The sequence below is a fragment of the Listeria grayi DSM 20601 genome (genome assembly GCF_000148995.1).
Taxonomy (GTDB): Bacteria; Bacillota; Bacilli; order Lactobacillales; family Listeriaceae; genus Listeria; species Listeria grayi.
The window spans coordinates 1,133,178-1,190,848 of the sequence record NZ_GL538352.1 but is presented as its reverse complement, the minus strand read 5'-3'; the positions used below and the strand labels follow the sequence as shown (position 1 = coordinate 1,190,848).

The following is a 57,671-nucleotide window of genomic DNA, read 5'->3' as shown; positions in this document are numbered from 1 at the left end:
AGTGTTATTTTGAAAAATAACTTACCTTTATCCGAAACACTAGGTTCTAACCACACGGGTTACAGCGACGATATAGAAATAAGCGGTGTAAAGGTGAAAATAGACGCGGATGATTTTCTCCCGATCGGTGTTTGGAGCGGAAAAGTATTGGGCGGGGGAAGAGGTCAGCGTATTGATGTTAATCCTGCCAATCTAGAACGATTGGCTAGAGCGTTAGCATCTAGAATGAATGGGCAAGTGAAAACGGCAAAATCCTATCTTGATACCGCAGCCGATATAGTGAATAAAGAAGGCGGAAAACTAGATGATCGCAAAACAAAGTTGCAAGAAGCTTTTTCTGACTTGTTAAAAAAGACTTCATTTGGCGCAGTTCTTGCTAACATTGGAAAATATGAAGCATTTAAAAGTGAATTAAAGGCGATTATTCCTTATGCGAATCAAGTATCAAGTGTTGCGACGATGCTAAGTAATAGTTCGATCTTAGCCAAGCTAATGGACTTTTTATCTGGTTCATCATTGGGGCACCTGGCTCTAGCGGCAGAAATTCCTTTAATTGTGGGGGATGCGATTTTAAAAATAGACGTCCTTGTCGAGGCTGTGGGAAGACTGGAGAAACAAGCCATTCCAAAGTTATTTAAAGGTATTGATAATCATTTTTTTAACGATGCAATGGTGACGGAATTAAAAAAGCATTATCGTGTCCTGGACAGAAATAAGGATTTAGTAACAGAACAAGTACTGCTTTTCAGTAAACAAGTAAATTACGTCAATAAAGAACTGAAAAAAGCAGACAGATTATTGTCGGCACATCAAAAAGTAGCTTCTGTAGCAGCTCCACCGATTAGTAAAAGGTTTGTTTTAAAAGAATCCAATGCATTAAAAGATGGCATGGGGAAAAAGCAAAAATTATTGGATGAGAATTTCAAACAATTTTCAAAAGCAACCAATAATGTTTTAAAGCCAGCCTTACATAGTCTTAAAAGCACTTTAGATCAATTAGATACTGCTATTTATCAGCTTCTCCAAGCTATAAAAACAATTCAAAATGGTATTGCTTCTATTGATGTTCCTTTTACAAAAATAGATACAAACATTAAAGTTGCCCTAAGCCTATGTTACTCGGAAATTGCTCAACGCAGATTACCGATTACTGGTGCAGTAGATGCAGTAGGACAATTGGAGAGAAATATAGGAAACGTTTTACATGCATATAGGCCATATATCGATACAGCTTTATTCGAAGGAACTAAATTTAGTGAGGTCATTATCTTAAATAAAGCCTCTGTAAATGCGCTAGATAGCGCTAAAATGATTTTTAAAGATATAAAGTATCAACTAAGTGCTAATGAATCAGCAGCGATTAAAGCGCTGGATAAAATTGCAAATGATATCGTCTGTAATTTAGCAATATTGCTTTCTCAAATTAAGAAGGGAAGTATTCGGAATTGATAAAATTGAAAGGGATGGTTGTTTGTGCCATCTCTTTTTCTGTTTAGTGCAGTAGATATAATATCAATTATGTAGAAGAACTCGATATTGCAATGTGTTATAAATGTTGACAAAAGACGCATTACCCATCGGTTCTATCGTTTATTTGAAGAAAAGTCTTAAAAAAATTATGATTACCGGTCGCCTGATCATTGATTCGGAAAAGGAAGAACAAGTGGTTTTCGATTATTCTGGATGTGAGTACCCAAAAGGTGTGGTCGATGAAACGATTTTAGCATTTAATCAAGAAGATATCACAGATGTCAGATACAGAGGTTATTCTGATGATGACGAGGAGGAACTGATCAAGCGCATGATGGAATGGCAAGAGGAGGAGCTCGGACTGAAACAGCAAGAGGAGGCGAGCGAGCTTGAACTATAAACAACGGATACAAGCTTTATCAGAATTGCATATATTACTTAGCGGAAAGGAAAGGGTTGTAGAGGAGAGACTATCTCAGGTACTTAACCTAGAATCGCATTTTAACCGTGATTGGGAGAATATGAAAACAGAAAAAGCTTACGGAACATTAAAAAAACATATTGAAAAGCAAGTAAAAGAAATAGGTGAAGAAATAAAAGATGTTATCGAAGCGGTAGATAAGCGAATGGAAAAACTGCAACATGCTTATGATAATGAATTAAGCGCATATCAGCATTTGTCCTATCATATTTCTGAAATGGACTTAGTGAAGCGAGTGCAGAAGAAGCAAGAAACGCTGCAAAAAATACGTGGCTTGAATTGCGATCAAGGTGTGCGAGATGAAATCACGAGAAGATGCCACATCAATAATATTTAATCGACAGCGAGGTGAGGGAAATGAGCCAACTAAGTTATAACATCGAAAGTGCAGTAGAACGCGCAAATGCGCTACAGTCAGGATTGGATAGCTATATAGATGCGGTGGAAGGGTTAATAAAAGCGAAAAAAAGTGTGTCTATAGATCATAAAGATAAAGATGTTTTAGAAGGATTGAAAGGCGTTTCGAAAAACAAAAAAGCACTAGAAAACAAATACCTCCATTTTCTTAAAACAAAAATGAAAAGCCCTAGCAAAGGTATATTTGAGCAGCTAACAACCGTGGAGATAGCTTACGCAAGTATTTTTAATGGTTATTCGGACCCTTCTTCTCCGATATACAAACAAATAAGAGGAGATGCGAAAGCGACCGCCTATGCGCAGCTTTCAAGCATACCAGTAATGGATCAGCTGTATGCGATGCATGAAGCGAAGGGTAAATCTTATGATAGGGTCAAGGGATTTTTAAAGGCTTATGAAGCGACCTTTTTGAGTGGTGAATACGTGAAGCGTGTAAATGGGAAGATACGGTATTATGGTGCGAATGCGAGGATTCGGGAGGTTTATGGGAGGAATGTGAGAAGGAGTTCTCTTAAAGTGTTTTCGAAGAGCAGTTTTAACAAAAATTCTCCATTAAAAGAGCTAAAAGGCCTATCCGGTGCAATCAACTACTCTGAAATCCTCTACAAAGGAATCAAAGATCTAAAAGAATACAGCGTAACCAAAGACAAAGTAGCATTAGAAGCCAATCTAATCAGTCGACCGGTAGAAACAGCAGCGACAATTGTAGCTGGAAGTGCCTCAACTATTGCAGCAGAAGGATTTAGCATTGTAGTTATAGGGGCCAGTACTCCCATAGTAGTTTTCGTTGCCGGTTCCATAATGATCTACGCTTCAAGCAAATATGTGGTTTCATCAGCCATTAAAAAGCTAAACAAAGAAATCCAAAAAAACAGACTACAAACATGGGAAAAAGAAGGCCAAGAAGCGGCAATGAAAAAATTGAAGCGTATGGGAATTAAAGATGTTGATTTAAGTCAATTTAAAGAACCGGAAAAAGGAGGTTATCTCAGTTGGAAAAGCGCATATGGTGGGGAGTAATTTTAGTGATTATCATAGCCATGTTAACGGCTTGTGGTTTAAAAGAGACTGACTCTCATGAAAAAGAAGTACCCAAGTCAACGAAACCATCTCATCAAAAGAAAAAGAAGTCAGCTAAAGAGAAAGAAACCAAGAAAAACTATACAAAAATTGTGAGTAATAAAAATAAAGAGATTGAGAAGAAACGAATTAAGGTCACTCTACCAAAAGCACTTAATGATCCAAGGGCAAGCAAAGATGATCACAAATTGGCTCAAAATGGTATTGATGAATATAATGATACAATTCAGAAAGTATATAAAAATTCTATAACATTGCTGAGCTATGATAGTTATTATGATGTGGAGAAGCGTAGCCTGATAGTTTTGACTGTGGCTGTAAACAATTGTTCTAAGCCTATTTCGAGTTTAGAATTCGAAGGTAATATGCATATTACGATTGATTCAAAAGCAAGAGTGATGCCAGGTTCTTTTAAATTGGAAGCCAAAAACTATGATCCAATTCAATCAGGCGAAGGAACAATAGTCCCTCTTTCCTTCCGAGTACTCAATTACACCAAAGACACTATAACGTTCAGCAAAAAAGAAATAGAAGGCTCTTTTTATAATTTTAAATTCAAAGAACTAGATAAATAAAAATTTGTTTACTAAGAACAATCAACTACTCTGAAATCCTCTACAAAGGAATCAAAGATCTAAAAGAATACAGCAGAACCAAAGACAAAGTAGCATTAGAAGCCAATCTAATCAGTCGACCGGTAGAAACAGCAGCGACAATTGTAGTGGGAAGTACTTCGGCTTTTGCGGCAGAAGGGTTTAGCATAGTAATTATAGAGGCTAGTACTCCTATAGTAGTTTTTGTTGTCGGTTCCATAATGATCTACGCTTCAAGCAAATATGTGGTTTCGCCAACTATTAAAAAGCTAAACAAAGAAATCCAGAAAAACAGACTACAAACATGGGAATTAAAGACATTGATTTAAGTCAATTTAAAGAATCGGAAAAAGGAGGCTACCTAAATTGGAAAAGCGCATATGGTGGGGAGTAAGCATATTGATTATCGCTACTATGTTAACGGCATGTGGATCAAACGTAGATACTTCTTCTGAAATAAAGGAAAAACAAAAAAACAAAACTAGCCAATCAAAAGGAACACCAAAAAAGAAAGAAGCTAAAGACAATTACGTAGAAATCGCAAGTAATGAACACGTAGCGTTGGAAAAAAAACGAGTTAAGATAACTTTGCCGAAAATATTAAATGATCCTAGGACAAGCAAAGATGATCGCAAACTATCGCAAGAAGGTGTGGATGAATATAATAATACCATACAAAAAATTTATAAGAATTCCATCACTATATTAAGCTATGATAGTTATTATGATGAAAAAAATCGAAAACTTGTCATATTAGCGGTACTCATAAATAATCGTAGAAACCCAATTACTAATATCGAGTTCGAGGCAGATATGCAAATTGTAATAGATCCAAAAGCAAAAGTTATACCAAATACCTTTGCAATAACTCCTGATTTAGCAAAGCCAATATATCCAGGGGAAGGAACGGTAGTCCCTCTCTCCTTCCGAGTATTAAACTACACCAAAGACGTTATCACTTTTGATAAAAAAGAAATTACGGGTTCTATGTATAACTTTAAATTTAAAGAGCTAGACAGTAAAAAATAGCAATCGAACTGGTCAGGGGATGTTAAAGTTGATTTAAGTCAATTTAAAGAACCTGAAAAAGGGGACTATCTAAATTGGAAAAGCGCATATGGTGCGGATTAATTTTACTGATTATTGTAACTATGTTAACAGCTTGTGGAGCAAAAGAAGCTACTTCGCTTGCTTCGTTTCAAGCCACTGCTTGTGCTCAACTCAAAAGTTTAATAACATCATTGCTATCCCAACATCAATATTAAGACAGCGAAACGGTAAGAACCTTAATAACCCCCGCTAACGATCCAATCATTAGCGAGGGCAAAGATAGAGCTATTAACGCAGCTCCGTAAACAGTTCAATAAACTCCCCTTGATGTTTTTTTTCATCTAAAAGCAGTTCCGCAGTAAGCGAACCAATCTCTGCGGCTGTATGGAATCCCGGTGCGGTCATGTTTCCATTTAGATCTGTAGTTGTGGGGCCTGGGTGGATACTGAAGATTTCAATATTTTTATTCTCTTTAGCAAAATCAAGTGCTAAGGCGTGCATCATCACATTTTGTGCAGCCTTGGAAGCTTTATAAGCCAAGGGGTTCCATAACGGATTTGGGCCAGTCGTAATGGTGATATTCCCGATTCGCCCTTTATTTTTTTCTAAAATAGGCAGTAATCCTTGTGTGAGCTGGAAAGTCCCGAAGAAGTTGATTTGCATCGTGCTGTGCAGCTCATCAAGTGCAACGGAAGTGCTTGGTCCGTGGCTTCCTGCAACGCCAGCGTTATTGATCAACAAGTCCAAATCAGTAAAGTCTGCTTCAATCGTTTGGATAGCAGCAGCAATCGAATCCGAGTCGCTAAGATCTATCAATACGAAATCCACATGTTCGATTCCAGCGCTTTTAAGTGTACCGAGAGCAGTTTGTGCACGTTCCTTGTTTCTAGCCCCGATAATGACATGCCAACCTGCTTTTCCTAATTCCTTGCCAAGTGCTAGACCAATTCCTTTGTTTCCGCCGGTTATAAATACAGTTTTCATCATATCGACCTCCATATATTATTGATGATTCAAATATTGACTACTGTCATTCTTTGAACTATGATAAGCATAAAACCTAGACCATGGTTTAGGTCAAGAGGTTTCATTTTAGGAGGAAGCGCGATGCCGAGAACTTTTTCGATAAAAGAAGTAGCAGAAAGATTTGCATTACCTATTTCTACCATTCATTTTTATGATAAAAAGGGATTGTTGCCCTTTGTTTCCAAAAACAAGTCTGGGCACAGAGCCTTTACGCCATCTGATCTTTCATTGATTCATACGATCTGTTGTTTGAAAAATACCGGGATGCCGATCGGTGATATAAGAAAATATATCGAACTATGTTTGTTAGGTCCAGATACGATTGAGCAGCGCAAAACACTGATGAAAGCACACAAATGTAAAATCATGGCGCAGCAAGAAGAATTATTAAAAGATCTCCAAGAAATCGATAAAAAAATCGAGCGATATGATGATCCGAATGCTAGGAAGATTATTACAGCAGAAATCAATCACATAATAGAAGAAAAGAAACGTGAAAATTTGGAAAGTGCGTTTAAAAAATGGTGATTTAAGCAGTAATAAATATCCCAAAGCATACTCCACATTAAAACACGCTTCACAGGAACTACTGTTTTACTTCCTCCCATACGCAATAGTATAATAACACCATAATCAAAGGAGGAATTCCTATGCTTTTTGACACACATGTCCACTTAAATGATGAAGCATTCAACGAGGACTTAGAAGAAACGATCGCCCGCGCACGTGAAAACGATGTGACAAAAATGGCGGTTGTTGGTTTTAATAAAGAAACGATCACGCGAGCTTTGGAACTGGCAGAGCAGTATGACTTCATTTCGCTGATCATTGGTTGGCATCCAGTTGATGCGATCGATTTTACAGAGGCGGATCTGGAATGGATCAAGGAACTGGCGCAAACAAATCCGAAAGTAGTTGCGCTTGGCGAAATGGGGCTGGATTATCACTGGGATACTTCCCCAAAAGAGGTTCAGTTCGAGGTGTTTCGTAAGCAGATTGGACTAGCTAAGGAATTAAAGCTGCCGATCGTTATCCATAATCGAGAAGCGACCGAGGATGTGCTCCAGATCTTGGAGGAGGAGCATGCTGAGGAAGTTGGCGGGATCATGCATTGCTTTGGAGAAACGGTAGAAGTAATGGAACGGGCGTTAGCGCTTGGCTTTTATATCTCTTTTGGCGGGACAGTAACTTTTAAAAACGCGAAATTACCAAAACTAGCTGCAGAAGCTGTCCCGATTGAGAAGCTGCTTATTGAGACCGATGCGCCATACTTGGCGCCACACCCAAATCGCGGGAAGAGAAATGAGCCTGGATACGTCAAGCTAGTTGCCGAAAAAATCGCAGAATTGAAAGAAATGAAATATGAGGAAATCGCTTCCATTACAACGAGAAATGCAGAAAAACTATTTCGATTAAAGGGGTAATGTAATCTTTATGTAATATAAAGCGCCCTCTGTAATCGAATATTAAGGTTTGAGCAATTTGGCGGAGCAGTAATTTTTCTTAACGTTGCCGCTCACTTGAGCTACGTCCTTTTTTATCGCTGTAACCTTTTTGATATAAAAGTGGGGAAAATAGCCTAAAAAAACGAAGAAACCCTTGTCTAGCAATCACTTAGACAGGCGGTTTCTTTTTTTGGAAGGCAAAATTGACAGTCCTTTAGGCCCTTGTATATAATCACTAGCGAAGCATGAAAGGGGAGAAATACATGACCAAGGAAAGCAGCAATAGCATAGCCCAGTTATCAAAATGGAAATTACCTGTATTGATTGTAGGATTTGTTATTGTAATCGCATTGGTTTTTTATTTCATTTACGAGGGAACGAAAAAGGATGTAATTATTTTTAATGCTGGTGACAAAATGGAAACGAGCACACATGCAGCTACCGTTCAAGAAGTGTTAGCGGAAAAAGGAATCCACGTAGGAGCGCACGATGCCGTTTCACCAGTGAAAAATGCCGCGCTCAAAGATGGTATGGAGATCGACTATAAAGAAGCTAAAAAACTCACCATTGATGATAATGATAAGAAACGCACTGTTTGGACGACAAAAGATAACGTTGGCGAAGTTTTGAAAGAAGAGAATATTACTACTTCCAATCATGATGCCGTTAGCGCTGATGCTGGGACGACTGTTAAAAATGGTATGCTGATCAAAATAGACCGAGCTGTTGCTTTGACATTAGTACTCGGCACAAAGAAACAAAAGACATGGACGACTGCTGACAATGTGGCTGATTTTATGCAAGAAAAGTCGATCCGTTTAGCAAATGCGGATACAGTATCGCCTGCAAAAACAGCTGATATCAAAGCGAATATGAAAATCAAAGTTACCCATTTTTCGAATAAGGTTAGAGAAAAATTAGTGACCGTTGGCTATAAAACAATTTACAAAAACGATGATTCCCTTCTAAAAGGCGAGGAAAAAGTCAAAATTGCTGGAAAAGAAGGTAAGAAGCGTATCAGATATCGTTTAACGCTTAAAAATGGCAAGCTACATAAAAAAGCTATTTTGACCGAAAAAATGGAATCAGATAAACGTGATAAAATCGTGCTTCGCGGTACGAAAGTGAAGCCTAAGCTAGCAAATAAACCAATCAAATCAAAAAATGTTCCAGTCACGAATCTTAATGCGAAGCCGGAGCAAGCTAGTTCCGGGAAAACGATCCGTGTAAGCTCTACCGCATATACAGGCGGTGGTGTTACGGCAACGGGGATCCACCTTCAAGGCGGTAGCAAAGTGATCGCTGTAGATCCAAGCGTCATTCCATTAGGAAGCCGTGTTTGGGTGGAAGGATATGGCGAAGCGATTGCAGGAGACACAGGCGGCGCTATCAAAGGGAACAAGATCGATGTTTATTTCTCTTCTTCGGCAGCTTGCTACTCATGGGGCAACCGTACGGTAACGATTAAAATCTTAAATTAAACAGCGCAGATCTGCGCTGTTTTTCTTATGCCCAAATTATGGTATGATAAAAGTCAAATGCGAAGTAGAGAAGGAACGGATATGGACCAGAAACCAATGATTCAAGAATTTATAGTAGTAGAAGGTAGAGACGATACTACGGCGATCCATCGTGCTGTACTGGCAGATACGATCGAAACAAACGGTTCGGCACTGAACGAAAAAACCATCGAACGAATTCGTCTGGCAGCTGAAACCCGTGGTGTTATCGTATTTACCGATCCTGATTTCCCAGGAGAAAAGATCCGCAAGCAAATCGATGCGGAAGTGCCAGGCTGTAAACATGCTTTTCTTTCAAAAATAGAGGCACGTCCTAAAAACGGCCGGGGCATCGGTGTCGAGCATGCAACACCAGAATCGATCCGCAAAGCACTAGCGCATTTTCATCAAACGGCTGAATCACAGACAGCGCATACTACGCTTATTTCCAAAGAATTACTGATCAAGATGCACTTGTTAGGTGGAACAGGCTCAAAAGCGCGGAGAGCGCGTCTGGGGGACATCTTACGCATCGGTTATACGAACGGTAAGCAGCTACAAGCGCGGTTGAATATGTTCGGAATCGATGAAAGTAAGCTACAAGAAGCTTATGAACAAATGAAACAGGAGGCAGGAAATGAATAAAGACATCGCCACACCAGGACGGACAGCCGAGATTTTGAAAAAGTATCATTTTTTATTCAAAAAAAGTCTGGGACAGAACTTTTTGATCGATAGTAATATTTTAAAAAGAATCGCGGAAACGGCAGGATTGAATGCTGAAAGCAATGCGATGGAGATCGGACCCGGTATCGGAGCACTGACAGAGCACTTGGCTAGAAATGCCAAAGAAGTAGTGGCTTTTGAGATCGATCAGCGCCTGATCCCGATTTTGGATGATACGCTTTCTCCTTATCCCAATGTAAAAATTATCCACCAAGATGTGTTGAAAGCAGATGTACGCGCAGCGCTGACCGAAAATTTCAGCGATCCGGAAGCACCACTCAAAGTGGTTGCCAATCTTCCTTACTATGTGACGACGCCAATCATTTTAAAATTACTTCATGAGGGGATCCCCGTAGATTCCATGACATTCATGCTTCAAAAAGAAGTAGCTGACCGAATCAGTGCCGTACCGGGAACAAAAAGTTATGGTAGCTTGTCGATCGCGATCCAATATTATATGGAAGCAGAACTTGCTTTTATCGTGCCGAAAACAGTTTTTATGCCACAACCAAATGTAGACTCGGCGATCATCCACCTAAAACGCCGCGAAAAACCGCTTGCCCATGTAGAAAATGAAACCTTTTTCTTTGAAGTAACGCGAGCAGCTTTTGCACAGCGCCGCAAAACATTGTGGAACAATCTCGTTTCTAAATTTCCAGAGCTGAAAGAGAATAAAGAAGAATTGGAAACAGAACTTACCGCTCGAGGCCTTGATCTGAAACGCCGCGGGGAAACAATGAGCATACCGGAGTTTGCTGTGTTGAGCGATTTCTTAGATACTTATTTACAGAAAAAATAATTTTTTCAAAAAAGCCATTTTGTTGTTGACAGTACCTAGTAATTACTGTTAAAATATTTGTTTATTTGATTTATTCCAGCTGCTATGTTACAATGGAAATAGTGAGGTGGAATAAATGCCAAAGACCATAGCAAGTATTAAGTCCAGTTTAGATTCTAAATTAGGAGAAGCATTGACACTGAAAGCGAACGGTGGTCGTAAAAAAACTATCGAACGTTGTGGCATCTTAGCTGAAACCTACCCATCTGTTTTCATTGTTGAATTGAATCAAGATGAGAACAACTTTGAACGAGTATCCTATAGTTATACGGATATTCTAACAGATACAGTAGAGTTAGTTTTTACAGAAGATAATAAAGAAATTGCATATTAATGAGGAAACCGAGCGTGATCTATTGCGTTCGGTTTTTATCTGTCTTTTAATAGAAAAAGTAGTTACATAAAGCAGAATGCTTATGATAAAATAGACAAAGAAATGTGGATGAAGAGTCAGGAGGCTTTTTATAGATCATGAAAATAAATATCAAAGCGCCTGCTAAAATCAATTTGTCATTGGATGCCTTATATAAAAGAGAAGATGGTTACCATGAGGTGGAAATGGTAATGACGACAATCGATCTTTCTGACCGTTTAACGATGGAAGCGACAGAACAAGATGAGATTTTGTTAGATGTAAAGGCACATTTTATTCCAGATGATAAACGCAATTTGATTTATCAGGCAGCAGTGCTTCTGAAACAGCGATTTGAAGTCAAACAAGGCGTACGGATCGTCATTGATAAACAAATCCCGGTTTCTGCAGGACTTGCTGGAGGCAGTAGCGATGCTGCTGCAACATTGAAAGGGCTTAATGAATTATGGGGATTAGGTTTATCCTTAGATCAGCTGGCAGAGCTAAGTGCGGAGATCGGTTCCGACATCGCCTTTTGTCTCTATGGCGGTACCGCGCTAGCAACGGGACGCGGGGAGATCATCACGCCGCTGCCAATGATCCCAAGCTGCTGGATCGTACTTGCCAAACCGAGTATCAGTGTATCGACCCCAGGTGTGTACAAAGAACTGGATCTCGAAAAAGTGGAGCATCCAAATACCAAACGTTTACTGCAAGGCATTGAAAACCAAAATATAAATGAGATTTTTGCAGCGACAGGAAATGTGTTAGAATCGGTAACGCTGGAAAAGAATCCAATTGTGAAACAAATCAAAGAACGAATGCTTGCTTTTGGAGCAGATGCTGCGCTAATGAGCGGCAGTGGTCCAACGGTTTTTGGATTAGTAAAACAATATTCGCGAGCTAAGCGGATCTATAATAGCTTGCGAGGTTTTTGCGAAGAAGTTTACATGGTACACCCTTGGAAAGAATAAACAGTTGTCAAATAGCATGTAAACGATTTATAATGAGAAAAAGCGTACAAAATTACGGATATGCTAATCAATATACGGAATGTATATAAGGAGATAGAATATGAAAATTCGGCGTAGTGAGCGTTTGATCGATATGACACAATTTTTATTGTCCCATCCGCGTAAACTGGTTCCTTTAACGATGTTTGCGGAGCGGTACAGTTCTGCCAAATCTTCCATCAGTGAAGATTTAGTCATCATTAAAAAGACATTTGAAGACCGCGGTATCGGTACATTAGAAACAGTGCCGGGAGCGGCCGGTGGAGTCCGTTATATCTCAATCGCCGACAATGCAATGGTATTAGACTTTATTCATACATTATGTAACCGAATCGCTGAGCCAGAGCGCTTGCTTCCAGGCGGCTATCTTTACCTGTCTGATTTATTAGGCGAGCCGACGACACTCGAAGCGATCGGCAAGATCATCGCGACCAAGTTCAATAACAAGAAAATCGATGCGATCATGACCGTAGCAACGAAAGGAATACCAATCGCTCAAGCAGTGGCGGAGCATCTGAGCGTACCGTTTGTGATCGTGCGCCGGGATAGCAAAGTAACAGAAGGCTCGACCGTCAGTATCAATTATGTGTCCGGCTCTTCCAAACGAATCGAAAAAATGGAATTGTCGAAACGCAGCTTGCCAGAAGGCTCCAACGTTGTAATTGTGGATGACTTCATGAAAGCAGGCGGTACAGTTAACGGCATGAAAAATCTGTTGGAAGAATTCAATGCGAACCTAGTAGGGATCGGTGTTCTGGCAGAATCAGAGTATGCAGAAGAACGACTGGTAGATGACTATTTGTCGTTGGTAAAAATCAAGAACGTGAATGTGAAGGAAAGACAGATCGAAGTTGTGGAAGGTAATTATTTTAATTATTGATTTTAAATACGAAAGACAGCGTGGCGATCCTCGTCACGCTTTTTTTGTGGAAATGTAAATGAGAAAAAAATTATTGAGATGAGAAATCAAAAGATAGAATCCCGATATACATAGTCTGACACTATAATGATAGTAATTATAAAATAGTAAATATTATAAAAAGCTCCTTGACATTTTTTCCGTTCACCTTGATAATTTAAGTTGGATGTTCTACTTTGATATAAGTTGAACAAACATTCATAAATCATATACACGGGAGGAATCAACATGTCATTAATAGGAAAAGAAGTAGAAGCTTTCGCAGCAAAAGCATATCAGAAGGGTGAATTTATCGACGTATCTTCTGAAGATTTTAAAGGAAAGTGGAATGTCGTTTGTTTTTACCCAGCCGACTTCACATTTGTCTGCCCTACAGAATTGGAAGACCTGCAAGATCAATATAAAACACTTCAGGAATTAGGTGTAGAAGTATATTCTGTTTCCACTGATACACACTTTACACATAAAGCATGGCACGACAACTCCGATGCGATCAGCAAAATCGAGTACATAATGATTGGCGATCCATCTCATCAGATATCACGCATTTTTGATGTATTAGATGAAGAAGAAGGTCTGGCTCAACGCGGAACTTTTATCATTGATCCAGAAGGAATCGTTCAAACTGTTGAGATCAATGCAGATGGTATCGGCCGTGATGCTAGTATTTTAGTCGATAAAATCAGAGCAGCGCAATACGTACGCAACAATCCGGGTGAAGTATGTCCGGCAAAATGGAAAGAAGGCGCGGATACGCTGAAACCAAGTCTTGACCTAGTGGGCAAAATTTAAGGAGCGCGAATAGATGTTAGATGCAGATATAAAGGCGCAATTAGCGCAATACCTTGAATTGCTAGAAAACCCGATCGTTCTGAAACCAAGTGTCGGCGAAGATGAAAACTCTCAAAAACTGCTTCAATTCGTGGAAGAAATCGCAGCAATGTCGACCAAGATCACAGTCGAAGCGGGTACTTCTGAAAAAGTCCCTAGTTTTAGCGTAGATCGCCCAGAGGAGGCAACGGGTATTGTCTTTGCCGGCATTCCGCTAGGCCATGAATTTACTTCGCTTGTACTGGCTTTATTACAGGTAAGCGGCCGGGCACCAAAGATCGACGAAAGTGTGAAAAGTCAGATCGAAGCGATCAGTGTGCCTTATCACTTCGATTCTTATATCAGCTTGACGTGCCATAATTGCCCGGACGTCGTGCAAGCACTGAATATCATGAGTGTACTGAACCCAAATATCTCCCACACGATGACAGACGGTTCGATGTTCAAAGCAGAAGTAGAAGCAAAAGGGATCATGGCTGTACCAACTGTCTATGTCAACGGTGAATCTTTTACCAGCGGCCGGACAACGATTGAAGAGATCCTTACAAAATTAGGCAGCACAGCACCTGTGGAAAACCTTTCCGAAAAAGAACCTTACGACGTTTTGATCGTGGGTGGCGGACCTGCCGGAGCGAGTGCGGCGATCTATGCAGCTCGTAAAGGTATTCGAACGGGTATGGTAGTTGACAATTTTGGCGGTCAAGTGATGGATACATTAGGTATTGAAAATTTGATCGGCACTAAGTATACCGAAGGACCTAAGTTAATGGCTTCTGTGGAAGAGCATGTAAACGCCTATGATGTCGATATCATGAAGTCGCAACGCTCTGCTAAACTGGAGAAAAAAGAGTTGGTCGAAGTGACGCTGGAAAGCGGAGCCGTTCTTAAAAGTAAGACGGCGATCGTGTCCACTGGCGCAAGTTGGCGCAAAATCGGCGTTCCTGGCGAAACGGAATTTAAGAATAAAGGTGTGGCTTACTGTCCGCATTGCGATGGGCCGCTGTTTGCTGACAAAGATGTAGCTGTTATTGGCGGTGGTAACTCAGGAATCGAGGCAGCGATCGATCTTGCGGGTATCGTAAAACACGTTACAGTGTTGGAATTTCTACCGGAACTAAAAGCGGATAGAGTGTTGCAAGAACGGCTGCATTCTCTGCCAAATGTTACTGTTTTGACAAATGTTCAAACAAAAGAAATCACTGGTGAAAATACAGTGAATGGGCTTACTTACAGCGACCGTGAAACTGGAACGGAAGTCCATCTGGACGTTCAAGGTGTCTTTATACTGATTGGTCTTATGCCGAACACAGCCTGGCTGGACGGAACCGTAGAACGCAATAAAATGGGTGAGATCTTGACCGACAAGCAAGGGGCAACCAATATTCCAGGCGTGTTTGCTGCAGGAGACTGCACAGATGCTGCCTATAAACAGATCATTATCTCAATGGGCTCTGGAGCCACTGCGGCATTAGGAGCATTTGACTATTTGATCAGAAATTATTAACGCTTAAAGGCCTCTTGAAATTCGTTTTCAGGAGGCTTTTGGATTTTATTCTAGATAAGGCAGGGTGGACATATGGAGATGACCGAACAAGACTTTACCCAATTAGACCTAGGCATCAAGCAATTCAAACAGCTGAAACAGCTTTATACAAGCGAACAGATCGATAGCATCAAGACCAGACAGCAAAAGCTTTGGAATAAATGGAAGCAGCTTATTTTGGCTATTTATGAAACTCGAACCAGTGATGACTTGGCAAAACCTTACATCGAAAGCTGGACCAATGGTTGGCAGCTGAAAGGACACTTTTATGCGACGTTCAAAAGCCCATTGCGGATGAAAGAGGCGACGTGTATCTCACTGCTTTGGAATCATCAATATTTGAAAATCGGTGTGGAATGGCGACCTTATAAAGCAGCCACTTCACCGATTTCTGTTTTCACGCATAACGAGCGGCTAATGATTGCCCTAAAACAGATCGAGAATGATGCTGCTTTTGCAGAGGCTGTGTGCTGGATTTCTGACCGAAAGGAGTATGATCCGTTCTTGAAATGGAAGGATCATGGAAGTTTTTGCGAAGAAATGAAAGCAGGAAATGGCTTAGGAATAGGTTTTGTAATAGAGAAACAGCAGATCGATGAACCAGAGTCATTACTGAGTCGTTATCTTACATTGCTGGAAAAATTATATCGAACAAACAAATAAGCCACTCTTTTGCCGCTTTCAGTTCGCTGGAAAGCAGCTGATGACCTTGCGAAGTATAGAAGGGAACGACTGCTGCACGTCGCTTTTCAAACGCCGTCGTCAGCTGCTCAAAATTCCCGGCAGGCAGCAGCGGATCGTGTTCGCCATTTGATAGCCAGACTTCTTTATCCGCTAATGAAAAACTCGCCGCATCCTTACCCAAAAACATCGGGTGGAAGAAGATACCACGCTTGATCGGTGCCTTATCACGGCTTAGGAATAAATGTGCTCCGATGTTTGCGCCGTTGGAATAGCCGACGATAATCGTGTTTTCCAAAGAAAAAGCGTAATGCTCAGCGAGCGAACGGAGTGTGTCAAGCAGCTCATCTGTATTTTTCTCGATGCTTTCCCAGTCGAAATTGCCTTCTGCGAAACGCCGGAAAAAGCGCAGCGCCCCATTTTCGCTGACGGTCCCACGAAGACTTACGACCGGCATCTGCGGGTCTAAAAAAGAAGCGATCTCCAGTAAAGAATGCTCATCGCCGCCTGTGCCGTGTAAAAGGATCAATGTCGGTTTGGAGGGATCCCCCGCACGATAAACATGTTCCATTGCGGTCACTCCTTTCGGCTCGTATCAAATGGCCGTACTGCTCGCTCGATCTCTTGGCGTTTAGGTTCCAAGAAAGGAGGCAACGATAATTTTTCACCAAGCTTTTCATAGGGCTCATCCTGCATAAATCCTGGGCCGTCTGTTGCAAATTCAAACAAGATATGACCTACTCGGACATACAAGGATTCAAAGTAAAAACGGTTCACATAGCCCGAGTTCGGCAAATCCATTTCGGCAAGCTTATTGATCCAGCTATCCAATGCTGCGCGGTCTTCTACGCGGAAAGCAACGTGGTGGACTTCACCATATCCAGGAACCGCCGCTACGCTGTCTTTGTCCTCGACAAGGATCACTTGCCCACCGTTGCCGCCTTTACCAACTTCATATAAATGCTTGTTCCCTTCCACTGCTACTTTTTGAAAGCCCAATACATTCACTAGCCAAGATTCCATTACTGATAAATAACTGATCGTGATCTCGACTGGTCCAAGTCCAACGATCCCATATTCTGCGGGGACCGGCCCTTTTTTCCAAGGGATACCAGCTTCCACACCTGGTTGCCCTTCATCCGAAACGAGTTGATAAGCTTGCTCATCCGCGTCAACAAAACGAATCATTTTTTTACCGAGCAGGGTAGAAATACCTTCGTGTTTCACGTGAAACTGATCAAAGCGATCGATCCAGTATGTCAGCGCTTCGTCGGACGGAACGCGAAAGCCACTGCGGGAGATCGAGTTTGTCCCAGCTTTGCCTTTGGGGTTATTTGGGAAATCGAAAAAGGTCATGTCGGTTCCGGGACTAGCCACATCATCGGCGAAGAAAGTGTGATACGTTTGGATATCATCTTGGTTGACTGTTTTCTTGACAAGGCGAATGCCTAAAACTTCTGTAAAGAAATGATAATTTTTTTCTGCGCTGCTGGTCATTGCTGTAATATGGTGGATACCTTTTAATTGTTCATTCGACATAATGGACAACTCCTTTTTCTTTTAGTTGGTTATTTAACTTTCTGACGATTTGTGCCAGTGCTTCGTTCTCATCAGCGGATAAGCCATCAAACATAGCCGCTTGAAAGCGTGCTTGCTGCAATTGACACTTATCCATCAGCTGTTGACCAGCCAAGGTCAATGTCAGATATTTCTGCGTGGCTTTTTTCTCTCTAGTGATCCAACCATTATCTTCTAGTTTTTTCACCATTTGTGAGATCCCGCCCTTGCTAATGATCAAATGCTCCGCCAGTTCTTTCTGCGTGAGTGGCTGATGAAGCAAGATCTGGTTGAGCATATCGAATTGAGAGACCGTGAGTCCGAATTGTTTGAGAAAATCATTGGAGTGATTATTGCTTTGATTGATAAACCGAACCATGCGAAACCATGTTGCTAGCTTCTGCCTTTCCGGTTTAGAAAGTGAATTTGCCAAAGAAATCCCTGCTTTCGTTATTAGTTTAGAACTAAACTATATATAAAGTCTAACGGGTAAAGTGAAATTTGACAACCTTTCTGCTCATATAAACAGCCAATGGCTCCAAACTGCAAGTATAGCAATATAAAGAACGGTGCTGTAAGCGTTGATCCGCTCCGCAATTCCGAAGTACTGTGTTGGGAGGAGATTTGTCAACATCGCCCCAATGAGCAGCAAGAGCATAACAAAAAGCGTGACACTAAATAACGCCACGTGTATATGTATGAAACCAATCATAAAGAAAATCAATGCTAAGATCGTCAGTGCTACGACAAAAGCAGTCACGACCAAGTGCATCCGATTATGCGACTTTGTAAGGGGAAAGAGCCGATAGCCAATAAAAGAAATGAAGCACATCCCGCTGAGAAAGATCGCTGCAAGCCGAAGTGCGATGCCGAATGACTGATCAAAGACCGCTATAAGGAAAAAGATACTGAAGAGCGTGCTGAATAATCCGTATAGATCAGCAAAGAGAACAGCCTTTTTACGGGAAGGAGAGTAGCGAGCAGTCAATTCACTGACGGCTTGCCGTTTAGGATCATAATGAGGAAAGTAAGCATTACCAACAAAAATGTGAATAAAATAACAAGCAACCGCGACCAGACCGAAATAAGTCATAACAAAAGGCCCCTTTTTTACCTTATCATATCATATTTTAACGGGTCAGGCCCCGAAATTCAGTCTAACGCCTTACGTAGTATTTTCAACTTATATGATAAAATAAGAAAGTATAAAAATCGAACAATCATGCTAGATAAGTAGGAGGAAGCAAAATGAAAAAATGGATCAAATGGTTAATCACTATCATTATTATCGTGGTAGTAGTTGGTGGAATCGGACTGTTTTTTGCAATGAACAAAAAAGATGATGCCTCAGGTACCAGCAAGCTAGTAACAACAAAAGTAAAACAAGGCGACATGAAGATCAATGCGACGGGAACCGGTGCTATCAGTCCTGAAAATCAACAGCTGCCGGATTATGATAAATTACAGCTAGTGGCGCAAATGGATGAATTGGATATTCCCGATATCAAAAAAGATCAAAAAGTGAAAATTTCTGTTGCTGCTATTCCTAACAAAACATACACAGGAAAAGTAAAAGAAATTGCAAAACAAGGTCAAGTCCAAAATGGTGTTTCTTCCTTCAAAGTAACGATCTCACTCGACAAAAAAGATAAATTGAAAGCCGGCATGACCGCAGATGCGTCGATCCTTGTGCATGAAAACAAACACGCGATCTACGTACCGATCGAAGCTGTCCAAAAAAATGACGATGACAAATACTATGTTTACGTTCCGAAGAAAAACAAAGACGGTAAAACAAAACAAGTTAAAAAATTCGTTGAGACCGGTCTTCATAACGAAGATAACATTGAGATCACTAAAGGGCTCGAAAAGGGTGACACGGTCATCTTGCCAACAGTCGATACAGGAAATAACTCCGATTTTTAATAAGATAAAAACCGAAAGTTATTAGAAATAGGAGGGATATAATGCCTAACCCATTGATTGACATGAAAAACTTAACAAAAACATACACGCTCGGAGGAGAAACTTTCAAGGCGCTAGATGATGTGACTTTAGCCGTTGAAGAAGGCGAATTTCTTGCGATCGTTGGTCCTTCAGGCTCCGGGAAATCCACACTGATGAATATGATCGGCTGTCTGGATGTTCCCGATAGCGGAACCTATCACTTAGATAGCGTGGATGTTTATCATTTGAACGACAATAAATTATCAGAGATCCGCAATAAAAAAATCGGCTTTATTTTTCAGCAGTTCAATCTGCTTACGAAATTATCTGCTTTGGAAAATGTGGAACTGCCCTTGATTTATGCAGGGATCAGTCCGGCAAAACGTGTGGAAACAGCGAAAGAATGTCTGCGCAAAGTCGGCTTGATCGATAAAAATAAAAACCTGCCTACTCAACTATCAGGTGGACAGCAGCAACGTGTGGCGATCGCCCGCGCATTAGCAGCTAATCCTTCCATTTTATTAGCAGATGAACCGACCGGAGCGCTGGATTCTAAAACAGGTAAAGAAGTAATGGGTATCCTGCAAGAATTGAACCAAGCAGGAAACACGATCGTCATGATTACCCATGATGCTGATATTGCTTCTTATGGTACCAGAAGGATCCGTATCCAAGACGGCAAACTTTTCCATGAGGAGGATGGGCAATGAATATTCTCCAAAGTACAAAAATGGCGTTTAAACAGCTGCGAACAAGCAAGCTTCGTTCTTTCTTGACGATGCTTGGAATCATCATTGGTGTTGCTTCTGTTATTCTGCTTGTTTCTTTAGGAAACGGTGTTACACAAAAGGTCAATGAGCAGATGGGCGATCTAGGTTCTAACCTTGTGACCGTCATGAACAACTCCACCAACCCGAACGATAAGTTCACATATGCCGAAGCGATGAAATACAAAGGCATTGACGGCGTCAAAAGTGTTTCGCCGGAATTATCCGGACAAGTGCACGCAACCTACGATTATAAGTCGGTCAACGACAAAGTGATCGGTACGAATGAACAGTACAAAAATGCCCGTAGTTTGAAATTAGATAAAGGCCGGTTCTTACTGCCGATCGATATCGAATACGGCCAAAAAGTAGCGGTCATCGGTCCAAATGTGGCAAGCGACCTATTCGGTTTTTCTGATCCGATCGGGGAAACGATCCGCTTGAACGGTATGCCGTATAAAGTAGTCGGCATGTTGAAAGAAAAAGGCGATTCGCTGATGGGATCAAGCGACGACCAAATCTACATTCCATTTTCTGCAGCGCAACGTATGCTGAAAGACACAAATGTGCGTACGCTGTATGTAGAAACCAAAGATGCAGATGACGTTGATTTCGTGGTCAATACCTTGAAATCACGGTTAGCAATCAAGTTCGGTGATGAAGACAGCAAGAAAAATGATACAGATAATTCGGCACAAAATGGACCAAAATATCAAGTTATCAATCAGCAGGAGATCTTAACGGCCTTTAACACGATCAGCGGTACGCTAACAACTGCACTAGGTGCGATCGCAGCGATCTCATTGATCGTCGGAGGGATCGGCATCATGAATATTATGCTGGTATCTGTCAGTGAGCGGACGAGAGAGATCGGGATCCGAAAAGCACTAGGTGCCAAAAAACGAGCGATCTTGCTGCAATTCTTGATCGAATCCGTAGTTATCAGCGTTTGCGGTGGAATCATCGGTATGATCATTGGAGCAGCAGGCGCATCGATCTTTGGATCCGTGGCTGATATTCCATCAGGTATCTCAGCAGGTGTTATGATTTTCGCATTCCTATTCTCCCTATGTATCGGGGTCATCTTCGGAATCGCACCTGCCAATAAAGCTTCGAAATTACGCCCGATCGATGCTTTACGAACAGAATAATAACAACCAACAGAGAGCATCAGCCGTGTCTACCACGGCTGATGCTCTTTTAATGAACACTGTTATCTATTTTTAATATATTTAACACAATTAAAACAAACCAACCTTTAAATGAATCACCAATTTGGTGAGAGCGTTCTCTCCCAAGGGGAAAGGTTGTTTTTGAAAGCGTGATCACAATTCTTACTATTTTAATAAGGAATTAATTTTTAGGGAAAGAAATTGTCTCGGAAAATAGAGGGAAACAATGGAGGTTTAAGCGATATAAATAGTGGGAATCCAACATTTAGTGGATTTTAACAGTGTTTTCATGAAAAAAAACTCCCCATGAATGAAAGCTGTTTTGGTTAATTCTCTCTTTTATCATGAAATGTCAAGTGATATTAAAGGATATCTCGAAAAAAAGAAAAAAGTTCACAAAGTTGTCAAATTTAGGTTTTTTTATTATTATGGTTCTATAGGGAAATTTTGTAAATAGATTGTGAGTTTTTGTTAACAATCTTGGGCGAGTTTTTCTAACGTTTTTACTTCAGTTGCATGTGAAGACAATTTATTAGCAGCGCAACTAGATCTAAGGTGGTGAAGAAAATGGAAATTACAGATGTGAGATTACGTCGCGTAGAAACTGATGGAAGAATGAAAGCTATTTCTTCAATCACGATTGATGGTGAGTTTGTTGTTCACGACATTCGTGTCATCGATGGCAACAATGGTCTGTTTGTAGCGATGCCAAGTAAACGTACTCCGGACGGAGAGTTTCGTGACATTGCTCATCCAATCAATTCGGACACTCGTGCTAAGATTCAAGAATCCGTCTTGAAAGCATTCGAGGAAGCCGAAGAACCAGAAGCAGAAGAAGCTGTTTTAGATGAAAACTCTACTGATGCAGAGTAAAACTTATTAAGTAACCTTAGAAAAGCTTATTTAATGGGATCAAATGGGATAAGGAGTGACGGAAATGCAAGTAACAGATGTGAGATTACGTCGTGTAGAAACAGACGGAAGAATGCGAGCTATCGCGTCCATTACGTTAGATGAAGAATTTGTAGTACATGATATTCGTGTGATTGATGGCAACAATGGTTTGTTCGTCGCAATGCCAAGTAAACGTGGGGTAGACGGAGAATTCCGTGATATTGCGCATCCAATCAATTCCGACACTCGTGCTAAGATTCAAGATGTAGTATTAGAAGAATATAATCGTGTGGGTGAAGAAGAAGTAAGCGAAGTAACAGAAGAAGAAACGGAAAGTGATTCTGTTTCTGCTGAATAATAAAAAAAGTTAAAGCTAGGACACTTCGTCCTAGCTTTTTAGTATGCTTATAAATCGATCAGCTGTTCTTTGACACAGAAGCGCAGCAGATCAGAGAATTTTTTCATTTCCAGTTTTTTCATGATATGGGATTTATGCACTTCTACCGTTTTGGCAGAGATAAACAAACGTTCAGCGATCTCTTTATTACCATAGCCTAATGCAATAAGTGGCAAGATCTCTTTTTCGCGTTTCGACAAACGTTCGATGATGTTCTCAGAAGCATCCGCGCGCTTCAACTGTTCGATTTGTTTGGAAGAGTAATTAAAGACAGGATCAATGATGATCTGTCCGCCCATTACAGAACGAATCGCATCCAATAGGAGTTCTTCGCTAGAATTCTTCATGATGTAGCCTTGTGCACCAGCTTGCAGAGCCTGGGTAATATAAGCTTCTTCATCGTGCATCGTTAGTAAGATGACCTTTGTTTCGGGAAAGGCTTCGGTGATTCGTTTAGTAGTGAGCAATCCGTTTTCGCCTGGTGGCATGCTCAGATCCATTAATACGATGTCAGGCCGGTTGCTTTCGATAAACAAAAAGGCTTCTGTACCATCTGCTGCATCGCCGATCACTTCCATGTCTTTCTGCGCATTGATCATAAATTTTAAAGCACTTCTCACTACCGCATGATCATCAGCAATCAATAGTTTCATTTTATTCGCTCCTAACTTATCAGACTGGGATTTCTGCAGTAATGGTAGTGCCTTTTCCGAGTTCGGACCGGATCGATAAAGTCCCATCCACAGATGCTACGCGTTCCTGCATGTTCATCAGTCCTAAGCCGGTTCCGTGAATGATCGGAAAGTCAGTGTCGAAACCGATGCCGTAATCGATGATCTGGATATCCAGCTGTTTGATACCTAATTGGATATTGATAAATATTTCGTCAACTTCTGCATACTTGATCGCATTAGAAAGGCATTCTTGCAAAACGCGATAAATAATCGTTTCCGTTACTGCATCAAAGCGTTCTTGGTGCAAGTTGGTTGTAAAATCAATATAGATACCGGTTGTTTCGATCAAGCGCTTGATCAGCACACGAATCGCAGGGATCAGCCCCAGGTCGTCCAAGACTGGTGGCCGTAGATCAAGAGCTAGCTGTTTGATCTCATCGAGCAGTTCGCTGAGACTTTGATCAATGATTTTCAGCTGCTGATCTTTTTCTTCGTTGGATTCAAGCCATTTTATCTTTCGAGCATTTAAAAGTAGGCTATAAACGCTTTGCGCAACGCCGTCATGCAGTTCTTGCGCTAGTAGTTTCTTTTCTTGCTCATGCGCATTATTGACATATTCGATCAGCTGTTTTTTCTGGATGATTTCCCGCGTCTTATCTTGTTCGCTCGTATTGGTGAGCTGGAGCAGCCAGTAGTCAGCTATGTCATCCAGCAAGCAAAATTTCCCTGCATAAATGATTTTGGAGCCGTCTTTTTTTTCTAAAAGGATAGGCAGTGAATCCGTATTGAATGTCTGCTGAAAGTCACAGCCGTTGCAGATATCGCGTTCTGGGTGCATGACGCAATGTGTTCCTTTGAATACTTCTAAAATATTATCCAAATTGAAGATACATTGTTTGCGAATATGCTTGGCAGTATCATTTTCATCAATGATTTTTTTGTGTTGAACGATAAAAATACCATTGTGACTTTCTTGAAGAATCGTTTCTGCGAATTTACTCATCACTTGCATGTTTGATCCACACCTCTATTAATTGCTCTAGTTGGTTCACATAATTGTCGATGCGTTGCTTTTCTTCTATCGAAAGTGTTCGGTTGGTCCGGTTCCCGGCCAGCAAAACGCCGATAACTTGATCTTCTTTTTGAAGCGGGATCCCGTATACATAGGTTAGCTTTTCTGATCTAGCGATAGGATAGGTCAATAATTTGGCTTTTTTCGCTTGGATGTCATTCTCTTCATGTGTGCGGCCGGTTCGCCAAACAATTCCACCCAAGCCTCTGCCGATCTGGAGCCGAATATTTTTATAAAGATTATTTGTATTGCCTGAAACGAAATACCACTGGATATTGCGGACTTGTTCAAAGGCAGTTCTTGTTGTCGCTATACTTATGAAATCAATTTGGATATCTTCACGTAGATTATCCAAATGTAGCTGAATATCATTTACGCACAAAATAATACTCCTTCTTCCTCTGTTAATATCGACCAAAAAAAGTAGTGAAATAACAGGTGCTTATTTCACGTCGATGTTGGATGGTATTTAAGCTCGTCTCTATTGCTCATTATAACACAAAGTGGCATGGATTTTAAGCAAAAGCTAACTTTTCCGCTGTTGGAGAAGTGTTTCTAGGAGCACAACAGCATGATTGATATGGGGATCTTTAGCAGCGTAAAGCAAGGTCACGTTTTTGGTTGCTGCTTTTTCTAAGATTTGATGGAGTAGTTCGTTTTTTACTGGATCAGTCAGCAACTCCATTTGATAATCAGAACGAAATGTTGCGAAGCGTTTCTCTTGGTGATCAAACCATTTCCGTAGTGCAGGAGAAGGTGCAATGTCCTTCATCCACTCGTCGAGCAACGCTTTCTCTTTGGAAATCCCCCGAGGCCATAGGCGGTCCACAAGGATGCGATAGCCATCGTTGTTATTGGCAGGGTCATAGATACGTTTAATCAGGATTGGCTCCATGCGCTTCATCTCCTTATCATCAGCCACCGATTTGACTCATGTGGCGCCAAGTCGGTTTTTTATCAGCTACTTTTTCCTGTTCGACTAATGCCATTTCATGATTTTCGGGCTTGAGATCTAATGCTGCTTGGATTTTTGCGGCGAAATGTTCCGGTTCGTAGATCACATCTCGAATGTTGGCTTCGTCATCCCAATATAAGCAAGATTTGATACAACCGTCAGCAGTGATACGCAGCCGATTACAGCTTTCGCAAAAATTACAGCTGATCGGATGAATCAAGCCAAATGAACCTTGAGCATTTTCTAGTTGAAAATTTTCCGATGGTCCATTTCCTTTTAGATGAGGAAGTGCTTTATATGACCAACCTTGTTCGTGGCAAACATCGAAAACTTTATCGACGCCGACATAATCGCGCTGCCAGATCTGGTTTTTTTCTTCACTGATTGGCATGAATTCGATAAAACGGACATTGACAGGATGATCCAGTGTGTAACGGAGAAAATCAATGATCTCGTTATCGTTTTGCCCGTGGATCACAACGGTATTGATTTTTATTTGGTCAAAGCCAGCAGCTGTTGCTTCTTCTATACCCTTTAAAACTTGCTTTACATTTCCGCTTTAGTAGTATTAAGTTGTGATTTCATGTTTTCCTCCTAAATATGCGAAATTTGTATGCGTAGAGAAATAAATTGTTTATAGATTCACATTTACCTCCTTTCCATCTCCTGCAAATAACATATTCGAGAAAGATAACATACATAAATTGGGAGTTCTATAAGGGAATGTACTAAAAATCCTTATAGCGGCGCGTGATTTTTTGAAATTATTAAACTTTTTTATTTAAGCCATTATAATGGGATTAGTTCGATCGTAGCCTTGAAAATTGACGAATTTTGCTGTATTATTCATAGTGGAACATTAGTGTATATTGGGGGTTCAATAATATGACAAAACGGTACGCAGTTGTGCTTGCTGCGGGTCAAGGGACGCGTATGAAGTCAAAACTCTATAAAGTTTTACATCCCGTTTGCGGGAAACCAATGGTAGAACATGTTGTAGATCAAATAAAAACGCTGAACATGGACAAAATCGTCACGATCGTGGGGCATGGAGCAGATAACGTCCAAGAACAATTGGGTGGGAAAAGCGAATTCGTCAAACAAGAAGAACAATTAGGAACTGCACATGCTGTTTTGCAAGCAAAAGACCTCCTTGCTGATAAAGAAGGTACGACATTAGTTGTATGCGGCGATACTCCTTTGATTCGGAGCGAAACAGTCGATGCTCTGCTCAAGTATCATCATGAGAAACGAGCAAAGGCTACTATATTGACAACTTCTTTGGAAGATCCGACTGGGTACGGTCGTATTATTCGCGATGATCTAGGAATAGTAGGGAAAATCGTGGAACAAAAAGATGCTTCTTCCGAAGAAAAAGCAGTAAAAGAGATCAATACCGGAACATATTGTTTCGATAATGCAGCGTTGTTTGATGCTTTATCCAAAGTAACTAACGACAATGCACAAGGGGAATTTTATCTTCCTGACGTTATTAAGATCTTGAAAGATGCAGAAGAAGTTGTGGCTGCTTACCGGATGGAATCGTCCGACGAATCGCTTGGTGTCAATGACCGAGTGGCACTGGCCGAAGCAACGAAACTGATGCAGAAACGCATCAATGAGAAACACATGCGTAATGGCGTGACACTGATCAATCCTGAAAATACATACATTGATGTCGATGTGGAAATTGGACAGGATACAGTAATCGAATCCGGTGTCACAATCAAAGGAAACACGGTGATCGGCGATGATTGTACGATTACAAGCGGATCAGATATCCAAGATTCAGTTATCGGTAGTGGCGTGCTTATCCGCAGCTCTGCCGTGATCGAAAGCAAAGTTGCCGACGAAGTCCAAATTGGACCGTATGCGCATCTCCGCCCTGAGTCAGAGATCGGTGCACACGTGAAGATCGGTAATTTCGTGGAAACGAAAAAAGCAGTGGTTGGCGAAAATACGAAACTGCCTCACTTTATCTACATGGGTGATGCGGAAATCGGTAAAAACGTCAACGTCGGCTGCGGTTCCATTGCTGTCAACTACGATGGCAAGAACAAAGCTAAAACCATTATTGGAGATAACGTATTCATAGGTTGCAACTCTAACCTAGTCGCACCGCTTAAAATAGGGGATAATGCCTTTGTCGCAGCTGGTTCGACGTTAACAAAAGACGTGCCGGAGGGAGCACTTGCGATCGCTAGAAGCAAGCAAGTGAATAAAGAAGGCTACGCAAAGCGACTTAACTATAATAATTAATGACTAAGTTTGTTTTTAAATTTAATTTTAATAAAAATAGTGGAGGCTGATTATGTCAAACGAGTATTTTGATCCGAAGTTAAAAATCTTTTCGCTAAACTCTAACCGCGCACTAGCAGAAGAAATTGCGAAAGAAGTAGGAATTGAGCTGGGAAAATCAAGTGTTACACATTTTAGTGATGGCGAGATCCAAATCAATATTGAAGAAAGTATCCGCGGCTGCCACGTATATGTCATTCAATCAACAAGCTACCCAGTAAATCAAAATTTAATGGAACTTTTGATCATGATCGACGCACTAAAACGTGCTTCGGCAGCTACGATCAATATTGTAATGCCATATTACGGCTATGCAAGACAAGATCGTAAAGCCCGCAGCAGAGAACCGATCACGGCTAAATTAGTAGCAAACTTGATCGAAACAGCTGGAGCTACTAGAATGATTACTTTGGACATGCATGCACCGCAAATTCAAGGGTTCTTCGATATCCCGATCGACCATTTGAATGCAGTTCGTTTGCTTAGCAAATATTTTGGCGAACGTCATCTAGGAAATGATCTAGTCATCGTTTCTCCTGATCACGGTGGAGTTACCCGCGCTCGCAAAATGGCAGATCGTTTGAAAGCACCGATTGCGATCATTGACAAACGCAGACCGCGTCCGAATGTCGCAGAAGTAATGAATATCGTCGGGAATGTAGAAGGAAAAGTTTGTATCCTGATCGACGACATCATTGATACAGCAGGAACGATCACATTAGCAGCCAACGCACTTAAAAATGCCGGCGCTACACAAGTTTACGCATGTTGTACGCACCCAGTTTTATCTGGACCAGCAATGGAGCGAATCGACCAATCACCGATCGAAAAATTAGTGGTTACAAATTCCATTGCTTTACCAGAAGAAAAATGGATCGACAAAATGGAACAACTGTCTGTTGCACCATTGCTTGGCGAAGCGATCGTGCGCGTGCATGAGAATGCTTCTGTGAGCTCGTTGTTTGAATAATAAACTAAGGAAGCTGGTTTTTCCAATTTAGGAAAAACCAGCTTCTTTTTATTTATTCCACAACCACAGCGGTTCCGGAAACAGATACCATCAGCATGCCATTATCTGCACCCAGTACTTCATAATCGACATCAACAGCGATGATCGCATTGGCGCCAAGTGCTTCTGCACGGTTCTCCATTTCTTCGATCGCCGCTTCACGGGCTTGGATGAGTTCTTCTTCATAGCCGCCGGAACGTCCGCCGAAAAAGTTGCGGATACCTGCACCAATGTCTTTTAATACATTGATTCCAGTGATGACTTCACCGAATACGATTTTCTTATATTCAATGATTTGTTTGCCTTCGATAGTTGGGGATGTAGTCGTGATCATTGTGATCAGCCTCCTTTTAGTTTTAGAATAATCTGTAGAAAGCTGGAAGTCAATTCTGGTTTCTATTTTCCTTTACGGCGTAAAAGAACAAAGGCAAAGGCTGCAAAAGCTGTTCCAAATAATCCAAGTAGTGGCTTTGCCGTATCGCCAGTTTTCGGCAATAATGCGTGTGCATCATCCGTTTGAGAATACTTGCCGGCAGCTTTTACGTAGCTTTGTTGTACTTGTTGCATTATGGTGTTGCTTCTTTCTGCTGGTTGCGCTGTTTGGGAAATTACGTGTTCTGCGGCAAGCAGACCGCTTTGATGCATGATAGGGTCTGTGGCGATCGTTTCCATCGCATGGTCCTTAGTTGCTTGGCTATTATCCGAACCATGAGATGCTTCTTCTTTCGATGCTTCCTTATCAGTTGCTGGCTTATCGGTATCATTCTTCGGCTTATCGGAGTCCTCTGGATTTTGACCATTTTCATTCGTATCCTCTTTCGCGACTACGTTCACCTTTACAACAACAGGCTCAGCTGCTTGAGAGCGATCATTCACAGCGCCAAGCGTCACGGTATAAGTACCAGTCTTGCTGAAATCGACTTGCTTAGTAAAGTCGTTCGTGATTTCCAAGTTTTCCGGCGTCACTGTGGCATGGATATCTTTTAAGAACTGCTCAGCATCGATCGCATCACCGACCGTGTAAGTGATTTCTTTATCCGCTTGAATGATTGGTCTTGGCGAGATCTTAACAGTTATTTCCACGGGATCAGCCTTCATTCCCCTGTCGTTTTGAGCATCAAGTGTCACGATATACGTGCCCGGTTTATCAAAATCGACTTGCTTGGTAAAGTCATTCATGATTTCCAAGTTTTCCGGTGTCACTGTAGCGTGGATATCTTTTAAGAACTGCTCAGCATCAACAGGTTCTCCTACATTATAGGTGATTTCCTTATCTGCTTCGATAACAGGTTTCGCTATAACGGTGACTGTGACCGTAGTAGGTTCTGCTTTTAGTCCACCTTCATTTTGGGCATTCAATGTCACAGTATATGTGCCTGGTGTGTTTAAATCTACGACATCTGTAAAATCGCTTGTCACTTCTGTACCGTCATCTGTTTTTGCATCAATCGCTTGTAGGAAATCCGCTTCTGATAGATCGCTACCTTGATTAAATGTGATCGCATCTTTCGAAGTGATCGTTAATTTATGAGCGACTTCAAAGGTCTGTTCGTAAGTTCCAGAAGAAATCGTATAGCTATTCATGAAATCTGGGATCGGATAGCTACCTGTTGGGTTATCAAAGCGGGCATTGTAGTAGAATGTTTCTAATGAGTCGAAATCACCTTTAGAAACCTTATTCACAGTGACACCATTATCATCGATGCTAAGACGCGAATTATCCACTTTTGTGCCATTAAAGGAAAGATACGTGTTGCTGCTGGAATTAGATTTTGTGAATGGCGGCTGATACCCGTCAAAGCTAGTTAAACGGTTTGGCATAATGGAGAAAGGAATAAATAGCGTTTCCGCGCTATCATCATACTTCAATTGTGTTGTCGTGATTTTCTTTGGCGCATGTCCGTCGCCGATATTTTGACCAAATGCGGCTAACGATTTAAGGTTTTTAAAATTATTGATCGGCGTAAAGTCGACGATCCCATCAAATTGGACGAACAATGTTTTCAGTTTCGGCAAGTCAGCTAATAAAGTGATATCCGTTATTTTACTATTGCTTTGGATATTGAGATAATCCAAATTAGGCATTAAATGAATCTTTTTGAAAATATCATTTGTGAAGTTCGAACTTGTGAGCGTCAAATTAATGATCTTATCTTGGTCGTTTATATCGGGGAAGTTGTCATTCGTGAGTGTTTCACTGTTCATGCTTAAATATTCCAATGTTTTGTTTTTTAAGACTGGCGAAAAATCCGTGATTTTGGTGTCGTCATTGCGGAAAGAAATTAAGTTGGTAGCTTTTTCTAAGCCGGTCAAGTCCGTAAACTCGGCACCTTTTAAAGTAATAGAGGTGATCTTGCTAAGTTGTTCTTCGGTGATCGGGGAGTCGGCAGGCTGGTTCAGTAATCCATTTAAATAGCCTTTCAATGCTGTGCTAGGGATCTCAAAGGTGTTGCTATCAGTAGAACCAGTAGTTTGTGCAAAGACTGGTGTTGTTGTCAAACTCATCAATACGATACAAATCGTTATAATTGAAAATAGTCGTTTCAAATAAAAACCTCCTAAGTGATTTATCTTGCAAAAATCGTAACAAAATGAGTGTTATTCAACAATGGAGTTGGAGGTTAAAATTGAAAAACGAATATTCTTAAAAAACAGAATATTTATATTTGTGATGGTTAGAAAGTTTGTTAAATAGCCTTTTTAGAGCATTTCAGTATTGTTTTTCACAAAATGAAAATGACACAAAATCGACATAAATGGACGGAAAATCGTTATATTAGTCAATTATGAAAAAGCACACCTTGCGATAAAAAACTCCGTTGTTTTATAACGGAGTCGGCTAATGAATTAAATATTATTGTCGAGTCTAAATGCTGCTCTTTTCTTTTCGTTTTTAGCTATTTTGAAATTGATTGCCGCTAGTTCATGCTGTTTTTCGTCGATTTCAGAGAGGATATTCGCCTTTTGTCTTTGTAAAATAGCTTGCCGCTCAGAAAGTGTTTCCGGGCCGGTGGCCGCTAATTGTAGATAATAATGGATAGTATTGATAGGCATGCCGGATCGCCTCAGATACCGAATAAAGGTAAGTAAGGAGATTTGTTCTTCTGTGTAGATACGTTGTTTTGACGCATTTCGGCTAGGGCTTACCAATCCTTTTTCTTCATAAAAGCGCAGAGTGCCAATGCTGATGCCAGTTTTTTTAGCGGTCGTCCCGATTGTAAACAAAATCAACAGTCCTTTCTTGACCTATAGTTGCTGTAGGAGGGTATACTGCTATTGTATCACGAAAATAAAGGAAAGAAGGTAGTGGAGATGACAAAATCAGCATTGGTAACAGGCGCTAATAAGGGTATAGGACTGGAAACAGTGAGGCAGCTGGCGGGAAAAGGCTGGAAAGTGGTATTGGGAGCTCGCGATGCAGAAAAAGGCAAGCAAGCAGTGACTGAATTACAAGCGCAAGGGTTAGATGTTGCTTTTTTAGAAATCGACTTAGTAGATAAAGAAAGTGTCGAATCAGCAGTCAAAATAATAACGCAGGAATATCCCGACATTTCGCTTTTGATCAATAACGCCGGGATGCCGGGAGAATTTGCCAAAGGTTTCTCAAAGACGACAGAAGAAGGTTTAAGAAATGCTTTTGAAGTAAATTTCTTTGGGACATTTCGTCTCAATCAGCTTTTGCTGCCATTATTGAAAGGAAATGGCGCTACAATCGTTAATGTCTCAATCGACATGGCATCACTATCGTTAATGATGGATCATCAAGAACGGACAGCGGCACTCAATAGTTTTGACTACAATGCTTCCAAAACAGCCAATAACGCCATGACGGTCTCAATGGCACTGGAACTAAAAGACAGCCCGGCACAAGTATTTGCGGTCACACCCGGTTTTACTACGACGGATTTAAATAATAATGCTCCAGGCGGAATCACAAAAGAAGAAGCGGCTGGCATTATTTTAAAATATACATTAGATGGAGAAAGACATAATGGTGTATTTTTTGATAAAAATGGCGTATTAGCCTGGTAAATAAACGCAGAGCGATGGGATTTTCTCATCGCTTTTTTAATTTACTTGTTTTTATGGGTTTATAGTTGCGTTCGCCCAACGCGAACTTGATATGCTATAAAGGTAAACTTTGATAGGAGGAGATAGACGATGGATAAATCAACGAAGGTAACACTTATTACCGGCGCGAATCGCGGAATGGGATTTGAACTAGCGAAAGAGATCGGCGAATTCGGTCACCATATTTTGGTTGGGGCAAGAAGTAGCGAGAGCGGAAGCGAAGCAACGGAGAAATTAAAGAAATTAGGAATAAATGCCGCTTTTATACAGCTAGATGTAACAGATAAAGCTTCTATTGAGAAGGCTACGAGGAAAATCGCACAAGACTATGGATACTTATCTGTCTTGATCAATAATGCTGGTATCGCATTGGATAACTTTGAACAACCAACTACGATGAAAACAGAAATCATGAGAAAGGATTTCGATGTCAACTTTTTCGGAGTGGTCGATACAACTCAGGCAATGCTGCCTTTGTTGAAGAAAAGCCAGCAGGCTAAAATTATCAATATGTCGAGTATTATGGGTTCCCTTGGGGCGGCGACGGATCCTGGTTCAAGAGTATACAATGCGAGTGCGGTAGGGTATCAGGCTTCTAAGGCTGCTTTAAACATGTTTACAATTAGACTGGCAAGAGAATTAGAAGGACTAGAGGATAGTAAGATTACTGTAAATGCGGTAAGCCCAGGGATGGTAGCAACTGAATTTGGCGGTGGAGATCCGGAAGCTGCTAAGAAAATGGGGGCTAAATCTGTGGAAGAAGGTGTCAAACGTTTGGTAGAGCTTGCGACAGATGAAGATAATACCACTAATATAACGTTTAGTGACACAGACGGAATCGTCCCTTGGTAAAGAAAGAGAGTTATTTCTCTTTCTTTTTTATTTAGATAGGTCTTTTTCAATGCTTTTAAGATGTTTGATCTTCTTTTGGAGATAGGCTTCCTGTTCTTTGATGGACAAGATATTTTGCTGGAGTTTTAGATCCAAATGTTCTAAAAAAGAGATTCTGTGTTGGATAATTTCACTTGTCGCAGTTTCCTCATCAAAATTAAATTCTTTGATTTCTTTGAGAGAGGCTCCTAATCTGCGTAAATGAACAATTTTATTGATTTCGAGAAGGTCTTTCTTGTAATAAAAACGAATCCCGTTTTGATTGCGCGTCACAGGATTTAACAGTCCTTCTTTTTCATAATAACGCAAGGCATTTTTAGATATCCCAAATTTTTCAGCGGTTTCGGCAATTGTATACATTAGTTTCACAGCCTTTGTTTTTTAGTTAGCGTAACACGAAGCATTAGTTTTCTCAAATGATAAACGAAGATATAACTATTTCATAAAAAAACACCTTGCCGAAGTCGCAAGGTGTTTTATATTTAGATAATTGTTCTTACAGGCTCTTCAAAGCATCATCCAATACTTTTTGCAACGTCGCTGCAGAAGCATTCATTTGCTCTTGCTCTGTATCCGAGAGCTTCATCTCAACGATATGACGCACGCCTTTTCTATTAACGACTGCTGGAGCGCCAATGTAAATATCTTTCAAGCCATAATGTCCGTCTAAATATACGGAAAGTGGCAAGATCGCATTTTCGTTATTTAGGATCGCTTGAGTGATTCTAGCAAGTGCAGCGGCAATCCCATAGAAGGTCGCCCCTTTTTTATTGATGATCTCATAAGCGGCATCACGAACGCTGACAAAGATGGTGTCCATTGCTCCTTTTTCATTTTCGTTGATCCATTCGGAAATTGGCAGACCACCAACTGTTGTATGGCTCCATGCTGGGAATTCAGTGTCGCCGTGTTCGCCTAAAATGTAGCCATGGACGTTACGCGCATCTACTTTCAAATAATCAGCAATCGACATACGGAAGCGAGCTGTATCTAAGCTTGTACCTGATCCGATAACGCGTTCTTTTGGAAGACCGGAGAATTTCCAAGTTGCGTAAGTCAAAATGTCTACAGGATTGGAAGCGATCAAGAAGATGCCGTCAAACCCGCTTGCCATTACTTCATCTACAATACCTTTCATGATACGGATATTGCGGTTTACTAAATCTAATCGTGTTTCGCCTGGTTTTTGAGCAGTACCTGCAGTAACAACGACGATATCTGCATCGCTGCAGTCGCTGTAGTTAGCAGAATAGATCTTTTTAGGACGGGAGAAAGGAACTGCGTGACTAAGATCGATTGCGTCCCCAATAGTTCTGTCTTTATCTATGTCGATTATGCCGAATTCTTGGCCGATATTTAAGTTAACACATGCGAATGCGTAGCTGGAACCTACCGCTCCGTCGCCTACTAGGATAATTTTTTGATGATCTTTCATTTTAATTTCCTCCTTTGTTTAACTCTTCACTAATACAGTATACCACGTTATTCCAATTTGTGAAGACTTGAACTACGTGTTTTTTCATAATTGTTATAGTTTTTTTATGTAAGCGCTATAGTACAGTTGTTCCTAATCTTTTCTCTTTTAGACAATTACCTATTTTCTCATTTATAAACGTAAATTGTGATAAAATCAATTAAAATGATTCTGAAAGGAGATTTTTAAAATATTAGATAAGACGATTCCTTATTATCCTGTCATAATGACAAAAGAAATCGACACAGCTTATCCAGATTTTTCACTTCCAGCGAATTATGAATTTGTTTCCTATCAAAAAGGGATGGAAAAAGTATGGGCATTTCTACAATGGAAAACAGGACAGATGGAAAGCCTTGCTGCGGCAGAACAACGCTTTGAAAATGAGTATCTTCCTTCTATTAAACTAGCGGAATGTAATTGCTGGTTCGTGCGTGACTGTCTGACAAATGAAATTATCGGCACTGCCAGCCTTTGGCGGGGCGATCTCTTTGGAACAGAATTAGATAGAGTCCATTGGGTAGCTGTGCATCCTGCTCATAATGGGCGGGGGATCGGAAAAGCGTTACTGTCGAAAATATTGAAACAAGCAATAACGGAAAAAATTTATCTTACTACACAAACGTGGAGTTATCCTGCGATTGCCATGTATCGCAAGTTTGGCTTTGAAGCTTATCTCGGCAGGGAACCTGTTAATTGGAAAAGCGGGGATTATTCAGCTGCAAAACAGGCTGGCTGGGAGATCATTGATGCAAAATTAGCAGATAAGGGCGTTTGAAATAAAAATAACGGGGTAAAGTAAGTGATGTACACAAATGAATGAGTGGAGTGATAAAAATGGCAATCGTATTAGACATTAAAAAAAGAGAAACAAAACCGCATTCTAATATCACAGAGGTGCGCGAAAGTGGTCGGATCCCAGCAATTGTATATGGCTATCAATCCGAAAACGTTCCTGTATCTGTTGATGAATTAGACCTACTTAAATTGGTGCGTGAGAACGGCCGTAACGCTGTTTTTACAGTCAATTTAGATGGCAAGAAAGTAAACGTATTATTACATGATTACCAAATAGATCCTTTGAAAAACAAATTAGTCCATGTCGATCTTTTAGCAGTAGACATGAAGGCAGAAGTAGAAGCGGAAGTTCGTATCGACCTTGTTGGTGAATCTACAGGTGTCAAAGAAGGCGGCGTCTTGCAACAAGTCTTACATGAAGTAACTGTTTCGGCTACTCCGGACAAACTTCCTGAAAGCGTAGAAGTAGATATCAGCGAATTAGGTATCGGCGATTCTGTTGAAGTTTCCAAAATTTCCACAAGCAAAGCTTTTGAAATCATAACAGATGGTGAAGAAGTTATTGCTACAGTAACTGCACCACGTGTTGAAGAAGAATCGACAACTGAAGAAGTTGCGGAACCGGAAGCAGCACATGGTACAAATGAAGAACCAGTAGAATAAAAAAGTATGTTCGAGAGCTGCTTGGGACGAAGGAGATAAATTTTCGTTTCAAGCAGCTTTTTTGTATGGAATTATTTTGTTTGTTTTTACCAATTAGGGTATAGAAAGGTATGTAATAATTTACAAAGAGGAGTGGTTGTAGTGGGAAAATTAACAGATAAAGTCGCAATCATTACTGGAGGTTCTGGAGGAATCGGCAAAAAAACGGCAGAGCTTTTTTTAGAGGAAGGGGCGAAAGTCGTTTTGGTGGATATCTCTGGAGATGCTTTGCAAAAAGCAGCAGAAGAGTTAAATGCCAGTGATCGAGTATTTACGGTAGAAGCAGATGTAACCAAAGAAGAAGACACGAAACGTTATGTGTCAGCTACCATTGATAAATTTGGGCAGCTAGATGTTTTCTTCAATAATGCAGGAATTGAGGGGGAAATAAAGGCTCTTGTGGATCAAACGTTGGAAGACTTTGAACGAGTGATCAAGGTCAATCTTACCGGTCAGTTCTTAGGTCTTAAATATGTGCTACCTATTTTAACGAAACAAGGAAATGGAAGCGTTATCAACACAGCTTCTGTGGCCGGACTTGATGGCAGTTCCTTTTTAGCGCCATATGTGGCTTCAAAACACGGCGTCAGTGGTCTGACAAAAGCCGCCGCACTAGAAGTAGCGGACAAAGGTGTTCGGGTCAACTCCGTCCATCCATCACCAGTCAATACCCGGATGATGCGATCGATCGAAAAGAATCTCAATCCAGACGATGCGGAAAAAGCAAAAGAAGAATTTACAAAAGATATTCCAGTCGGAAGATATGCAGAAGCCAGCGATGTCGCGAAACTTGTCTTATTCCTAGCCTCGGACGATAGCAAATTTATCACTGGTGCGCAATATCGGGTAGATGGCGGTATGGGGGCTACACAATAAAATTAAAAATAAAGATCCCAAGAGTGCGCTTCCTGGGATCTTTATTTTTCGAATTATATCTGCAGTGATCGAAATGCAGTGAACTTTCCTCTAGGCTGAAAGCATGGTATAATCAAAAAAACTATGTATTTAAAGAAACCATTTCAATCTTGAAGTGGTTTAGTTCATTGAGGAGACTTAATTAATGAAAATGATCGTTGGGCTGGGCAATCCCGGCATGAAATATGAACGGACACGGCACAATGTTGGCTTTATGGTAGTAGATGAGCTAAGCTACCGTTATCAGTTGCCGTGGAAAAAAGTAAAACAAAATGGTATGGTAGCTACTGGCATGATCGGAAGTGAAAAAGTGTTGCTCGTAAAACCGCTGACTTTTATGAATGAGTCCGGTCTATGCGTAGGTCCGCTAATGGATTATTATGATATTGCAGTTGAAGATCTTATCGTTATTTATGATGATCTTGACCTGCCAGTCGGAAAGATAAGGTTGCGCACGAAGGGGAGCGCTGGTGGACATAATGGGATGAAATCGATTATTCAGCATTTGAAAACGCAGGAATTCAATCGGATTCGAGTTGGTGTCGACCGTCCACGTAATGGGGAAGTCATTCATCATGTTCTGGGTGAATTTTCCAAAGCAGAACAGCCGACTATTATAGAAGCAATACAAACAAGTGCAGATGCCGTAGAAGCGTTCGCGGAACACTCATTTGTGGAAGTAATGAATAAATTTAATTAAAAGGGGAGCGCTGTTTTAGCAATAGCGCTTTTCGCATTGATAGATATAAGCGATGATGAAGGAGAGAAATGAAATGGAAGGCTTGAAGCAATTATTATATGATCAGAAAGATATCCAATCGATCATAAAGGCGCTGGACGATAAAAAAGCAGCGCAATTAGTAACAGGACTATCGGGCTCTGCACGTGCACTTTTCGCAAGTGTTGTGGAAAGCGCTGGCAAACGGACAGTTTTGATCGTGACACACAACCTTTATCATGCGCAAAAACTATACGACGATCTGGAATCGCTTGTAGATAAAGATAAACTGTTTTTATATCCGGCAGACGAACTGATCTCCTCGGAGTTGAGCGTTTCTAGTCCAGAACTTCGCGGTCAGCGCGTGGAAGTACTGCAATTTCTGCTGTCCCAAAAACCGGGAGTAGTGGTTGTACCGGTAGCAGGACTTAGAAGGATCTTGCCACCAAAATCATTATGGCAAAAAAACAACCTGACGATCACGCAAGGCGAGGAGATCGAGCCGAATCAACTGCGGGAACGGCTTGTAACAATGGGATATACAGCAAGTCAAATGGTCAATACGCCAGGAGAATTCAGCGTGCGCGGTGGAATCATTGATGTCTATCCTATTACTGAAGAATTTCCAGTGCGAATCGAACTCTTTGATACCGAAATCGATTCTCTACGTTATTTTGATGTGGAAACTCAGCGGTCGCAAAAGAAAGTCAATACGTTCCAGCTTTTACCAGCTACAGAAATATTGATCGAACAGGAGGATTTCCCGGCAATTGTAACTCGCTTGGAAAAACACTTAGCTGCCTCCCTGCAAGCACTGAGTAAAGACGAAGATAAGCAAACATTGATGGAAAACATCGAAGAAGACTTAGAATTGCTTCGTTCCGGTATTAAACCAGACATGCTTTTCAAATATATTGGTTTCATTTATGAACAACAAGGCACCCTTTTGGATTATGCCGCTGAGAATACCGTTCTGATGCTCGATGAATATGCGCGTATCCAAGAAACGGAAGAACGCTTGGAGAAAGAAGAAGCAGACTGGCAAGTGGAACAGCTCGAAGCATTAAAAACAGTGCGAGATGTAGCACTGAGTCACCAATTAAAACCCTTGTTGGACAATCATCAACTGCCGATGATCTATTTATCTTTATTTCAAAAAGCCGGCAATATTAGAATCACAAAAACAACGAATCTTGTTTACAAACAAATGCAGCAGTTCCATGGACAGATGAATATTCTGAAAACCGAATTAGACAGCTGGCATAAAAATAATTATGCAGTTATCTTGCTAGCGCCAAATTTGGAACGTGCGGAAAAAATGCAGCAGACATTAGCTGATTATGAGATGGAAAGCGTTATTCTGAAAAGAGAGCAAGATGTGCCGAAGTATGGAGTCGTCCAATTTTTGATTGGCGATTTCAATAATGGTTTTGAACTGCCACTTGCGAAATTCGTAGTCGTCAGTGAAGCGGAATTATTCAATAAAAAAACCGTCAAGAAAACAAAAAAACGCCAAAAATTATCGAATGCCGAACGGATCCAAAGCTATTCCGAGCTAAAAGTCGGCGATTACGTGGTACACATCAATCATGGGATCGCACGCTATGTGGGGATGGAAACTCTGAATATTGGTGGCGTACACAAAGATTACTTGAATCTGATCTATCAAGGCGAAGATAAATTATTCGTGCCCGTCGATCAACTGGAAATGATCCAAAAATACGTTGGCTCGGAAGGGAAAGCACCGAGGCTTCATAAGTTGGGCGGAACAGAATGGAAACGGGTGAAGAGCAAAGTAAAAGCATCTGTGCAAGATATTGCGGATGACTTGATCAAATTATATGCTGAGCGGGAAGCGGAAAAAGGTTATGCCTTTACGCCAGACAGCGAAATGCAGCGAGAATTTGAAGATGCCTTCCCTTACCAAGAAACCGATGATCAGATCCGTTCGATCAAAGAAATCAAGAAAGATATGGAAAGACCACGCCCGATGGATCGCTTGCTAGTAGGCGACGTTGGTTATGGGAAAACCGAAGTTGCACTCCGAGCGGCTTTCAAAGCAATCATGGACGGCAAGCAAGTAGCGTTCTTAGTTCCAACGACGATCCTTGCCCAGCAACATTATGAAACAATGAAAGAACGTTTCCAGGGATTCCCGATCGAAGTCGGGCTGCTCAGCAGATTCCGTACAAAGAAACAGCAAAACGAAACATTAGAAGGCTTGAAAAAAGGAACCGTAGACATTGTCGTTGGAACCCATCGCCTTCTTTCTAAAGATGTGGTTTATAGCGATTTAGGCTTTCTGGTTGTCGATGAAGAACAGCGCTTCGGCGTTACGCATAAAGAAAAAATCAAAACGATCCGTGCGAAGATCGATGTGCTGACATTAACCGCTACACCGATTCCGCGGACGTTGCATATGTCGATGCTAGGCGTTAGAGATCTGTCGGTCATTGAAACTCCGCCAGCCAACCGCTTTCCTGTACAAACGTATGTGGCAGAACGCAATAATGTCATGATTCGGGAAGCGATCGAACGCGAGTTGGCAAGAGAAGGACAAGTGTATTACCTTTATAATCGCGTCGAAAGTATCGTTCAGAAAGCCGACGAGATTTCTGCACTTGTTCCAGATGCCCGCGTTGCCTTTGCGCACGGACAAATGACGGAAACAGAGTTAGAATCGGTGATTGTCAGCTTTTTAGAAGGTGAATACGATGTACTGGTAACGACAACGATTATTGAAACAGGCGTAGATATCCCGAACGTCAACACGCTGTTTGTCCAAGATGCAGACCGCATGGGGCTTTCGCAACTTTATCAACTCCGCGGCCGGGTCGGGCGTTCTAACCGTATTGCTTACGCTTATTTCATGTATCAAAAGGACAAAGTATTACGGGAAGAAGCAGAAAAACGACTGCAAGCGATCAAAGAATTTACCGAACTTGGCTCTGGGTTCAAAATCGCAATGCGCGATTTATCGATCCGGGGAGCAGGAAACATTTTAGGAGCGCAGCAGCACGGCTTTATTGATTCCGTCGGCTTCGATCTTTACTCGCAAATGCTGAAAGAAGCGATCGAAGCTCGTCAGCCTAGCGAAGAACGGAAAGAACGCGTTCCAACTGTCGAAATCGACTTAGAACTAGATGCCTATATCCCGGAATACTACATTTCTGACGGTCGACAAAAGATCGAGATGTACAAACGTTTCCGCAGTATCACTGAGCGGGACGAGCTCGAAGAATTGCAAGCAGACTTGATCGACCGTTTTGGTGACTACCCGGATGAAGTAGAATATTTGGTTACGATCACAGAACTGAAAATCGCCGCGTTAATTGTCGGTGTGGAATCTGTAAAACAAGAACCGAAAAAAGTTACGATCTTGCTCTCCGATAAAGGAACACAGCAGATCCAAGGTGATAAAGTAATGCAAACGATCTCCGAATATGGCCGTAACGTAGGGATCGGCATGGAAGGCACACGTCTGAAATTAACAATGAATATCCAACGCAAACAGCAAAAAGAATGGCTAGAACAATTGAAAGTAATGGTGGAGAAGCTACAGCACGCACGTAAAGAAACAGTAGCATCTTCCTGATAACAGGAAAATAGAGAGGAGGTCAGCAGTTTGCCGACTAAAATGGATAAAGTATGGATGCATGGCGCGATCTGGCTGACTGCTGCTTCCTTTATTTCTAAATTATTGAGTGCTGTCTATCGTGTGCCTTTTCAAAATATGGTCGGAGATATGGGGTTCTATATCTTTCAGCAAGTCTATCCGATTTATGGGATAGCGATGACATTAGCGCTAGGTGGACTTCCAGTCGTGATCTCTAAGTTGATCGCTGAATCTACAGGAAACGAGGAAGCGCAGCGGAAAATCATCAAGATCGTCCGCAAGCGGCTGATCCAAACCAGTGTGCTGGCTTTTGTCCTTCTATTTGTTCTGGCGGATTGGATCGCGCTTGGGATGGGGGATTCACATTTGGCAGGGATCATTCGTGTGGTCAGTTTTGTTTTCTTACTGATGCCAAAATTGGCGCTGCTAAGAGGTTATTTTCAAGGACAGCGGGAAATGCGTCCTACAGCAATATCTCAAACGGTGGAGCAATTCATCCGAGTAGCGATTATTTTGATTGGTGCCAGTATTGCTACGAAAATGGGATATGCCCTTTATCGAACCGGCAGTATTGCAATGAGCGGATCGATTATCGGTGGGATCGTCGCGATCTTGATTTTGCAGTATTTTTATAAACGCACTTACAAGATCGCAGACGTCCGAGTTTCCAAAGCAGAAGACCGAGCTGTTACCAAAAAGTTTTTTCTTGAAGGAGCTGCGATTTGTATCGTCAGCGGGATGTTGATATTATTTCAATTAGAAGACTCTTTCCAAGTTGTCCGCGGCATGATCGTTCACGGATTTTCAGCAGATCTGGCAAGGAATTGGAAAGGTGTCTATGACCGTGCGCAACCAATCCTCCAATTAGGATTAGTTTTATCCACCGGGTTTTCGCTAGCGTTGATCCCGATGATAACTGCTGCACGAGTAAAGCAGGACATTAGAGGCTTAAAACGCTCGGTCTTGCTGGCGGTGAAAATCACTTTGCTTGTTGCAGGCGCAGAAACGGTCGGATTGATCGTGATCATGCGGCCGCTCAACCAGATGCTTTTCCAAACGGCAGCGGGAACGATAGAATTACAGTTATTTATGCCGGCGGTGTTGCTAAGTTCGTTGATCGTGATGTTTGCTAGCATTCTGCAGGGCTTTGGAAAACTCTATATCCCTGTTATCAGCGTCTTGATCGGCATTGTCGTCAAATGGCTGGCAAATCAGTTTTTGATTCCGCGTCTAGGTATAGCCGGGGCGTCGATTGCAACTTGTTTGGGACTATTGATCATTTTAGGCTGCTGCTATTTGGCGCTCAAACAGACACTGCCTTTCGCATTTATCACAAAAAAGACACTCGCCGGCTTAGCAGCTGCACTCCTGTTGATGGCTTGTATTCCGCTTTTGTGGGAGACTTTCTTCCCACTTACTACTCGCAGCGGAAGTGCACTCCAAGCGATTGGAAGTTCCCTTATTGGCGGGGCATTGTTTATCTTGTTTAGTTTGCGGTATAACGTATTGAACCAAAGAGACTTTACCGCATTACCATTCAGTACCGTTTTATTTAGAATAAGTAAGGCAGTTTTGAAAAATAAAAGAAATTAGGTGAAAATTCATGGCAGAAACAATGCGTTTAGACAAATTTTTAAAAGTATCCCGATTGATCAAACGAAGAACAGTTGCCAAGGAAGTGGCTGAAAAAGGCCGGATCGAAGTAAACGGCAATGTCGCCAAACCCGGAACAAACATCAAAGTGAATGATGAACTTGTGATCCGCTTCGGGCCAAAAACGGTAACTGCAAAAGTGGAACGTTTGGAAGAACACACCCGCAAAGAGACCGCGACAGAAATGTATACGATTATTAGCGAAAAACGAAATGATGAAGAATAAGTAGAAGCTGCAGGAATTTTCCTGCAGCTTTTTTAAAAACCTAAATTTGTGAAAAAAGTCAAGAGAAAACATCTCAAATATCGGATTGGCAATAGACAAACGGCGTAATTATTGGTATTATTTTACTTAGATAATCCTTTTAGATTGACTAAAAGTATCCTTAATAAAGGAAGGAGTGCTATCCATGACGAATAGAAATAAAAAAGTCGCGGATCTGGACAATCGTTATACAAAAAAAGAAAATGCAAATAAGAAAATACGTAGTCTAAGACGCACTGCTCTTTTCAGAAGGCTGTTAGTCATGGGAATCGCCTTTTTCATCGTGGGAGGGACACTTGTATACACCTATACGAAACAGACGCTAATGCTGAAAGACAAGCAGGAGCAAAAAGTAAAGGTGGATCGGAAGTTAGCCTCGCTACAGGATAAAGAAAATCTGCTTAATGATCAGATCCTGAAATTACACGATGATAATTACATCGCGAAATTAGCGAGAAGCGAGTATTATCTGTCTAAAAATGGTGAAATCGTATTTAAAATAGATGGTGATAAAGACAACAGTCAAGAAACCGATGAGTGATAGGATCATAAGAAGCTAGACTAATTGACAGAACAGCAATAAGGACTATAATTAAACCTATATAAGTGATAATTTTAAGGAGGACACATTTTTTTATGTCGATCGAAGTAGGCAATAAAGTACAAGGTAAAGTTACTGGTATTACTAATTTTGGAGCTTTTGTTGAATTGGAAGGTGGCAAAACAGGGCTTGTCCATATTAGTGAAGTAGCAGATAATTATGTAAAAGACATTAATGATATTCTGACCGTTGGAGATGCAGTAACGGTAAAAGTAATGAACATTGGTGATGATGGAAAGATTGGTCTTTCTATTCGTAAAGCAGTCGATCGTCCTGACAGACCTGAAAGAAAATATGACAATAAACCAAAATATAATAAAAAACCTGCTAATACAGCTAAACCAGTAGAGAATTTTGAAGATAAAATGTCTAAATTCCTAAAAGATAGCGAAGATCGTCTTTCTACGCTGAAACGCCAAACAGAATCAAAACGTGGCGGACGCGGCGCAAGACGCGGTTAATAACAGGTTCACAATAGAGATGCACCGTATATTTTCATGATACGGTGCACTTTTTCTTACTAGCTCAATGAGAATCCAAAGTCGGTATAAAAGGCAGGTAACGGAATAATGGATGAATTTGAACAGCGAACGTACGCCTACATCAAGCAAAAACAGCTGCTCGATAGAAATAAAAAAATACTGGTAGCAGTTTCCGGTGGGCCAGATTCACTTGCTTTACTGCATTTTATCGTCCGCTTTTTTCCATTGCAAAACATAGCTGCGGTCCACGTGAACCATCAATTGCGCGCAGAATCGCTTGATGAAGAAACATTGGTTCATGACAGCTGTCAAACGCTCGGAGTCGATCTATTTTCCCGCACTATTGATGTGAAAGCAATTGCTGCCGAACGTAAAAAAGGGATAGAAGAAGCTGCTCGATATGTAAGATACCAATGCTTTGAAGAAGTAATGCAGGAAGCCGGGATCGATCAGGTCGTCACGGCTCATCATGCAGATGATCAGGTAGAGACGATCATGATGCGTCTGGTTAGAGGTAGCTTCAGTTCAGGTTGGAGCGGGATCGCACCGGTTAGGAAATTGGGAGCTGGGCAAGTGATCCGACCTTTCTTGACAGCCTCTAAATCAGATATTCTTGCCTATTGTCAGCGTCAAGATATTCAGTTCGCCTTAGATGATACCAATGAGGAAACGATCTTCACCCGCAACAGACTGCGCAAAAAAGTGATTCCACTCTTAAAAGCCGAGAACCCTTCGCTTGCATCGCAAATCACGCGTTTCGCTGAAGAGACCCGTGAAGATTTCACTTTTTTGGATGAACAAGCTGGTGAATTATTTGAGGCTTGCGCAGAACTGGAAAATGGCGGGGCACGATTAGATCTCGTTCTGCTTAAAAAAGCAGGGATTCCTTTACAACGACGGGTAATTCATTTACTATTAAACTATCTGTATAAGAATGAGACCTCCTATGTTTCTACCCAACACATCAAACAGATTTTGCTATGTATTCAAGGCAAGAATCCTTCTGCTGTTTTGCAGTTGCCTCAAAGCCTTCAAGTCAGACGTTCTTATGAGGAAATGCACTTTTTCTTTGGAGAAACGCCCGTAAACCGAGAATTCTATCATGCGCTAGATGTGAATGAACGCATCCATCTGGAAAACGACATGGAAATCAAATTAAAAGCAAAGAGCTCCGTTGTTCAAACGGCAGGGCTGAATGGGATCATCCTTAATCAAGCGGATGTGACATTGCCTTTGATTATCCGTAATCGGATGACCGGTGACCGAATGACATTAAAAGGTACGACAGGCACAAAAAAAGTGAAGGATATTTTGATCGATGCGAAAGTGCCGCGCCATTTGCGAGATGCGGTACCGATTATTACGGACTTTACCGGGAACATCTTGTGGATACCAGGTGTCAAACTTTCCGCATATGCAACCTCACCAAGTCGAGAACAAAAACAATATATTATTCGGTATACCCAAAATTTAGGAGGAAATAGAAGCATGCATAACGATATACAAACGGTGCTACTTTCAGAGGAAGAAATTCAAGAAAAAATCGGCGAATTAGGTCGCGAACTAACTGCCGAGTATGACGGTCGCAATCCACTTGCTATTGGTATCTTAAAAGGAGCGACTCCGTTCATGACAGACCTGCTTAAACGCATTGATACTTATTTGGAAATGGATTTCATGGACGTTTCGAGCTATGGAAATGGAATGACTTCTTCAGGAGAAGTGAAAATCATTAAAGATTTAAACACCTCTGTTGAAGGAAGAGATGTGCTTATCATAGAAGATATCATCGACAGTGGCAGAACGCTGAGCTATTTGGTCGACTTGATCAAATACCGCAAAGCGAAGTCGGTCAAATTGGTTACGCTTCTTGATAAACCAGAGGGACGCAATGTAGACATCAGCGCTGATTATGTAGGCTTTTTAGTTCCAAATGAGTTCGTAGTAGGTTACGGCCTGGATTACGCAGAAAAATACCGCAACCTTCCTTATATCGGTGTATTGAAGCCGGAAGTATATTCAGATTAAAATACTTCACAAACAGAACAATAATTTGTTACTATAGAATATAGAAGCGATGTGATTTCCCATGCTATGCAAAATAGTGGGCTTTTAAAAGGCAATATGCTATCATAAAGCATAGTTTTCACATTCAATTTAATTTATATCAATTGTTAAATAAAATAAACTTTATTTTAGGAAACTTCGTAAGAGGAAAAAACTATGGATATGTGTAGAAAATAATGAGCGCCATCCAAGCTCTTGCGTAGGAGGAGGTAAGGAATGAACAGGTTTTTTAGAAATGCAATATTTTACGTCATCATCTTCTTGGTCATTATTGGGATCGTCGCATCATTGAACAATAAAAAAGATGCAGCCAAGGATGTCAGCTATAATGAGTTCATCACCAAATTGGAAGATGGCAAAGTCAAATCGTTTACGATGCAGCCGGATCGGAATGTTTACACCATTAAAGGCGATTTTGTTGCGAGCGAAGGACAAACCACTAAAACTGGTCTAGGACAAACAAAAAATGATACATCTTTTGTATCCTATGTCATCAGCAGCGACAGTATGCTTTCCGATATCAATAAACAATTGAAAGAACATAAAGATGTAAAATTTGAAACACTGCCCGCGAAACAAAATAATGGGTGGATCACTTTCCTAACATCGATCGTTCCTTTCCTTATCATTTTCATCTTGTTCTTCTTCTTGATGAGCCAATCTCAAGGTGGCGGCGGTGGTAGAGTGATGAACTTTGGTAAGAGCAAAGCGAAACTCTACAATGATGATAAAAAGAAAGTACGCTTCACAGATGTAGCTGGAGCAGATGAAGAAAAGCAAGAGCTAGTTGAAGTAGTAGAATTCTTGAAAGATCCCCGCAAATTTGCGAATCTAGGAGCACGGATCCCTAAAGGTGTCTTGCTAGTCGGACCTCCTGGTACTGGTAAAACATTGCTTGCAAGAGCAGTAGCTGGAGAAGCTGGCGTACCATTCTTCTCCATTAGTGGTTCTGACTTCGTGGAAATGTTCGTTGGGGTCGGTGCAAGCCGTGTACGTGACCTCTTTGAAAACGCGAAGAAAAACGCCCCATGTATCATTTTCATCGATGAGATCGATGCAGTAGGACGTCAACGTGGCGCAGGAATGGGCGGCGGACATGACGAACGGGAACAAACATTGAACCAATTACTAGTAGAAATGGATGGTTTCAGTGGTAACGAAGGAATCATCATCATTGCAGCAACTAACCGTGCTGACGTACTTGACCCAGCCCTTCTTCGTCCAGGACGTTTTGACCGTCAAATCATGGTCGATCGTCCCGATGTTAAAGGTAGAGAAGCTGTTCTACTGGTACATGCTAGAAATAAACCACTCGCTAAAAGTGTTGATTTGAAAGCAATCGCACAACGTACACCAGGTTTCTCAGGTGCAGATCTGGAGAACTTGCTGAACGAAGCCGCGTTAGTGGCAGCGAGATCTGATAAAAAAGAAATCGATATGTCGGATCTAGATGAAGCAAGCGACCGCGTTATTGCCGGTCCTGCGAAGAAAAACCGCGTTATCTCCGAAAAAGAACGCCGGACAGTTGCTTATCACGAAGCTGGTCACGTTATCGTTGGTATGGTATTAGACGAAGCAGAAGTGGTGCATAAAGTAACGATCGTACCACGTGGACAAGCTGGTGGATATGCTGTTATGCTTCCAAAAGAAGACCGTTTCCTAATGACAAAAGCTGAACTGCTTGACCGGATCACCGGACTGTTAGGTGGACGTGTCGCGGAAGATGTTACCTTTGGCGAAGTTACTACTGGTGCCAGCAATGACTTTGAACGTGCTACTGAAATCGCGCGCCGCATGGTTACGGAATGGGGTATGAGCGACAAGATCGGACCACTTCAATTCTCTTCCGGTAACGGACAAGTCTTCATGGGCAGAGATTTCGGAAATGAGAAAAATTATTCCGACAAGATCGCTTATGAGATCGATACAGAAGTTCAAAGCTTGATTCGTTCTTGTTACGACAGAGCGAAAAATATCATTACCGAACACCAAGACCGTCACAAACTAATTGCAGAAACACTACTTGAAGTAGAAACACTAGATGCTAGACAAATCCGTTCCTTGTTCGACGATGGCGTAATGCCTCCAGAAAGAGGAGAAGACGATGTGATCGAGTATCCTTCTGAGAAAGAAACGGAAGCAGCAGAACCGAAATCTTTTGAAGAAGAAAAGAAAGTAGCGGAAGACGAAGAAAAACCAGCGGATCAAGAGCCGAAAGAAGTAAGCTCTGAAGATGCGCCAAATGCAGAACAAACACCTTCTGATAAAGAAGACAAATAAAAACCATGCCAAAAGCCAAGCTTACTCTTTTAAAAGAGTCATGCTTGGCTTTTGCAAATCATCGATGAGCCGAGGTGGAAATATGATACTTGTGATTGATGTCGGTAACACAAATACAACGTTGGGCGTCTTTGAAAATGAAACGCTGAAAAAGCATTGGCGGATCACGACTGAAAAAAACCGCACGACAGATGAATTAGGCATTACCGTAATAAATTTATTCCAATTTGCGAAGTATCGCTTAGAAGACGTCGAAGGAATCATTATTTCTTCCGTCGTTCCACCAGTGATGCACACGGTAGAAAATATGTGCCGTCGCTATTTCGAAATCGAACCGATCGTTGTCGGACCAGGTATAAAAACCGGTCTTAATTTGAAAGTAGATAATCCGAAAGAAATCGGCGCCGACCGAATCGTTAATTGCGTAGCCGCATTAGCGGAATACGGAAAACCGGTTATCGTCGTGGATTTTGGAACGGCAACAACCTTCTGTTATGTAGATGAAAAAGGGATGTATCTTGGCGGAGCGATCGCACCGGGCATCATGATCTCTACCGAAGCACTTTACACGAGAGCGGCGAAACTACCGCGCGTGGAAATCCAAGCCAAACAGAGGGTGATCGGGAAAACAACTGTCAGTTCCATGCAGGCTGGGATCTATTATGGCTTTATCGGTCAATTTGAAGGAATCGTCCAAGCGATGAAAGCGGAAGTAGCAAGCAATCCAGTAGTGGTTGCTACAGGGGGGCTAGCCCGCTTGATCTCCGCAGATTCCAAACAGGTCGATGTTGTCGATCCCTTTTTGACATTGAAAGGACTTGCACAGTTATATAAGCAAAATAAAGGAGATTTTTAAATGACAAATGATTATTTAGTAAAAGCACTTGCCTATGATGGTCTAGTGAGAATATATGCTGTAACAACAACCGAAACAATCGGAGAAGCACAACGCCGCCACGATACTTGGTCTGTTTCTTCCGCAGCGCTTGGACGCACCATGACGGCCACATTATTGATGGGTGCAATGCAAAAAGGCGACCAAAAATTGACCGTTAAAATAGAAGGCGACGGCCCGATCGGGTATATCGTTGCTGATAGTGATGCAGAAGGAAAGGTTCGTGGCTACGTCGCTAATCCGCATGTCCATTTCAATGAATTGAACAGTGTCGGGAAATTGGACGTTAGAAGAGGCGTTGGTACACAAGGAACGCTTTCTGTCGTGAAGGACTTAGGATTTGGAGAAAAGTTCACAGGGCAAACACCAATCGTTTCCGGAGAAATCGGTGAAGATTTCACTTACTATCTAGCAAACTCCGAACAAGTAAACTCGGCAGTAGGCGTAGGAGTACTTGTCAATCCGGACGATACAATCGAAGCCGCAGGTGGGTTTATTTTGCAATTACTTCCAGGTGCAACAGAGAAAATCATTGCGCAGTTGGAAAAAATCCTCAAGGACCTGCCAACCGTTTCCCGCATGATCGATAACGGCGAAACACCAGAATCCATCATTGCCAAACTTGCAGGCGGCGAAGAAAATGTACAGATCTTAGAGAAAAGTGCTGTGAAGTTTGAATGTACTTGTTCCAAAGAAAGATTTGGCAATGCCATTATTTCCCTAGGAAAAGATGAAATCCAAGCAATGATCGACGAAGATCATGGTGCGGAAGCGGAATGTCATTTTTGTCGGAATAAGTTTACATTTACAGAAGACGAATTGAAAGAATTTAAATTACAAGCGAAATAAGAGAAGAAATTATTCTTCTCTTATTTTTATAGCTCAAACTTGACAAAACTACTCGGGTTTAATTAAAGTAGAAGAAAGAACTCACAAAGGAGTGGAAAAAATGACAATTGCTAACTCGATAACAGAATTAATCGGAAAAACCCCCATTGTTAAATTGAATCGTTTACCGGAAGCAGGAAGTGCAGATGTATATGTGAAATTAGAATTTCAAAATCCAGGTGGTAGCGTAAAAGATCGAATTGCCAACGCGATGATTGAAGAAGCAGAAAAATCAGGCGCCTTGAAACCGGGAGATACGATCATCGAGCCGACAAGCGGCAACACAGGTATTGGTCTAGCAATGGTCGCTGCTTCTAAAGGCTACAAAGCAGTCTTTGTAATGCCGGATACAATGAGTACAGAACGCAGAAAGCTCCTTCAAGCCTATGGTGCTGAACTGGTACTGACACCTGGGAAATTGGGCATGAAAGGCGCGATCGAAAAAACGGAAGAATTAGCAAAAGAACACGGCTATTTCATTCCTCAACAATTCCACAATCCAGCTAATCCGGAAATCCATGAAAAAACAACTGGACCGGAAATTGTGGAAGCGTTTGGAGAAGAAGGCTTAGATGCTTTTATCGCCGGCGTAGGAACAGGCGGAACCATTACTGGTGTAGGACATGTTCTTAAAAAGAATTATCCAAACGTAAAAGTTTATGCTTTAGAACCAGATGAATCCCCTGTTTTAAGTGGCGGAACACCTTCTCCGCATAAGATCCAAGGTATCGGCGCTGGTTTTGTTCCCGATATTTTAGACACAAAAGTATACGACGGTATTATCAAAGTAACAAGCGACGACGCGTTGAAAGTTGCTCGTGAAGTAGCAAGTAAAGAGGGGATTCTTGTTGGGATATCCTCGGGCGCTACTATCAAGGCCGCATTAGATCTAGCGAAGGAACTCGGAACTGGTAAGAAGGTTCTAGCGATCGTTGCCAGCAACGGTGAACGCTACCTTAGCACGGCGTTATATAATTTTGACGAATAATACGATTTCCGAAGCGATTCACCTTTGATCAGGTGAATCGCTTTTTTAAAAGAACATCATAAACTTTTAACGAAATTCTAATTTGATTCACAGTAGATTCACGCAAAAAGTGGTTAATATATAGTCATAAGCTAACAACAAGCAAAACATTTTCATTTCTTTCTCCCTTTAAGAATGAAAATCCCAAACTCCCTTTTTTGACCGATGTGGTTATCCCTTTTCCACATTGGTTTTTTGATGCATAAAAAAAGAAAACTATCGTAAAACTTTAACGAAATTCTAATTTGATTCACAGTAGATTCACGCAAAAAGTGGTTAATATATAGTTATAAGCTAACAACAAGCAAAACATTTTCATTTCTTTCTCCCTTTAAGAATGAAAATCCCAAACTCCCTTTTTTGACCGATGCGGTTATCCCTTTTCCGCATCGGTTTTTTTGTGCCTTAAATTAGGTGCTTTCTGCTATAATAGAAAAAGAAATAAAAAGGGGGAGTACTGTGAAACAGTGGCAAAAGACTGACGAAACGAAAGTAATGGGCATTCTAAATATCACACCGGATTCTTTTTCCGATGGGAATAAATACATCGACTTAGCAGCTGCGGTGAAACAAGCGGAATCGATGGTAGCTGCTGGGGCATCCATTATCGATGTCGGCGGTATTTCCACGAGACCAAATTTTTCTGAAGTCGATTTGGAAGAGGAGCGCAGCAGAGTGATTCCTGTCATTGAAGCGATTCGGAAAAAATTTCCAGAAATATGGATATCTATCGATACTTGGCGAGCGGAAACTGCTGAAGCCGCAATTGTTGCGGGTGCGGATCTAATAAATGATCAATGGGGCGGAAAGCAGGATCCGGCGATTTTAAAAGTGGCTGCTACATATAATGTGCCGATCTGCCTCATGCACAACCGCACGAATACCGATTATGATAACTTTATGGAAGATGTAAAGCGGGATCTGCAAGAAAGTATCACGCTAGCAAAACAAGCCCATATCCCGGATGATCACATTATTCTAGATCCTGGGTTCGGCTTTGTGAAAACACCAGAACAAAATTTAGAAGTTTTGAGGCGCATTGATGAGATCGTCGCGCTAGGCTATGAAGTGTTGTTAGGAACAAGTAAAAAATCCACGATTGGTATCGTACTTGATTTGCCGGTAGAAGAACGATCGGAAGGAACTGGTGCGACGATTGTTTATGGAATCACTAAAGGATGTAAAATCGTGCGTGTCCACGATGTGCTTCCAATGATGCGCATGGTGGTCATGACAGATGCGATCTTGGGAAATAGAAGTATTGGAGGAGAACGAAAAAATGGATAAGATCTACATGAATGAACTAGCTTTTTACGGCTATCACGGTGTTCTCCCGGAAGAAAACCGGTTAGGACAAGCTTTTCAAGTATCACTCACTTTAGGTTTATCGACCAAGCAAGCGGGCCTGTCAGATGACGTGGCCGATACAGTCAGCTATGCAGACGTCTACGAGACAGTAAAAGAGATAACAGAAAAGAAACGATTTAAATTGATTGAAGCGCTGGCTGAAAATATCGCACACCGTGTATTGACAGATTATCCTTTGATTGAAGAAGTAATTGTAAAAGTAATCAAGCCCAATCCACCAATCGCAGGGCATTTTCATTCCGTAGCGGTTGAAATAACACGAGGAAGGTGATTTCGTGGCAAAAGTTTATCTATCGATAGGTACAAATATGGGGGAGAGGGAAACCAATTTGGAGGCAGCTGTGGTCGGTTTAAAGGATCATCCGCAAATCAAGGTCGTAGGAGTCTCTTCTATATATGAAACAGATCCGGTAGGTTATGAAGATCAGGCCAGCTTTCTGAACATTGCAGTAGAAATAGCTACTTCGCTTGCACCTCACGATCTGCTGACCTTCTGCTTAGCTCTCGAAAAAAAGATCGGGCGAGTAAGGTTGTTTAAATGGGGGCCGCGTCTGATCGACATCGACATCCTTCTTTATGATGATCAGATCATTCAAACAGAAGACCTAATCGTACCGCATCCGTTGATGAAAGAGAGAGCTTTTGTTATGATACCGTTGCTCGAAATCGCTCCGGAATTAGCTGGATCAATAGAATCTCAAGCTGTTTTAGCAGAGCAAGGCATCAAAAAAACGAAAAACCAAGTAAACTGGTAAATTTGGCACTTGCAGTTTTTGGGTAGTATGATAACATTACACTAGCGCTTTTTAGTATTTAATGGAAGGGGAATATGTCGTGTTTCAGATTGGAAATGTAGAAATCAAAAACAGAGTTGTCGTAGCTCCAATGGCAGGTATTTCAAACTCTGCGTTCCGCTTGACCGTCAAAGAGTTTGGGGCGGGGCTGGTTTGTTGTGAAATGATCAGTGACAAGGGGATCGCTTACCGCAATACAAAAACACTAGATATGTTATACATCGATGAAAAAGAAAAACCACTTAGTCTCCAAATTTTCGGAGGCGAAAAAGATACATTAGTTGAAGCAGCAAAGTTTGTGGCAGAAAATACCACGGCAGATATTATAGATATCAATATGGGTTGTCCGGTCAACAAGATCATCAAATGTGAAGCAGGTGCGAAATGGCTGCTTGATCCAAATAAAGTTTACGAAATGGTATCTGCAGTTGTAGATGCAGTAGACAAACCAGTCACAGTCAAAATGCGTATCGGCTGGGATGATGACCATATCTTCGCGATCGAAAATGCGCAAGCAGCAGAACGAGCAGGAGCAGCAGCGGTAGCAATGCACGGTAGAACACGCGTACAAATGTATGAAGGTAATGCAGACTGGGATGTTTTGCGCGATGTAAAAAAAGAAATCAAAATACCATTTATGGCAAATGGAGATGTCAAAACTCCAGAAGATGCTAAGCGGATCTTAGAACACACCAATGCAGATGGCGTTATGATCGGCCGTGCTGCACTAGGAAATCCGTGGATGATCTATCGTACTGTGAAATATCTGGAAACTGGAGAACTCCTGCCAGAACCAGAACCAAGAGAAAAGATCGAAACAGCATTGCTTCACTTAAAACGTTTGATCGCATTGAAAGGCGAAAACATCGCTGTTCGCGAATTCCGTCAACACGCAGCATACTATTTAAAAGGTGCCCGTGGAAGTACAAGAGCAAAAGTAGCGGCAAATCAGGCGACTACTCAAGCTGAAATGGAAATGATCCTGCGCGATTTCGTAGATCAATATGAAGCAAAGCAATTAGTTAGATAAGAAGGCGGAAGTTGCTCTAGCAAATTAGAGCAACTTTTTTTATTTTTAACTAGAAAAACGATGGTGAAAAAGCGTATAATGAAAATAGTCTGTAAAATGAATAGAATAGGAGTGTACGTACATGAGTCACGAGAACCATGAAGAACTGAATGATCAACTGCTGGTTCGCCGCGAAAAGGTAGATACATTACGCCAAGAAGGCATTGACCCGTTTGGTGAAAAGTTTGTTCGCTCTATTAGTCCTGAAGAAATAGAAGAACAATATAAAGATAAAACCAAAGAAGAATTAGAAGAAGCTGCAGTCGAAGTAAGCGTAGCAGGAAGAATCATGACAAAACGTGTGAAAGGCAAAGTAGGCTTTACACATATTCAAGATCGTTTCCATCAACTTCAAATCTATATTCGCAAAGATAATGTTGGCGAAGATGCGTATGCAGTATTCAAACTAGCGGATCTTGGCGATATCATCGGCATCAAAGGGACCGTTTTCCGCACAAATACTGGCGAATTATCCGTCAAAGCAGAAGCCTTCACTTTGTTGTCAAAATCCTTGCGCCCTCTGCCAGATAAATATCATGGCCTTAAAGATGTAGAACAACGCTATCGTCAAAGATATTTAGACTTGATCACAAATGACGAAAGCCAAAAACGCTTCGTTATGCGTAGTAAGATCCTTCGCTACATCCGTGAATACATGGATAAAGAAGATTATTTAGAAGTAGAAACTCCTGTTCTTCATACGATTCCTGGTGGAGCAGCAGCAAAACCTTTCATTACACATCATAATGCACTGGATATGGATCTATATCTGCGCATTGCACTAGAATTGCATCTGAAACGCCTGATTGTCGGCGGGATGGATAAAGTATACGAAATCGGGCGAGTGTTTAGAAACGAAGGTATTTCTACGCGACACAACCCTGAATTTACAATGCTTGAATCTTATGCAGCATTTGAAAATTATGAAGACGTAATGGAATTAGTAGAAGGATTAGTTGCCTACGTTTCTGAAAAGCTGCATGGTACAACGAAAATCCAATATGGCGAGTATGAAGTTGATCTAACACCGAAATGGCGTCGTCTGCATATGGCAGATGCTGTTAAAGAATACGCTGGTGTAGATTTCTGGACGGTTAAAACGGACGAAGAAGCAAAAGCACTAGCGAAAGAACATAATGTTGCGATAACCGAACACATGACATATGGACATATCCTTAATGAGTTTTTTGAAACTTTCGTAGAAGAAAAATTGATTCAACCAACATTCGTTTATGGACACCCAGTGGAAATATCTCCGTTAGCGAAGAAAAACAAAGAAGATGAACGTTTCACTGATCGATTCGAGTTATTTATCGTCGGTAGAGAACATGCGAATGCGTTCTCCGAGTTAAATGATCCTATCGACCAACGCCAGCGTTTTGAAGGGCAAGTGAAAGAACGAGAACAAGGCAATGATGAAGCGCACAGTATGGATGAAGATTTCCTTGAGTCTTTAGAATATGGACTGCCGCCAACAGGTGGACTAGGTATAGGGATCGACCGTCTTGTTATGCTATTGACAAATGCACCATCAATACGAGATGTTTTGCTATTTCCGACAATGAAACATCGTGATTGATGCCTGATTTTATAAATGAAAATCCGAGATTTTTATTCTCGGATTTTCGTTTAGTTGTAAGAAAAAAACAAATTTGCCAAAGTGAAACTTTTTTACGCATTTTCTCTTGCAAAGGGTAATAAAACGTGGTATATTTATAAACGTTCCAGTTAAACGTTTTAAGAGATTGATAAAAAATGATTTTTTTTGTAAAAACATCTTGACATAACGTTTTGTGGAGTGTAAGATATAAGAGTTGCTGCTAAAACAGTAACTTAAATAAAACGACCTTTGAAAACTGAACAAAAAGAAGACGAAATGGTAACGGAACAGTATGTTTCGGAACATCGCAAGCGGAAACAAAAAGTTGTTTCCAAATAGTAACAAACTAGTAAGTAATTGCTAGCGAAGTCAATTTATGACGCGAGGAATTTATTCGGTCAAACGAATAAATATTCAAACGCACTTTATTTTAAAGAGAGTTTGATCCTGGCTCAGGACGAACGCTGGCGGCGTGCCTAATACATGCAAGTCGAACGAATGACCTTAGGAGCTTGCTCCTTTGGTCGTTAGTGGCGGACGGGTGAGTAACACGTGGGCAACCTGCCTGTAAGATTGGGATAACTCCGGGAAACCGGAGCTAATACCGAATAATAATCAGCTCCGCATGGAGCAGGTTTGAAAGGCGGCTTCGGCTGTCACTTACAGATGGGCCCGCGGTGCATTAGCTAGTTGGTGGGGTAAAGGCCTACCAAGGCGACGATGCATAGCCGACCTGAGAGGGTGATCGGCCACACTGGGACTGAGACACGGCCCAGACTCCTACGGGAGGC

The 57,671-nt window shown here is 41.3% G+C and carries 60 protein-coding genes (1 of these 60 only partly in view); 45 read left to right on the top strand and 15 right to left on the bottom strand.

Annotated elements, in window-relative coordinates:
• From HMPREF0556_RS05965 to HMPREF0556_RS05940, 6 genes are all read left to right on the top strand, one after another.
• Positions 1-1,449, top strand: the 3' portion of a protein-coding gene (locus tag HMPREF0556_RS05965; RefSeq protein WP_003756480.1) for an SA1320 family protein. 534 nt of this gene lie to the left of the window's left edge; only the last 1,449 of its 1,983 coding nucleotides appear in the window; its start codon lies beyond the left edge, outside the window; it ends in the stop codon at positions 1,447-1,449.
• Between the two features lie 103 nt (positions 1,450-1,552).
• Positions 1,553-1,870 (top strand): DUF4176 domain-containing protein, encoded by a 318-nt coding sequence (locus HMPREF0556_RS05960; RefSeq protein ID WP_003756478.1) that lies wholly within the window; start codon positions 1,553-1,555, stop codon positions 1,868-1,870.
• Positions 1,860-2,288 carry a hypothetical protein gene (locus HMPREF0556_RS05955; protein WP_003756476.1) on the top strand — a complete coding sequence of 143 codons (429 nt, stop codon included), beginning with the start codon at positions 1,860-1,862 and terminating at the stop codon, positions 2,286-2,288. The genes HMPREF0556_RS05960 and HMPREF0556_RS05955 overlap by 11 nt, the downstream gene beginning before the upstream one ends.
• Before the next feature lie 20 nt (positions 2,289-2,308).
• Positions 2,309-3,388, top strand: coding sequence for a hypothetical protein (locus HMPREF0556_RS05950; protein ID WP_003756474.1), 1,080 nt, complete (start codon positions 2,309-2,311; stop codon positions 3,386-3,388).
• Positions 3,361-4,023 carry a hypothetical protein gene (locus HMPREF0556_RS05945; RefSeq protein WP_040486517.1) on the top strand — a complete coding sequence of 221 codons (663 nt, stop codon included), beginning with the start codon at positions 3,361-3,363 and terminating at the stop codon, positions 4,021-4,023. The genes HMPREF0556_RS05950 and HMPREF0556_RS05945 overlap by 28 nt, the downstream gene beginning before the upstream one ends.
• Positions 4,024-4,407: 384 nt before the next feature.
• Positions 4,408-5,070 (top strand): hypothetical protein, encoded by a 663-nt coding sequence (locus HMPREF0556_RS05940; RefSeq protein WP_040486516.1) that lies wholly within the window; start codon positions 4,408-4,410, stop codon positions 5,068-5,070.
• Positions 5,071-5,379: 309 nt separating this feature from the next.
• Here the strand turns inward: HMPREF0556_RS05940 and HMPREF0556_RS05935 are convergent, their stop codons facing one another.
• Positions 5,380-6,075 carry an SDR family NAD(P)-dependent oxidoreductase gene (locus tag HMPREF0556_RS05935; protein ID WP_040486515.1) on the bottom strand — a complete coding sequence of 232 codons (696 nt, stop codon included), beginning with the start codon at positions 6,073-6,075 and terminating at the stop codon, positions 5,380-5,382.
• 123 nt (positions 6,076-6,198) lie between these two features.
• Between HMPREF0556_RS05935 and HMPREF0556_RS05930 the strand changes: the two genes are divergently transcribed.
• The 11 genes from HMPREF0556_RS05930 to HMPREF0556_RS05880 all read left to right on the top strand — a co-directional run bounded on the left by HMPREF0556_RS05930 (position 6,199) and on the right by HMPREF0556_RS05880 (position 15,946).
• The gene (locus HMPREF0556_RS05930) at positions 6,199-6,645 is read left to right on the top strand and encodes a MerR family transcriptional regulator (protein ID WP_003756466.1); all 447 of its coding nucleotides are present in this window, start codon (positions 6,199-6,201) and stop codon (positions 6,643-6,645) included.
• 122 nt (positions 6,646-6,767) lie between these two features.
• The gene (locus HMPREF0556_RS05925; RefSeq protein WP_003756465.1) at positions 6,768-7,541 is read left to right on the top strand and encodes a TatD family hydrolase; all 774 of its coding nucleotides are present in this window, start codon (positions 6,768-6,770) and stop codon (positions 7,539-7,541) included.
• A gap of 284 nt (positions 7,542-7,825) precedes the next feature.
• Positions 7,826-9,043, top strand: a complete 1,218-nt coding sequence (locus HMPREF0556_RS05920; protein ID WP_036106748.1) for a G5 and 3D domain-containing protein — start codon at positions 7,826-7,828, stop codon at positions 9,041-9,043.
• An 81-nt stretch (positions 9,044-9,124) separates the two neighbouring features.
• Positions 9,125-9,706: a ribonuclease M5 gene (rnmV, locus tag HMPREF0556_RS05915; RefSeq protein WP_040486514.1), complete on the top strand. Its 582-nt coding sequence runs from the start codon at positions 9,125-9,127 to the stop codon at positions 9,704-9,706.
• Complete coding sequence (rsmA, locus tag HMPREF0556_RS05910; RefSeq protein WP_003756459.1) at positions 9,699-10,586, top strand: 16S rRNA (adenine(1518)-N(6)/adenine(1519)-N(6))-dimethyltransferase RsmA; 888 nt, start codon at positions 9,699-9,701, stop codon at positions 10,584-10,586. The genes rnmV and rsmA overlap by 8 nt, the downstream gene beginning before the upstream one ends.
• A gap of 115 nt (positions 10,587-10,701) precedes the next feature.
• Positions 10,702-10,959 (top strand): biofilm formation stimulator Veg, encoded by a 258-nt coding sequence (veg, locus tag HMPREF0556_RS05905; protein WP_003756458.1) that lies wholly within the window; start codon positions 10,702-10,704, stop codon positions 10,957-10,959.
• A gap of 137 nt (positions 10,960-11,096) precedes the next feature.
• On the top strand, positions 11,097-11,951 hold the full coding sequence (gene ispE / locus HMPREF0556_RS05900) for a 4-(cytidine 5'-diphospho)-2-C-methyl-D-erythritol kinase (protein ID WP_003756456.1): 855 nt from the start codon (positions 11,097-11,099) through the stop codon (positions 11,949-11,951).
• Positions 11,952-12,051: 100 nt separating this feature from the next.
• Complete coding sequence (gene purR, locus HMPREF0556_RS05895) at positions 12,052-12,870, top strand: pur operon repressor (protein ID WP_003756455.1); 819 nt, start codon at positions 12,052-12,054, stop codon at positions 12,868-12,870.
• Positions 12,871-13,137: 267 nt separating this feature from the next.
• Positions 13,138-13,701, top strand: coding sequence for an alkyl hydroperoxide reductase subunit C (gene ahpC / locus HMPREF0556_RS05890; RefSeq protein WP_003756453.1), 564 nt, complete (start codon positions 13,138-13,140; stop codon positions 13,699-13,701).
• Positions 13,702-13,714: 13 nt separating this feature from the next.
• Positions 13,715-15,244, top strand: coding sequence for an alkyl hydroperoxide reductase subunit F (ahpF, locus tag HMPREF0556_RS05885; RefSeq protein WP_003756450.1), 1,530 nt, complete (start codon positions 13,715-13,717; stop codon positions 15,242-15,244).
• A 72-nt stretch (positions 15,245-15,316) separates the two neighbouring features.
• Entirely contained in the window at positions 15,317-15,946 is a 630-nt protein-coding gene (locus HMPREF0556_RS05880; RefSeq protein ID WP_003756448.1) for an HI_0552 family protein, read from the top strand.
• On the opposite strand, the gene HMPREF0556_RS05875 is transcribed toward HMPREF0556_RS05880, so the two are convergent.
• From HMPREF0556_RS05875 to HMPREF0556_RS05860, 4 genes are all read right to left on the bottom strand, one after another.
• Complete coding sequence (locus HMPREF0556_RS05875; RefSeq protein WP_040486512.1) at positions 15,909-16,535, bottom strand: alpha/beta hydrolase; 627 nt, start codon at positions 16,533-16,535, stop codon at positions 15,909-15,911. The genes HMPREF0556_RS05880 and HMPREF0556_RS05875 overlap by 38 nt on opposite strands.
• 5 nt (positions 16,536-16,540) lie before the next feature.
• Positions 16,541-17,503 carry a ring-cleaving dioxygenase gene (locus HMPREF0556_RS05870; RefSeq protein WP_003756444.1) on the bottom strand — a complete coding sequence of 321 codons (963 nt, stop codon included), beginning with the start codon at positions 17,501-17,503 and terminating at the stop codon, positions 16,541-16,543.
• Positions 17,493-17,954: a MarR family winged helix-turn-helix transcriptional regulator gene (locus tag HMPREF0556_RS05865; protein WP_003756442.1), complete on the bottom strand. Its 462-nt coding sequence runs from the start codon at positions 17,952-17,954 to the stop codon at positions 17,493-17,495. Before HMPREF0556_RS05865 ends, HMPREF0556_RS05870 begins: the two co-directional genes overlap by 11 nt.
• A gap of 84 nt (positions 17,955-18,038) precedes the next feature.
• Entirely contained in the window at positions 18,039-18,614 is a 576-nt protein-coding gene (locus HMPREF0556_RS05860) for a DUF998 domain-containing protein (RefSeq protein WP_003756440.1), read from the bottom strand.
• Between the two features lie 155 nt (positions 18,615-18,769).
• Between HMPREF0556_RS05860 and HMPREF0556_RS05855 the strand changes: the two genes are divergently transcribed.
• The 5 genes from HMPREF0556_RS05855 to spoVG (HMPREF0556_RS05835) all read left to right on the top strand — a co-directional run bounded on the left by HMPREF0556_RS05855 (position 18,770) and on the right by spoVG (HMPREF0556_RS05835) (position 22,659).
• Positions 18,770-19,447 (top strand): efflux RND transporter periplasmic adaptor subunit, encoded by a 678-nt coding sequence (locus tag HMPREF0556_RS05855; RefSeq protein WP_003756438.1) that lies wholly within the window; start codon positions 18,770-18,772, stop codon positions 19,445-19,447.
• A 41-nt stretch (positions 19,448-19,488) separates the two neighbouring features.
• A complete protein-coding gene (locus HMPREF0556_RS05850) occupies positions 19,489-20,178 on the top strand; it encodes an ABC transporter ATP-binding protein (RefSeq protein WP_003756436.1) in 690 nt (229 codons plus the stop codon).
• On the top strand, positions 20,175-21,386 hold the full coding sequence (locus tag HMPREF0556_RS05845; RefSeq protein WP_003756434.1) for an ABC transporter permease: 1,212 nt from the start codon (positions 20,175-20,177) through the stop codon (positions 21,384-21,386). Before HMPREF0556_RS05850 ends, HMPREF0556_RS05845 begins: the two co-directional genes overlap by 4 nt.
• Positions 21,387-21,974: 588 nt before the next feature.
• On the top strand, positions 21,975-22,280 hold the full coding sequence (gene spoVG / locus HMPREF0556_RS05840) for a septation regulator SpoVG (RefSeq protein ID WP_003756429.1): 306 nt from the start codon (positions 21,975-21,977) through the stop codon (positions 22,278-22,280).
• Between the two features lie 64 nt (positions 22,281-22,344).
• Positions 22,345-22,659 carry a septation regulator SpoVG gene (gene spoVG / locus HMPREF0556_RS05835; RefSeq protein ID WP_003756428.1) on the top strand — a complete coding sequence of 105 codons (315 nt, stop codon included), beginning with the start codon at positions 22,345-22,347 and terminating at the stop codon, positions 22,657-22,659.
• Between the two features lie 47 nt (positions 22,660-22,706).
• On the opposite strand, the gene HMPREF0556_RS05830 is transcribed toward spoVG (HMPREF0556_RS05835), so the two are convergent.
• The 5 genes from HMPREF0556_RS05830 to HMPREF0556_RS05810 form a co-directional block, all read right to left on the bottom strand.
• Positions 22,707-23,351: a response regulator gene (locus HMPREF0556_RS05830; RefSeq protein WP_003756426.1), complete on the bottom strand. Its 645-nt coding sequence runs from the start codon at positions 23,349-23,351 to the stop codon at positions 22,707-22,709.
• Positions 23,352-23,370: 19 nt separating this feature from the next.
• Positions 23,371-24,384: a sensor histidine kinase gene (locus HMPREF0556_RS05825; protein ID WP_003756425.1), complete on the bottom strand. Its 1,014-nt coding sequence runs from the start codon at positions 24,382-24,384 to the stop codon at positions 23,371-23,373.
• Positions 24,368-24,826, bottom strand: coding sequence for a GAF domain-containing protein (locus HMPREF0556_RS05820; protein WP_050776993.1), 459 nt, complete (start codon positions 24,824-24,826; stop codon positions 24,368-24,370). The genes HMPREF0556_RS05825 and HMPREF0556_RS05820 overlap by 17 nt, the downstream gene beginning before the upstream one ends.
• 144 nt (positions 24,827-24,970) lie before the next feature.
• A complete protein-coding gene (locus HMPREF0556_RS05815) occupies positions 24,971-25,339 on the bottom strand; it encodes a DUF488 domain-containing protein (RefSeq protein WP_197531919.1) in 369 nt (122 codons plus the stop codon).
• Between the two features lie 19 nt (positions 25,340-25,358).
• Positions 25,359-25,877, bottom strand: a complete 519-nt coding sequence (locus HMPREF0556_RS05810; protein WP_003756421.1) for a GTP 3',8-cyclase MoaA family protein — start codon at positions 25,875-25,877, stop codon at positions 25,359-25,361.
• 407 nt (positions 25,878-26,284) lie between these two features.
• Here HMPREF0556_RS05810 and glmU point away from each other — a divergent pair, with 407 nt between their 5' ends.
• Positions 26,285-27,658 (top strand): bifunctional UDP-N-acetylglucosamine diphosphorylase/glucosamine-1-phosphate N-acetyltransferase GlmU, encoded by a 1,374-nt coding sequence (gene glmU, locus HMPREF0556_RS05805; protein WP_003756419.1) that lies wholly within the window; start codon positions 26,285-26,287, stop codon positions 27,656-27,658.
• 52 nt (positions 27,659-27,710) lie between these two features.
• Positions 27,711-28,667, top strand: a complete 957-nt coding sequence (locus tag HMPREF0556_RS05800) for a ribose-phosphate diphosphokinase (protein WP_003756417.1) — start codon at positions 27,711-27,713, stop codon at positions 28,665-28,667.
• 52 nt (positions 28,668-28,719) lie between these two features.
• Here HMPREF0556_RS05800 and HMPREF0556_RS05795 read toward each other — a convergent pair whose 3' ends face one another.
• From HMPREF0556_RS05795 to HMPREF0556_RS05785, 3 genes are all read right to left on the bottom strand, one after another.
• The gene (locus tag HMPREF0556_RS05795; protein ID WP_003756415.1) at positions 28,720-29,040 is read right to left on the bottom strand and encodes a putative heavy metal-binding protein; all 321 of its coding nucleotides are present in this window, start codon (positions 29,038-29,040) and stop codon (positions 28,720-28,722) included.
• 62 nt (positions 29,041-29,102) lie between these two features.
• Complete coding sequence (locus HMPREF0556_RS05790; protein ID WP_003756413.1) at positions 29,103-31,253, bottom strand: LapB repeat-containing protein; 2,151 nt, start codon at positions 31,251-31,253, stop codon at positions 29,103-29,105.
• Between the two features lie 300 nt (positions 31,254-31,553).
• Positions 31,554-31,931 (bottom strand): MerR family transcriptional regulator, encoded by a 378-nt coding sequence (locus HMPREF0556_RS05785; protein WP_003756410.1) that lies wholly within the window; start codon positions 31,929-31,931, stop codon positions 31,554-31,556.
• Between the two features lie 87 nt (positions 31,932-32,018).
• Between HMPREF0556_RS05785 and HMPREF0556_RS05780 the strand changes: the two genes are divergently transcribed.
• Both HMPREF0556_RS05780 and HMPREF0556_RS05775 read left to right on the top strand, forming a co-directional pair.
• Complete coding sequence (locus HMPREF0556_RS05780; protein ID WP_040486627.1) at positions 32,019-32,738, top strand: SDR family NAD(P)-dependent oxidoreductase; 720 nt, start codon at positions 32,019-32,021, stop codon at positions 32,736-32,738.
• A 129-nt stretch (positions 32,739-32,867) separates the two neighbouring features.
• A complete protein-coding gene (locus HMPREF0556_RS05775) occupies positions 32,868-33,629 on the top strand; it encodes an SDR family oxidoreductase (RefSeq protein WP_003756407.1) in 762 nt (253 codons plus the stop codon).
• A gap of 27 nt (positions 33,630-33,656) precedes the next feature.
• Here HMPREF0556_RS05775 and HMPREF0556_RS05770 read toward each other — a convergent pair whose 3' ends face one another.
• Both HMPREF0556_RS05770 and HMPREF0556_RS05765 read right to left on the bottom strand, forming a co-directional pair.
• Positions 33,657-34,028, bottom strand: coding sequence for a MerR family transcriptional regulator (locus HMPREF0556_RS05770; protein WP_003756405.1), 372 nt, complete (start codon positions 34,026-34,028; stop codon positions 33,657-33,659).
• A 136-nt stretch (positions 34,029-34,164) separates the two neighbouring features.
• Positions 34,165-35,103: an L-lactate dehydrogenase gene (locus HMPREF0556_RS05765; protein WP_003756404.1), complete on the bottom strand. Its 939-nt coding sequence runs from the start codon at positions 35,101-35,103 to the stop codon at positions 34,165-34,167.
• A 265-nt stretch (positions 35,104-35,368) separates the two neighbouring features.
• Between HMPREF0556_RS05765 and HMPREF0556_RS05760 the strand changes: the two genes are divergently transcribed.
• The 19 genes from HMPREF0556_RS05760 to lysS all read left to right on the top strand — a co-directional run bounded on the left by HMPREF0556_RS05760 (position 35,369) and on the right by lysS (position 56,859).
• Positions 35,369-35,920, top strand: coding sequence for a GNAT family N-acetyltransferase (locus HMPREF0556_RS05760; RefSeq protein ID WP_003756402.1), 552 nt, complete (start codon positions 35,369-35,371; stop codon positions 35,918-35,920).
• Between the two features lie 59 nt (positions 35,921-35,979).
• On the top strand, positions 35,980-36,603 hold the full coding sequence (locus HMPREF0556_RS05755) for a 50S ribosomal protein L25/general stress protein Ctc (protein ID WP_040486510.1): 624 nt from the start codon (positions 35,980-35,982) through the stop codon (positions 36,601-36,603).
• Positions 36,604-36,744: 141 nt separating this feature from the next.
• A complete protein-coding gene (locus HMPREF0556_RS05750; protein WP_040486509.1) occupies positions 36,745-37,518 on the top strand; it encodes an SDR family NAD(P)-dependent oxidoreductase in 774 nt (257 codons plus the stop codon).
• Between the two features lie 184 nt (positions 37,519-37,702).
• Positions 37,703-38,257, top strand: coding sequence for an aminoacyl-tRNA hydrolase (pth, locus tag HMPREF0556_RS05745; RefSeq protein WP_003756395.1), 555 nt, complete (start codon positions 37,703-37,705; stop codon positions 38,255-38,257).
• 73 nt (positions 38,258-38,330) lie between these two features.
• A complete protein-coding gene (gene mfd / locus HMPREF0556_RS05740; RefSeq protein WP_040486508.1) occupies positions 38,331-41,870 on the top strand; it encodes a transcription-repair coupling factor in 3,540 nt (1,179 codons plus the stop codon).
• 30 nt (positions 41,871-41,900) lie between these two features.
• Positions 41,901-43,484 (top strand): putative polysaccharide biosynthesis protein, encoded by a 1,584-nt coding sequence (locus tag HMPREF0556_RS05735; RefSeq protein ID WP_003756390.1) that lies wholly within the window; start codon positions 41,901-41,903, stop codon positions 43,482-43,484.
• A 22-nt stretch (positions 43,485-43,506) separates the two neighbouring features.
• On the top strand, positions 43,507-43,770 hold the full coding sequence (locus tag HMPREF0556_RS05730; RefSeq protein ID WP_277813140.1) for an RNA-binding S4 domain-containing protein: 264 nt from the start codon (positions 43,507-43,509) through the stop codon (positions 43,768-43,770).
• A 184-nt stretch (positions 43,771-43,954) separates the two neighbouring features.
• Positions 43,955-44,350, top strand: coding sequence for an FtsB family cell division protein (locus tag HMPREF0556_RS05725; protein ID WP_003756386.1), 396 nt, complete (start codon positions 43,955-43,957; stop codon positions 44,348-44,350).
• Positions 44,351-44,445: 95 nt separating this feature from the next.
• Complete coding sequence (locus HMPREF0556_RS05720; RefSeq protein WP_003756385.1) at positions 44,446-44,871, top strand: S1 domain-containing RNA-binding protein; 426 nt, start codon at positions 44,446-44,448, stop codon at positions 44,869-44,871.
• A 108-nt stretch (positions 44,872-44,979) separates the two neighbouring features.
• Positions 44,980-46,920, top strand: a complete 1,941-nt coding sequence (gene hpt / locus HMPREF0556_RS05715; RefSeq protein WP_003756383.1) for a hypoxanthine phosphoribosyltransferase — start codon at positions 44,980-44,982, stop codon at positions 46,918-46,920.
• A gap of 255 nt (positions 46,921-47,175) precedes the next feature.
• Positions 47,176-49,239 carry an ATP-dependent zinc metalloprotease FtsH gene (gene ftsH, locus HMPREF0556_RS05710; RefSeq protein ID WP_003756380.1) on the top strand — a complete coding sequence of 688 codons (2,064 nt, stop codon included), beginning with the start codon at positions 47,176-47,178 and terminating at the stop codon, positions 49,237-49,239.
• Positions 49,240-49,321: 82 nt separating this feature from the next.
• Positions 49,322-50,095, top strand: coding sequence for a type III pantothenate kinase (locus HMPREF0556_RS05705; RefSeq protein ID WP_040486507.1), 774 nt, complete (start codon positions 49,322-49,324; stop codon positions 50,093-50,095).
• Positions 50,096-50,983 (top strand): Hsp33 family molecular chaperone HslO, encoded by an 888-nt coding sequence (gene hslO / locus HMPREF0556_RS05700; protein WP_003756376.1) that lies wholly within the window; start codon positions 50,096-50,098, stop codon positions 50,981-50,983.
• 100 nt (positions 50,984-51,083) lie between these two features.
• Positions 51,084-52,010, top strand: coding sequence for a cysteine synthase A (cysK, locus tag HMPREF0556_RS05695; RefSeq protein WP_003756375.1), 927 nt, complete (start codon positions 51,084-51,086; stop codon positions 52,008-52,010).
• Positions 52,011-52,544: 534 nt separating this feature from the next.
• Positions 52,545-53,336, top strand: a complete 792-nt coding sequence (gene folP, locus HMPREF0556_RS05690; RefSeq protein WP_077904789.1) for a dihydropteroate synthase — start codon at positions 52,545-52,547, stop codon at positions 53,334-53,336.
• Entirely contained in the window at positions 53,329-53,688 is a 360-nt protein-coding gene (gene folB, locus HMPREF0556_RS05685; RefSeq protein ID WP_003756369.1) for a dihydroneopterin aldolase, read from the top strand. The genes folP and folB overlap by 8 nt, the downstream gene beginning before the upstream one ends.
• Positions 53,689-53,692: 4 nt before the next feature.
• A complete protein-coding gene (gene folK, locus HMPREF0556_RS05680) occupies positions 53,693-54,172 on the top strand; it encodes a 2-amino-4-hydroxy-6-hydroxymethyldihydropteridine diphosphokinase (RefSeq protein WP_003756367.1) in 480 nt (159 codons plus the stop codon).
• A gap of 79 nt (positions 54,173-54,251) precedes the next feature.
• On the top strand, positions 54,252-55,241 hold the full coding sequence (gene dusB, locus HMPREF0556_RS05675) for a tRNA dihydrouridine synthase DusB (protein ID WP_036105896.1): 990 nt from the start codon (positions 54,252-54,254) through the stop codon (positions 55,239-55,241).
• Between the two features lie 121 nt (positions 55,242-55,362).
• Positions 55,363-56,859 (top strand): lysine--tRNA ligase, encoded by a 1,497-nt coding sequence (gene lysS, locus HMPREF0556_RS05670; protein WP_003756364.1) that lies wholly within the window; start codon positions 55,363-55,365, stop codon positions 56,857-56,859.
• Positions 56,860-57,671: the final 812 nt, after the last annotated feature.

Bases quoted from the DNA above. Each gene is read 5' to 3' on its own strand.
- HMPREF0556_RS05880 (WP_003756448.1), top strand. From the start codon at position 15,317: ATGGAGATGACCGAACAAGACTTTACCCAATTAGACCTAGGCATCAAG.
- HMPREF0556_RS05720 (WP_003756385.1), top strand. From the start codon at position 44,446: ATGTCGATCGAAGTAGGCAATAAAGTACAAGGTAAAGTTACTGGTATT.
- folP (WP_077904789.1), top strand. From the start codon at position 52,545: ATGGGCATTCTAAATATCACACCGGATTCTTTTTCCGATGGGAATAAA.
- HMPREF0556_RS05765 (WP_003756404.1), bottom strand. From the start codon at position 35,103: ATGAAAGATCATCAAAAAATTATCCTAGTAGGCGACGGAGCGGTAGGT.
- HMPREF0556_RS05930 (WP_003756466.1), top strand. From the start codon at position 6,199: ATGCCGAGAACTTTTTCGATAAAAGAAGTAGCAGAAAGATTTGCATTA.
- veg (WP_003756458.1), top strand. From the start codon at position 10,702: ATGCCAAAGACCATAGCAAGTATTAAGTCCAGTTTAGATTCTAAATTA.
- HMPREF0556_RS05925 (WP_003756465.1), top strand. From the start codon at position 6,768: ATGCTTTTTGACACACATGTCCACTTAAATGATGAAGCATTCAACGAG.
- HMPREF0556_RS05860 (WP_003756440.1), bottom strand. From the start codon at position 18,614: ATGACTTATTTCGGTCTGGTCGCGGTTGCTTGTTATTTTATTCACATT.
- ftsH (WP_003756380.1), top strand. From the start codon at position 47,176: ATGAACAGGTTTTTTAGAAATGCAATATTTTACGTCATCATCTTCTTG.
- hslO (WP_003756376.1), top strand. From the start codon at position 50,096: ATGACAAATGATTATTTAGTAAAAGCACTTGCCTATGATGGTCTAGTG.
- HMPREF0556_RS05780 (WP_040486627.1), top strand. From the start codon at position 32,019: ATGACAAAATCAGCATTGGTAACAGGCGCTAATAAGGGTATAGGACTG.
- HMPREF0556_RS05760 (WP_003756402.1), top strand. From the start codon at position 35,369: ATGACAAAAGAAATCGACACAGCTTATCCAGATTTTTCACTTCCAGCG.
- ahpC (WP_003756453.1), top strand. From the start codon at position 13,138: ATGTCATTAATAGGAAAAGAAGTAGAAGCTTTCGCAGCAAAAGCATAT.
- HMPREF0556_RS05705 (WP_040486507.1), top strand. From the start codon at position 49,322: ATGATACTTGTGATTGATGTCGGTAACACAAATACAACGTTGGGCGTC.
- spoVG (WP_003756429.1), top strand. From the start codon at position 21,975: ATGGAAATTACAGATGTGAGATTACGTCGCGTAGAAACTGATGGAAGA.
- HMPREF0556_RS05770 (WP_003756405.1), bottom strand. From the start codon at position 34,028: ATGTATACAATTGCCGAAACCGCTGAAAAATTTGGGATATCTAAAAAT.
- HMPREF0556_RS05755 (WP_040486510.1), top strand. From the start codon at position 35,980: ATGGCAATCGTATTAGACATTAAAAAAAGAGAAACAAAACCGCATTCT.
- HMPREF0556_RS05850 (WP_003756436.1), top strand. From the start codon at position 19,489: ATGCCTAACCCATTGATTGACATGAAAAACTTAACAAAAACATACACG.
- HMPREF0556_RS05960 (WP_003756478.1), top strand. From the start codon at position 1,553: ATGTTGACAAAAGACGCATTACCCATCGGTTCTATCGTTTATTTGAAG.
- HMPREF0556_RS05870 (WP_003756444.1), bottom strand. From the start codon at position 17,503: ATGTCGAATGAACAATTAAAAGGTATCCACCATATTACAGCAATGACC.
- HMPREF0556_RS05920 (WP_036106748.1), top strand. From the start codon at position 7,826: ATGACCAAGGAAAGCAGCAATAGCATAGCCCAGTTATCAAAATGGAAA.
- HMPREF0556_RS05825 (WP_003756425.1), bottom strand. From the start codon at position 24,384: ATGCAAGTGATGAGTAAATTCGCAGAAACGATTCTTCAAGAAAGTCAC.
- HMPREF0556_RS05855 (WP_003756438.1), top strand. From the start codon at position 18,770: ATGAAAAAATGGATCAAATGGTTAATCACTATCATTATTATCGTGGTA.
- lysS (WP_003756364.1), top strand. From the start codon at position 55,363: ATGAGTCACGAGAACCATGAAGAACTGAATGATCAACTGCTGGTTCGC.
- ispE (WP_003756456.1), top strand. From the start codon at position 11,097: ATGAAAATAAATATCAAAGCGCCTGCTAAAATCAATTTGTCATTGGAT.
- rnmV (WP_040486514.1), top strand. From the start codon at position 9,125: ATGGACCAGAAACCAATGATTCAAGAATTTATAGTAGTAGAAGGTAGA.
- HMPREF0556_RS05775 (WP_003756407.1), top strand. From the start codon at position 32,868: ATGGATAAATCAACGAAGGTAACACTTATTACCGGCGCGAATCGCGGA.
- HMPREF0556_RS05795 (WP_003756415.1), bottom strand. From the start codon at position 29,040: ATGATCACGACTACATCCCCAACTATCGAAGGCAAACAAATCATTGAA.
- hpt (WP_003756383.1), top strand. From the start codon at position 44,980: ATGGATGAATTTGAACAGCGAACGTACGCCTACATCAAGCAAAAACAG.
- glmU (WP_003756419.1), top strand. From the start codon at position 26,285: ATGACAAAACGGTACGCAGTTGTGCTTGCTGCGGGTCAAGGGACGCGT.
- cysK (WP_003756375.1), top strand. From the start codon at position 51,084: ATGACAATTGCTAACTCGATAACAGAATTAATCGGAAAAACCCCCATT.
- HMPREF0556_RS05950 (WP_003756474.1), top strand. From the start codon at position 2,309: ATGAGCCAACTAAGTTATAACATCGAAAGTGCAGTAGAACGCGCAAAT.
- folB (WP_003756369.1), top strand. From the start codon at position 53,329: ATGGATAAGATCTACATGAATGAACTAGCTTTTTACGGCTATCACGGT.
- HMPREF0556_RS05800 (WP_003756417.1), top strand. From the start codon at position 27,711: ATGTCAAACGAGTATTTTGATCCGAAGTTAAAAATCTTTTCGCTAAAC.
- ahpF (WP_003756450.1), top strand. From the start codon at position 13,715: ATGTTAGATGCAGATATAAAGGCGCAATTAGCGCAATACCTTGAATTG.
- rsmA (WP_003756459.1), top strand. From the start codon at position 9,699: ATGAATAAAGACATCGCCACACCAGGACGGACAGCCGAGATTTTGAAA.
- HMPREF0556_RS05730 (WP_277813140.1), top strand. From the start codon at position 43,507: ATGCGTTTAGACAAATTTTTAAAAGTATCCCGATTGATCAAACGAAGA.
- mfd (WP_040486508.1), top strand. From the start codon at position 38,331: ATGGAAGGCTTGAAGCAATTATTATATGATCAGAAAGATATCCAATCG.
- HMPREF0556_RS05815 (WP_197531919.1), bottom strand. From the start codon at position 25,339: ATGGAGCCAATCCTGATTAAACGTATCTATGACCCTGCCAATAACAAC.
- HMPREF0556_RS05935 (WP_040486515.1), bottom strand. From the start codon at position 6,075: ATGAAAACTGTATTTATAACCGGCGGAAACAAAGGAATTGGTCTAGCA.
- HMPREF0556_RS05875 (WP_040486512.1), bottom strand. From the start codon at position 16,535: ATGGAACATGTTTATCGTGCGGGGGATCCCTCCAAACCGACATTGATC.
- HMPREF0556_RS05725 (WP_003756386.1), top strand. From the start codon at position 43,955: ATGACGAATAGAAATAAAAAAGTCGCGGATCTGGACAATCGTTATACA.
- spoVG (WP_003756428.1), top strand. From the start codon at position 22,345: ATGCAAGTAACAGATGTGAGATTACGTCGTGTAGAAACAGACGGAAGA.
- HMPREF0556_RS05830 (WP_003756426.1), bottom strand. From the start codon at position 23,351: ATGAAACTATTGATTGCTGATGATCATGCGGTAGTGAGAAGTGCTTTA.
- HMPREF0556_RS05845 (WP_003756434.1), top strand. From the start codon at position 20,175: ATGAATATTCTCCAAAGTACAAAAATGGCGTTTAAACAGCTGCGAACA.
- purR (WP_003756455.1), top strand. From the start codon at position 12,052: ATGAAAATTCGGCGTAGTGAGCGTTTGATCGATATGACACAATTTTTA.
- pth (WP_003756395.1), top strand. From the start codon at position 37,703: ATGAAAATGATCGTTGGGCTGGGCAATCCCGGCATGAAATATGAACGG.